49 protein-coding genes, 2 pseudogenes and 1 riboswitch (2 of these 52 cut by a window edge) are annotated in these 57671 nt (G+C 70.7%); of the genes and pseudogenes, 25 read left to right on the forward strand and 26 right to left on the reverse strand.

The features are described from left to right. Both P3T39_RS09845 and P3T39_RS09850 read left to right on the forward strand, forming a co-directional pair. Positions 1–726 carry the 3' end of a PH domain-containing protein gene (locus tag P3T39_RS09845; RefSeq protein WP_280697009.1) on the forward strand. The gene continues 831 nt to the left of window position 1, outside the view, so the window shows 726 of its 1557 coding nt (coding positions 832–1557); the start codon falls outside the window, past its left edge; its stop codon occupies positions 724–726. A gap of 350 nt (positions 727–1076) precedes the next feature. Then, the gene (locus P3T39_RS09850; RefSeq protein WP_280697010.1) at positions 1077–1721 is read left to right on the forward strand and encodes an HdeD family acid-resistance protein; all 645 of its coding nucleotides are present in this window, start codon (positions 1077–1079) and stop codon (positions 1719–1721) included. Positions 1722–1752: 31 nt separating this feature from the next. On the opposite strand, the gene P3T39_RS09855 is transcribed toward P3T39_RS09850, so the two are convergent. Continuing rightward, positions 1753–3207 carry a serine hydrolase domain-containing protein gene (locus P3T39_RS09855; protein WP_280697011.1) on the reverse strand — a complete coding sequence of 485 codons (1455 nt, stop codon included), beginning with the start codon at positions 3205–3207 and terminating at the stop codon, positions 1753–1755. A 161-nt stretch (positions 3208–3368) separates the two neighbouring features. On the opposite strand from P3T39_RS09855, the gene P3T39_RS09860 reads away from it, so the two are divergent. Next, the gene (locus P3T39_RS09860; RefSeq protein ID WP_280697012.1) at positions 3369–4106 is read left to right on the forward strand and encodes a TetR/AcrR family transcriptional regulator; all 738 of its coding nucleotides are present in this window, start codon (positions 3369–3371) and stop codon (positions 4104–4106) included. A 300-nt stretch (positions 4107–4406) separates the two neighbouring features. Further along, the gene (locus tag P3T39_RS09865; RefSeq protein WP_280697013.1) at positions 4407–5084 is read left to right on the forward strand and encodes a hypothetical protein; all 678 of its coding nucleotides are present in this window, start codon (positions 4407–4409) and stop codon (positions 5082–5084) included. Between the two features lie 300 nt (positions 5085–5384). On the opposite strand, the gene P3T39_RS09870 is transcribed toward P3T39_RS09865, so the two are convergent. After that, positions 5385–7604 (reverse strand): NADP-dependent isocitrate dehydrogenase, encoded by a 2220-nt coding sequence (locus P3T39_RS09870; RefSeq protein WP_280697014.1) that lies wholly within the window; start codon positions 7602–7604, stop codon positions 5385–5387. A gap of 659 nt (positions 7605–8263) precedes the next feature. Here P3T39_RS09870 and P3T39_RS09875 point away from each other — a divergent pair. Next, positions 8264–9205 carry a hypothetical protein gene (locus P3T39_RS09875; protein ID WP_280697015.1) on the forward strand — a complete coding sequence of 314 codons (942 nt, stop codon included), beginning with the start codon at positions 8264–8266 and terminating at the stop codon, positions 9203–9205. A 254-nt stretch (positions 9206–9459) separates the two neighbouring features. Here P3T39_RS09875 and P3T39_RS09880 read toward each other — a convergent pair whose 3' ends face one another. Next, positions 9460–10044, reverse strand: a complete 585-nt coding sequence (locus P3T39_RS09880) for a hemopexin repeat-containing protein (RefSeq protein WP_280697016.1) — start codon at positions 10042–10044, stop codon at positions 9460–9462. 690 nt (positions 10045–10734) lie between these two features. Here P3T39_RS09880 and P3T39_RS09885 point away from each other — a divergent pair. Next, positions 10735–10974: a putative quinol monooxygenase gene (locus P3T39_RS09885; protein ID WP_280697017.1), complete on the forward strand. Its 240-nt coding sequence runs from the start codon at positions 10735–10737 to the stop codon at positions 10972–10974. A 56-nt stretch (positions 10975–11030) separates the two neighbouring features. On the opposite strand, the gene P3T39_RS09890 is transcribed toward P3T39_RS09885, so the two are convergent. Then, positions 11031–11699 (reverse strand): restriction endonuclease, encoded by a 669-nt coding sequence (locus P3T39_RS09890; protein WP_280697018.1) that lies wholly within the window; start codon positions 11697–11699, stop codon positions 11031–11033. Positions 11700–12019: 320 nt separating this feature from the next. Further along, positions 12020–12940, reverse strand: coding sequence for a UTP--glucose-1-phosphate uridylyltransferase (locus tag P3T39_RS09895; protein WP_280697019.1), 921 nt, complete (start codon positions 12938–12940; stop codon positions 12020–12022). Positions 12941–13255: 315 nt separating this feature from the next. Between P3T39_RS09895 and P3T39_RS09900 the strand changes: the two genes are divergently transcribed. Continuing rightward, the gene (locus P3T39_RS09900; RefSeq protein WP_280697020.1) at positions 13256–13576 is read left to right on the forward strand and encodes a hypothetical protein; all 321 of its coding nucleotides are present in this window, start codon (positions 13256–13258) and stop codon (positions 13574–13576) included. Between the two features lie 107 nt (positions 13577–13683). Here P3T39_RS09900 and P3T39_RS09905 read toward each other — a convergent pair whose 3' ends face one another. Continuing rightward, complete coding sequence (locus tag P3T39_RS09905) at positions 13684–13920, reverse strand: hypothetical protein (RefSeq protein WP_280697021.1); 237 nt, start codon at positions 13918–13920, stop codon at positions 13684–13686. Between the two features lie 128 nt (positions 13921–14048). Beyond that, on the reverse strand, positions 14049–15074 hold the full coding sequence (locus P3T39_RS09910; protein ID WP_280697022.1) for a polysaccharide deacetylase family protein: 1026 nt from the start codon (positions 15072–15074) through the stop codon (positions 14049–14051). Positions 15075–15469: 395 nt separating this feature from the next. Here P3T39_RS09910 and P3T39_RS09915 point away from each other — a divergent pair, with 395 nt between their 5' ends. Beyond that, positions 15470–16999, forward strand: a complete 1530-nt coding sequence (locus P3T39_RS09915; RefSeq protein ID WP_280697023.1) for a putative glycoside hydrolase — start codon at positions 15470–15472, stop codon at positions 16997–16999. A 122-nt stretch (positions 17000–17121) separates the two neighbouring features. Here P3T39_RS09915 and P3T39_RS09920 read toward each other — a convergent pair. The 4 genes and pseudogenes from P3T39_RS09920 to P3T39_RS09935 form a co-directional block, all read right to left on the reverse strand. After that, a pseudogene (locus tag P3T39_RS09920) lies at positions 17122–17403 on the reverse strand (serine hydrolase); the annotation flags it as partial. Positions 17404–17566: 163 nt separating this feature from the next. Further along, positions 17567–18700: a HoxN/HupN/NixA family nickel/cobalt transporter gene (locus tag P3T39_RS09925; protein ID WP_280697024.1), complete on the reverse strand. Its 1134-nt coding sequence runs from the start codon at positions 18698–18700 to the stop codon at positions 17567–17569. Positions 18701–18732: 32 nt separating this feature from the next. Continuing rightward, positions 18733–18946: riboswitch (cobalamin riboswitch) on the reverse strand. A gap of 390 nt (positions 18947–19336) precedes the next feature. Next, complete coding sequence (locus P3T39_RS09930; RefSeq protein WP_280697025.1) at positions 19337–19870, reverse strand: PadR family transcriptional regulator; 534 nt, start codon at positions 19868–19870, stop codon at positions 19337–19339. A 145-nt stretch (positions 19871–20015) separates the two neighbouring features. Next, positions 20016–22037 carry an NADPH-dependent 2,4-dienoyl-CoA reductase gene (locus P3T39_RS09935; RefSeq protein ID WP_280697027.1) on the reverse strand — a complete coding sequence of 674 codons (2022 nt, stop codon included), beginning with the start codon at positions 22035–22037 and terminating at the stop codon, positions 20016–20018. A 186-nt stretch (positions 22038–22223) separates the two neighbouring features. On the opposite strand from P3T39_RS09935, the gene P3T39_RS09940 reads away from it, so the two are divergent. After that, complete coding sequence (locus P3T39_RS09940) at positions 22224–23402, forward strand: heparan-alpha-glucosaminide N-acetyltransferase domain-containing protein (protein WP_280697028.1); 1179 nt, start codon at positions 22224–22226, stop codon at positions 23400–23402. A gap of 53 nt (positions 23403–23455) precedes the next feature. Here the strand turns inward: P3T39_RS09940 and P3T39_RS09945 are convergent. Continuing rightward, a pseudogene (locus tag P3T39_RS09945) lies at positions 23456–23728 on the reverse strand (hypothetical protein); the annotation flags it as partial. A 205-nt stretch (positions 23729–23933) separates the two neighbouring features. On the opposite strand from P3T39_RS09945, the gene P3T39_RS09950 reads away from it, so the two are divergent. Both P3T39_RS09950 and P3T39_RS09955 read left to right on the forward strand, forming a co-directional pair. Next, complete coding sequence (locus tag P3T39_RS09950; protein ID WP_280697030.1) at positions 23934–24851, forward strand: 1-phosphofructokinase family hexose kinase; 918 nt, start codon at positions 23934–23936, stop codon at positions 24849–24851. Between the two features lie 324 nt (positions 24852–25175). Further along, entirely contained in the window at positions 25176–26813 is a 1638-nt protein-coding gene (locus P3T39_RS09955; protein ID WP_280697031.1) for a cytochrome b N-terminal domain-containing protein, read from the forward strand. 10 nt (positions 26814–26823) lie between these two features. On the opposite strand, the gene P3T39_RS09960 is transcribed toward P3T39_RS09955, so the two are convergent. From P3T39_RS09960 to P3T39_RS09970, 3 genes are all read right to left on the reverse strand, one after another. Further along, entirely contained in the window at positions 26824–27213 is a 390-nt protein-coding gene (locus tag P3T39_RS09960; protein ID WP_280697033.1) for a cytochrome c oxidase subunit 4, read from the reverse strand. Further along, positions 27213–28853, reverse strand: a complete 1641-nt coding sequence (gene ctaD / locus P3T39_RS09965; RefSeq protein ID WP_280697082.1) for a cytochrome c oxidase subunit I — start codon at positions 28851–28853, stop codon at positions 27213–27215. Before ctaD ends, P3T39_RS09960 begins: the two co-directional genes overlap by 1 nt. A gap of 270 nt (positions 28854–29123) precedes the next feature. Then, complete coding sequence (locus P3T39_RS09970; protein ID WP_280697034.1) at positions 29124–29846, reverse strand: 4'-phosphopantetheinyl transferase superfamily protein; 723 nt, start codon at positions 29844–29846, stop codon at positions 29124–29126. A gap of 188 nt (positions 29847–30034) precedes the next feature. Between P3T39_RS09970 and P3T39_RS09975 the strand changes: the two genes are divergently transcribed. Next, positions 30035–30958: an alpha/beta hydrolase gene (locus P3T39_RS09975; protein ID WP_280697035.1), complete on the forward strand. Its 924-nt coding sequence runs from the start codon at positions 30035–30037 to the stop codon at positions 30956–30958. Positions 30959–31058: 100 nt separating this feature from the next. On the opposite strand, the gene P3T39_RS09980 is transcribed toward P3T39_RS09975, so the two are convergent. Further along, positions 31059–32717 carry a ubiquinol-cytochrome c reductase cytochrome b subunit gene (locus tag P3T39_RS09980; protein WP_280697036.1) on the reverse strand — a complete coding sequence of 553 codons (1659 nt, stop codon included), beginning with the start codon at positions 32715–32717 and terminating at the stop codon, positions 31059–31061. Positions 32718–33495: 778 nt separating this feature from the next. On the opposite strand from P3T39_RS09980, the gene P3T39_RS09985 reads away from it, so the two are divergent. The 4 genes from P3T39_RS09985 (at position 33496) to P3T39_RS10000 (ending at position 37359) form a co-directional block, all read left to right on the forward strand. Next, positions 33496–34185 (forward strand): polysaccharide deacetylase family protein, encoded by a 690-nt coding sequence (locus P3T39_RS09985; RefSeq protein ID WP_280697037.1) that lies wholly within the window; start codon positions 33496–33498, stop codon positions 34183–34185. An 88-nt stretch (positions 34186–34273) separates the two neighbouring features. Beyond that, positions 34274–34789: a DinB family protein gene (locus P3T39_RS09990; protein WP_280697039.1), complete on the forward strand. Its 516-nt coding sequence runs from the start codon at positions 34274–34276 to the stop codon at positions 34787–34789. Positions 34790–34833: 44 nt separating this feature from the next. Beyond that, positions 34834–35793, forward strand: coding sequence for a prolyl aminopeptidase (gene pip, locus P3T39_RS09995; protein ID WP_280697040.1), 960 nt, complete (start codon positions 34834–34836; stop codon positions 35791–35793). Positions 35794–35901: 108 nt separating this feature from the next. Further along, on the forward strand, positions 35902–37359 hold the full coding sequence (locus tag P3T39_RS10000; protein ID WP_280697041.1) for an MFS transporter: 1458 nt from the start codon (positions 35902–35904) through the stop codon (positions 37357–37359). Between the two features lie 123 nt (positions 37360–37482). Here P3T39_RS10000 and P3T39_RS10005 read toward each other — a convergent pair whose 3' ends face one another. Both P3T39_RS10005 and P3T39_RS10010 read right to left on the reverse strand, forming a co-directional pair. Continuing rightward, on the reverse strand, positions 37483–38148 hold the full coding sequence (locus tag P3T39_RS10005) for an SDR family oxidoreductase (protein ID WP_280697042.1): 666 nt from the start codon (positions 38146–38148) through the stop codon (positions 37483–37485). Positions 38149–38247: 99 nt separating this feature from the next. Next, a complete protein-coding gene (locus P3T39_RS10010) occupies positions 38248–38814 on the reverse strand; it encodes a DJ-1/PfpI family protein (RefSeq protein WP_280697043.1) in 567 nt (188 codons plus the stop codon). Between the two features lie 292 nt (positions 38815–39106). On the opposite strand from P3T39_RS10010, the gene P3T39_RS10015 reads away from it, so the two are divergent. After that, positions 39107–39901 carry a tyrosine-protein phosphatase gene (locus P3T39_RS10015; protein ID WP_280697044.1) on the forward strand — a complete coding sequence of 265 codons (795 nt, stop codon included), beginning with the start codon at positions 39107–39109 and terminating at the stop codon, positions 39899–39901. Positions 39902–40245: 344 nt separating this feature from the next. Further along, entirely contained in the window at positions 40246–41733 is a 1488-nt protein-coding gene (locus P3T39_RS10020) for a DHA2 family efflux MFS transporter permease subunit (RefSeq protein WP_280697084.1), read from the forward strand. Between the two features lie 9 nt (positions 41734–41742). Here P3T39_RS10020 and P3T39_RS10025 read toward each other — a convergent pair whose 3' ends face one another. From P3T39_RS10025 to P3T39_RS10045, 5 genes are all read right to left on the reverse strand, one after another. After that, positions 41743–42297, reverse strand: coding sequence for a hypothetical protein (locus P3T39_RS10025; protein ID WP_280697045.1), 555 nt, complete (start codon positions 42295–42297; stop codon positions 41743–41745). Between the two features lie 146 nt (positions 42298–42443). After that, positions 42444–43883 carry an adenylosuccinate lyase gene (gene purB, locus P3T39_RS10030; RefSeq protein ID WP_280697046.1) on the reverse strand — a complete coding sequence of 480 codons (1440 nt, stop codon included), beginning with the start codon at positions 43881–43883 and terminating at the stop codon, positions 42444–42446. 181 nt (positions 43884–44064) lie between these two features. Further along, positions 44065–44505: a MarR family transcriptional regulator gene (locus P3T39_RS10035; RefSeq protein ID WP_280697047.1), complete on the reverse strand. Its 441-nt coding sequence runs from the start codon at positions 44503–44505 to the stop codon at positions 44065–44067. Positions 44506–44614: 109 nt separating this feature from the next. Beyond that, positions 44615–45025: a DUF3037 domain-containing protein gene (locus P3T39_RS10040; RefSeq protein ID WP_280697085.1), complete on the reverse strand. Its 411-nt coding sequence runs from the start codon at positions 45023–45025 to the stop codon at positions 44615–44617. Between the two features lie 80 nt (positions 45026–45105). Continuing rightward, on the reverse strand, positions 45106–45861 hold the full coding sequence (locus P3T39_RS10045; protein WP_280697049.1) for a HipA family kinase: 756 nt from the start codon (positions 45859–45861) through the stop codon (positions 45106–45108). Between the two features lie 176 nt (positions 45862–46037). Here P3T39_RS10045 and P3T39_RS10050 point away from each other — a divergent pair, with 176 nt between their 5' ends. Then, positions 46038–47396, forward strand: a complete 1359-nt coding sequence (locus P3T39_RS10050) for an NAD(P)/FAD-dependent oxidoreductase (RefSeq protein WP_280697051.1) — start codon at positions 46038–46040, stop codon at positions 47394–47396. Positions 47397–47559: 163 nt separating this feature from the next. Next, the gene (locus tag P3T39_RS10055) at positions 47560–48963 is read left to right on the forward strand and encodes a glycoside hydrolase family 47 protein (protein WP_280697052.1); all 1404 of its coding nucleotides are present in this window, start codon (positions 47560–47562) and stop codon (positions 48961–48963) included. An 8-nt stretch (positions 48964–48971) separates the two neighbouring features. Here the strand turns inward: P3T39_RS10055 and P3T39_RS10060 are convergent, their stop codons facing one another. Together P3T39_RS10060 and P3T39_RS10065 are read right to left on the reverse strand one after the other, a co-directional pair. Next, on the reverse strand, positions 48972–50123 hold the full coding sequence (locus P3T39_RS10060; protein ID WP_280697053.1) for a GDSL-type esterase/lipase family protein: 1152 nt from the start codon (positions 50121–50123) through the stop codon (positions 48972–48974). Positions 50124–50313: 190 nt separating this feature from the next. Beyond that, complete coding sequence (locus tag P3T39_RS10065) at positions 50314–51651, reverse strand: aminotransferase class I/II-fold pyridoxal phosphate-dependent enzyme (RefSeq protein ID WP_280697086.1); 1338 nt, start codon at positions 51649–51651, stop codon at positions 50314–50316. A 35-nt stretch (positions 51652–51686) separates the two neighbouring features. Here P3T39_RS10065 and P3T39_RS10070 point away from each other — a divergent pair, with 35 nt between their 5' ends. The 5 genes from P3T39_RS10070 to P3T39_RS10090 all read left to right on the forward strand — a co-directional run bounded on the left by P3T39_RS10070 (position 51687) and on the right by P3T39_RS10090 (position 56844). Beyond that, positions 51687–52364, forward strand: coding sequence for a pyridoxamine 5'-phosphate oxidase family protein (locus P3T39_RS10070; RefSeq protein ID WP_280697054.1), 678 nt, complete (start codon positions 51687–51689; stop codon positions 52362–52364). Between the two features lie 11 nt (positions 52365–52375). Beyond that, positions 52376–53008, forward strand: a complete 633-nt coding sequence (locus tag P3T39_RS10075) for an FMN-binding negative transcriptional regulator (protein WP_280697055.1) — start codon at positions 52376–52378, stop codon at positions 53006–53008. A gap of 145 nt (positions 53009–53153) precedes the next feature. Then, positions 53154–54566, forward strand: coding sequence for a sugar porter family MFS transporter (locus P3T39_RS10080; protein ID WP_280697087.1), 1413 nt, complete (start codon positions 53154–53156; stop codon positions 54564–54566). Positions 54567–54662: 96 nt separating this feature from the next. Next, entirely contained in the window at positions 54663–55421 is a 759-nt protein-coding gene (locus P3T39_RS10085; protein ID WP_280697056.1) for a dienelactone hydrolase family protein, read from the forward strand. Between the two features lie 157 nt (positions 55422–55578). Next, positions 55579–56844 (forward strand): MFS transporter, encoded by a 1266-nt coding sequence (locus tag P3T39_RS10090; RefSeq protein ID WP_280697057.1) that lies wholly within the window; start codon positions 55579–55581, stop codon positions 56842–56844. Between the two features lie 281 nt (positions 56845–57125). On the opposite strand, the gene P3T39_RS10095 is transcribed toward P3T39_RS10090, so the two are convergent. Continuing rightward, positions 57126–57671, reverse strand: partial view of a S28 family serine protease gene (locus tag P3T39_RS10095; RefSeq protein ID WP_280697058.1) — the 3' portion only. 906 nt of this gene lie beyond the right edge of the window; the window shows 546 of its 1452 coding nt (coding positions 907–1452); the start codon falls outside the window, past its right edge; its stop codon occupies positions 57126–57128.

A 57671-nucleotide genomic window follows, 5' to 3' on the forward strand; every position in this document is an offset into this window, starting at 1 on the left:
TCCATCGAGCGCTCCCAGCTACGGGGCGTCACACTGCGCGAACCGCTGCTGCTACGAGCCGGTGGCGGCGCGACCGTACGAGCCGTCGCGGGCGGCCTCGGCGACCGCGACGAGAACCGCAAGCGCAGCGTCGTACTGCCGCCCGCCCCTCGCGCGCAGGCGCTGCGCACGTGCGCGGGGATTCTCCACTCCCCCGAATCACCGCTGGAGCAAGCGGAGTTCACCCCCCACCCACGCGTCGCCCTCCGCCGCCGCCTGGTGCGCGCGGTGGTGTGGGCGATCCTGCCGACGGCCGTGACGCTCACCGTCCTCGGCGTGCTGCTCACCCCCGTACTGCTCTACTGCGCCTTGGCCTTCGTGGTGTTGGCGGCCCCGGTCGCGTACGGGCTCGCCCGCGACGCCCACCGCAGTCTCGGCCATACGGTGTGCGGCCGCCATCTGGTCATCCGCTCCGGCACGTTCAGCCGTGACACCGTCGCGCTGCGCCGGGACGCCGTCATCGGCTGGACGTTCACCCGGACGCCGTTCTCACGGCGCGCGGGCGTCCTCACCGCCACCGCGGCGGTGGCCGCGGGGGAACAGGGCTACCGCATCCCCGACATGGCAGCCGATGAGGCCGTCGGCTTCGTCAACACCGTCTCCCCCGGCCTCCTCGACGAGTTCCTCGACGACGAGTCCCCCGACCGTCCCGCACGGCAGAGCGCGAATCCGCCGCGTCGGTGGTAGGGCGGACCGCGAGATCACTCGTCTCCCCATCGCCGACGCGACCCCCGCGACCGTCCACCTGGTCCGGCCCCGCACCCCCACCCACCCCGCCACCACGGCCTTCCACGATCACGCACGGCGCATGATCCGCGGAATCGGTCCTGAGCTGCCCCTTCAGCCGGACGCCCCGGGCAGCGACAGCCCCGGCGCCGGGGTCAAGGCACGGAGCCGCAGGCGGGGCATCGGGCACGATCCGGCGTCCGCAGGCGGGGCATCGGGCACGATCCGGCGTCCGCAGGCGCGATCGGGTCCACCCGGTGACGATGGATACGGATACGTACTGTCCCGGAACTGACAGGCAGGTGAGGGCCATGAGCGCTTCCTCCGACATCCCGTCCGGCACCGAGCCGCAGGGCGGCCCGTCGCACGCCGCCGGCCCGCTGGGAGGCGCCGGTCCGTACGGCGGCGCCCTGGGCACGCTGGCCAACGCCGCCTGGCAGGTGCTGCTGACCGCCGGCCTGGCCGCCGTCGCACTCGGCGTCTTCGTCCTGGTGTGGCCCCGTGCCACGCTGCTGGTGGTCGGCGTCCTCTTCGGCATCTACCTGCTGATCAGCGGTGTGTTCCAGCTGACCGCGGCGTTCGGCCACCATGTACCGGGCTACCTGCGCGCCCTGCACTTCGTCAGCGGCGCGCTCTGCGTGCTGCTGGGTCTGATCTGCTTCCGAGGAGCTGCGGAATCGCTCCTGCTGCTGGCGCTGTGGATCGGCTTCGGCTGGCTGCTGCGCGGCATCATGCTGACCGCCGTGGCGATCTCCACCGAGGGGATGCCGGCCCGCGGTTGGCAGCTGTTCCTCGGCGTGGTCACCACGCTGGCCGGTATCGTGCTGATCGTCTCGCCGTTCGGCTCGATCGCGGCACTCACCCTGGTGGCCGGCATCTGGCTGATCGTCCTGGGTGTGATCGAGGTCGTCCACGCGATCCGACTGCGCGCCCGCACCCGGCATCTGCTCGCCTGAGCGCAGCGCTCAGGACTTGACGGCCGTCTCCCTACCCGATCTTCGGCGCGGCGCGCATGCCGATGTAGCAGCACCCGGTGCCGTCGGGCAGGGTGGAGAACACCACGGGCATCCAGTCCTCGCTGAAGGAGGGGCCGGCGCCCGACCCGGCGAACACCGTCTCCGACACCGGCACCAGGTCCATTTCGAGCGGCGGGGAGAAGTCCTTCATCCCGTCGACGAACTCGTACACCAGGTGCCCCGCGCCGTCGCGCTCGCTGACGGTGATGACGACACCTTCGCGCCTGTACGTACCGGCCAGCGGCGCGAAGTCCACCGCGGGCGGTTGCTCCGCCGGCGCGAAGGCGTCGGGCATCCGCACCCCGGCCAGCTCGCCGAGCAGCTCCCGGAAGAGCGCCGCGTAGAGCAGGCGCGCACCCCCACCGTTGGTCAGCAGGACGATGGCCACGCCGGCTTCCGGTACCACGCGCAGGTATCCGTACTGTCCGATCGAGGCGCCGTCGTGGCCGAACCCGGGGACACCGGACCAGTCGTACAGCGACCAGCCCAGGCCCCACCCGTCGGCACTGACGGTCCACTTGTCGGGGACGTCGACCTCGCGTCGCTGCATCGCCGCGACGGTACCGGCGGCCAGCACGCGGGTACCGTCCGGCGCCGTGCCCCCTTCGAGGTGCATCCGGGCCAGCCGGACGACGTCGCCCGCGCTGGCGATGACCCTGCCGTACGGACCTGCCGAGCGCGGCATGAGATCCCACGCCGGTGCCGGGTCCGGGTCCTGGCCCGGCTCCCCCAGGTGCCCCATCGCCGCGCGGAACCGCAGTGCCTCCTCGGGCAGCGTCATCGTGCTGTCCAGACCGAGCGGGGTGAGGAGCCGGTCCTTCAGGGCCTCGTCCCAGGTCTGGCCGGTCAGCACCTCGACGATGCGGCCGAGCACGTTGTATCCGACGCTGCTGTAGGAGACCGCGGTACCCGGCGGGCAGTCCAGCGCCACGCCCTTGGCTGCCTCGACGTACTTGGCGAGGCAGTCGTCACCACGACCGGTGTCATGGGTGAAGTCGCAGGTCATCCCGCTGGTGTGGCTGAGCAGCTGCCGGGTCGTGATGGTCCTGGTGGCTTCGGCGTCGGCGACGGCGAATTCCGGCAGCACGTCCACGACCGGCGCGTCGAGGTCCAGTCGACCGGCTTCGGCGAGCTGCATCACCAGCGTGGCGGTGTAGATCTTGGCGATCGAGCCGAGCTGGAACACCGAGTCCGTCGTGGCCTCCACGCCCGTCCCCCGGTGCAGCACCCCGCTGGCCAGCTCGTGGATGTTCCTGCCGACGAGCACCGCCAGGGAGGCGCCCGGCACGTGGTGGGCGGCGCGCAGCTCGTCCAGCCGCGCCTGCCAGTGAGCGAGATCCAGACCTCGGCCTTCCGAGTCCCTCGACCCCCAGTTGCCCGTCGCCTCCCAGCCGCCCTGCTCGTCCCAACTCACATTCTTCGGCATGGCTTCTCCTTCTACGGGGTGCGGGTTCCACGGGTCCGAGCCGCGCGCGCACGGCGTTCTCTCGTTGCGAACACTGTACGCATGGCGTCGGCCGTACGCAAGATGCGCACGGCGTGCGCTACCGTGGGCGGGGAGAGAGACCGGCAGAGAAGAGGAACCGCATGGCAGCCGATGAGCAGCAGATTCCTTCGGTGTGGACCCGCCCGCGCCGACAGCGGGAGCGGCCGGAGCTGAGCCGCGGGCAGATCGTGTCCGAGGCCGTCCGGTTGTTGGACGCCGAGGGGATCGAGGCCCTGAGCATGCGGCGTCTGGGCACTCGTCTCGGCGCCGGGGCCACCTCGCTCTACCGGCATGTGGCCAACAAGGACGAGCTGATCGAACTGGTCGTGGACGAGGTCTACGGCGAGCTGGAGGTGCCGGACGCCGGTGATCCGGCAGGCTGGCGGGCGGCTGTCGGCCACAGCGCCTACAGCCTGCGCTCGATGGCCCTGCGGCACCCCTGGGTCGCCTCCGTGCTCGGCCAGGTCGGCCTCGTCCACCTCGGGCCGAACGTGATGCGGCTGTCGGACCGCATGCTCGCCCTCTTCAGGACGGCAGGCTTCGCCCCGGACGAGACCGACCAGGCCATGAACACGCTCATCGCGTACGTCATCGGGATGGCGACCAGCGAGGCCGCCTATCTGTCGTTGATCGCCCGCAGCGGCAAGGACGAGCAGGACTTCGTGGAGAGCCTGCGGCCCGCCGCCGAACAGGCCATGCAGGACCACCCGCAGCTGCGGGAGGGGCAGGCCGCACAGCGGGGCAAGGACCCTCAGAGGATCCGCGAGGACAACTTCGACTACGGTCTCCAGCGAGTCCTCGACGGCCTGGAGGCCCGGCTGGACAGCACCAACGGCTGAGCGCCGTCCGGCCGTTCAGGTGGCCGCCGCCGCACCGACCGCGCCCTGGACCGCTTCGCCGAACTCCTGCGGCAGTGACCGAACTCCTGCGGCAGTGACCGGGCAAGAGACCGAAGCGAGGCGCCGGAGACGTATCTCCTGTTTCCAGCGTGGGCGGCGGGTCGCTGACGATCGCTCCGCGCGGGGCGGCGGACCGTGGAATCGGGGTGGCCACACCGCGGTCCAGCCGCATCTGGAACAATCACCTTCCGGCTGACCGAACTGGCGGGCAGTCAGTCAGCACTCTCCCGGGAGGACCACGTGGTCTCGTCGGTTCGCATCTCCGCCGTGATCGGCGCCGTCCTGCTCGGCGCGGTGGCCGGGTGCTCCCACAACCCGGCGCCCAAGGCGACCGCCCCGGCCGCTCCGTCGGTCTCCCAGCATCAGATACCGGTGGGCTCCGGCCCGCAGACGACCTACCAGGTGGCGGCTCAACCGACCCCCGGCAGCTGCCACTACCGGTACACCCCCGCCAAGCAGCCGCTGCCCGATGCGGCCTGCACCCCGGGCGTGACCAGCCCGGCCGTCACCCAGGTCACCATAGCCTCGACGATCTGCAAGCCGGGCGGCTACACCTCGGCGATCCGCCCGCCGGCCGCCATCACCGGCAAGGAGAAGGCGGCGAACGCCCGGTCGTACGGCTACACCGGCCCGATGGGCGACGCGGAGTACGACCACCTTGTCCCCCTGAGCCTCGGTGGAGACCCGAACGATCCGCGCAATCTGTGGGTCGAGCCGCCTTCTCCCGACCACGTCTCGGGCAAGGGGCCGAACAACGACAAGGACGTGGTGGAGACGCACCTGCACACCGCGATCTGCAAGAACCAGGTGACCGTCGCTGCCGCCCAGGAAGCCATCGCCACCGACTGGACGACCGCCGAAGCCAAGCTCGGCATCAAGGCCGGTGGCGCACCCGCCGATCCGGCCGAGTCCGACTGAGTCCGTCGGATCTCCCCCGCCCTCCCCGGCCGTACCAGTGCCCCACCCGAGCGGTAGGACACGGACCAGCCGGGTGGCCCCTTCATCATGTTCGAGCCACCGTGCACGTGCGCACGTCGGCGTCGGCTTCCCCTGCGGTGACGCCCGGGGCGTCCGGGGCGGCCGCGCACGGCCGACCGCTGATCGTCCGCATGGAAAAGGTCCCCGGGCCGTCACTTGGACGATCGCCGCAGGGCGGCGAACTGGGCCCGGGGACCTCTCCCCTCAACTCAACGCAGTGGCACTCCTGCGCAGATCTCGTCAGCCGAGGGTCGCGAGAGCCTCGTTGAAGATCTTCGACGGACGCATGACGGCCGCTGCCTTGGCGGCGTCGGGCTGGTAGTAGCCGCCGATGTCGACCGGCGAGCCCTGGACCGCGATCAGCTCGCCGACGATGGCCTGCTCCTGCTCGGACAGCGTCTTGGCGAGCGGCGCGAACGCCTCGGCCAGCTGCGCGTCGGCGGTCTGCGTGGCCAGCTCCTGGGCCCAGTAGAGCGCCAGGTAGAAGTGGCTGCCGCGGTTGTCGATGCCGCCCAGCTTGCGGCTCGGCGACTTGTCCTCGTTGAGGAAGGTGCCGGTCGCCCGGTCCAGCGTGTCGGCGAGGACCTGGGCGTGCGCGTTGCCCGTGGTCTGCGCCAGGTGCTCGAAGCTGGCCGCGAGGGCGAAGAACTCGCCCAGGCTGTCCCAGCGCAGGTAGTCCTCCTTGAGCAGCTGCTGGACGTGCTTGGGCGCGGAGCCGCCGGCACCCGTCTCGAACAGGCCGCCGCCGTTGATCAGCGGGACGACGGAGAGCATCTTGGCGCTCGTGCCGAGCTCCAGGATCGGGAACAGGTCGGTCAGGTAGTCGCGCAGCACGTTGCCGGTGACCGAAATGGTGTCCTCGCCGCGGCGGATGCGCTCCAGGGAGAACGCGGTCGCCTGCTCCGGCGACATGATCTCGATCTGCAGCCCGTCGGTGTCGTGCTCGGGCAGGTAGGCCCGGACCTTCGCGATCAGGTTGGCGTCGTGTGCGCGGTTCTCGTCGAGCCAGAACACCGTCGGGTTGCCGGTGGCCCGGGCGCGGTTGACCGCGAGCTTGACCCAGTCGCGGATCGGCACGTCCTTGGTCTGGCACATGCGGAACACGTCACCGGCGCCCACCGGCTGCTCCAGCACGACGTTGCCGGCGTTGTCGACGACGCGGACCGTGCCGTCGGCCGGGATCTCGAAGGTCTTGTCGTGGCTGCCGTACTCCTCGGCCGCCTGCGCCATCAGGCCGACGTTCGGCACCGAGCCCATGGTGGCCGGGTCGAAGGCGCCGTGCGCGCGGCAGTCGTCGATGACGACCTGGTAGACGCCCGCGTAGCTGCTGTCGGGGAGGACGGCCAGGGTGTCGGCCTCCTTGCCGTCCGGGCCCCACATGTGGCCGGAGGTGCGGATCATGGCCGGCATCGAGGCGTCGACGATGACGTCGCTCGGCACGTGCAGGTTGGTGATACCGCGGTCGGAGTCGACCATCGCCAGCGCGGGGCCCTCGGCCAGCTCGGCGTCGAAGGACGCCTTGATCGCCGCACCCTCGGGGAGGGCGTCCAGGCCGGCCAGGATGGCGCCGAGGCCGTTGTTCGGGTTCAGACCGGCCGCGGCGAGCACCTCGCCGTGCTGGGCGAAGGTCTTCGGGAAGAAGGCCCGCACCACGTGGCCGAAGATGATCGGGTCGGAGACCTTCATCATCGTGGCCTTGAGGTGCACCGAGAACAGCACGCCCTCGGCCTTGGCCCGGGCGATCTGGGACGCGAGGAACTCGCGCAGCGCCGCCACGCGCATGACGGACGCGTCCACGACCTCACCGGCGAGCACGGGCACCGACTCGCGCAGAACCGTGGTGCTGCCGGCGGCGTTCGCCAGCTCGATGCGCAGCGAGCCTGCCTCGGAGATCACCGCGGACCGCTCGGTGGAGCGGAAGTCGTCGGCGCCCATGGTCGCGACGTTCGTCTTCGACTCGGACGTCCAGGCGCCCATGCGGTGCGGGTGCGTCTTGGCGTAGTTCTTGACCGAGGCGGGCGCACGCCGGTCGGAGTTGCCCTCGCGCAGCACCGGGTTGACGGCGCTGCCCTTGACCTTGTCGTAGCGCGCGCGGACGTCCCGGTCCTCGTCGGACTTCGGGTCGTCCGGGTAGTCCGGCAGCGCGTAGCCCTGCGCCTGGAGCTCCGCGATCGCCGCCTTGAGCTGCGGGATGGAGGCCGAGATGTTCGGCAGCTTGATGATGTTGGCCCCGGGGGTCTTGGCAAGCTGGCCGAGCTCGGCGAGGGCGTCGTCGATGCGCTGGCCCGCCTCAAGACGCTCCGGGAAGCTCGCGATGATGCGCCCGGCCAGGGAGATGTCGCGAGTCTCCACATTGACGCCCGCCGTCGAGGCGTACGCCTGGACCACCGGCAGGAACGAGTACGTCGCCAGGGCCGGCGCCTCGTCGGTGTGCGTATAAATGATGGTCGAGTCAGTCACCGGTACTCCGCTTCACGTCGACAAACCTCTCGACATCAAGATATCTCGTCATCGCCCTTCTCTCACACCTACCCCCGCATGGATCTGTCGGGTCGAACTGCAAGTGCGCCATATGCAGCTACGACACCGGCCGCGCCGACCTTGCCCCGGAGCCCGCGAGCAGCAGGCCGAAGGCCGTCGCCGCGGCCTTGCCGTCGGTGCTGCCGGCCGGGTTCTCCGGCAGGTCTTTCCGGTAAATCTCTCCCGGCGAGTCTCTTCCGGCGAGTCGCCGCTGCGGTGCGCAGCATCCCGGCCACCCGACCACCCGCGGCCTGCCGCCACCCCGACGCCCGACGCCTGACGCCCGACGCGGGGAGCATGCCCGGCTCCAGGAGGAGGGCATCCGCCGGGGCGGAAGGCCCACCCTCGCCGCGCCCGATCGGACAACCCGACGAACCTTCCTGGTCACAGCACTGGGCACCGGCACCGGCAGTCAGGGACGAGTGAAGCTGATTGATCGTCAAGTCAACCGGGCACCAACGGCGTTTGGCATAGACGCAGCAAAATCTTCGCGCAGCGGTCACCGCACATATGGACGCTCCGGTGCCGAGCTGGTTGGGTGACTGGCGCTCACTCGCACGCGCTTCGTCCCTCCCACACCCTCACACCGGGAGCACTGTATGCGTTTTCGCCCGTTCAAGGCCGCCGCGCACACCCTGGCCGCGGTGGCCCTGGCCGCACTCGGCACCACCTCCCTCGCCTACGGAGCCGAGGCGCAACCCGCCCAGAAGGCATCCCACTTCGGCGTCAAGCCCCTGGGGCACTCGCTCTCCTCGCAGCCGGCCGCGCGGTCCACCAACACCCTCACGGTCGGCTCCAGTGCCAGCCAGGGCGTGGTCTCGCCCAACCCCAAGGTGTACCTGGTCTTCTGGGGTTCGCAGTGGTCCTCGGACCCGGCAGGCGTGGCCGCCGACATGCAGAACATGTTCAAGGGCCTGTACGGCAGCAAGGACACCTGGGGCACCATTCTCGACCAGTACTGCGAAGGCGTCGCCAAGGGCACCGCGGCCTGCGGCACGAGCGGGATCCATGTCACGCACCCGGCCTCGTCCCCGCTGGGCGGTGTCTGGTTCGACAAGACCTCCGCCGCGCCGAGCAGCGCGACGGCCGCGCAACTCGCCTCCGAGGCAGGCAAGGCAGCCGGCCACTTCGGCAACACCACCCAGGCGCCCAACCTCAACGCCCAGTACGTGATCCTCTCGCCCACCGGCACCCACCCGGACGGCTTCCCCAACTCGGGCTTCTGCGCCTGGCACGACTACACCAGCTCCAGCTACGGCAAGCTCGCCTACACCAACCTGCCGTACATCCCGGACAACGGAGCGGGTGCCTGCACCACCTTCACGGACGGCCGGCTGCTCTCCGGCATCGAGTCCACCGAAACCCACGAATACGCCGAGACCGTCACCGACTTCTGGCCCAGCATCGGCTGGAACGGCGGTGGCGGCGAGATCGGTGACGAGTGCCAGCAGCTCGACGCCTACGTCGCCCTGAGCACGGGCACCTTCGACCTCCAGGGCCTCTGGTCCAACAGCGCCAACAAGTGCGTGACCCACGGCTGACGTCCACGCCCGCCGGCCGACCCGACCACACCACCGGTCGGGTCGGCCGAGCGGGTCAGGGATTCGGCGTTGTCCGCTCGTCGGCAGTACCGCCCCGATGTCCGACATCCCGTTCTCGCCGGGTGGGCGACGACACGCCGCGAAGCCGGCCCTCCGGAGCCGCGCGCTCGGACACTCCGCGCCTTGACAGCCTGGGGAGGGGAGCCTCGGTGGAGGCTCCCCTCGTGTCGGGCAGTAGTCAGGGGGCCGGGGGCCTACGGGAGGCCCGGCCAGTTGCCGGCGATCGGCTTCGGGTAGCCGTCGTCGACCTTGTCGTTGGCGATGTCGTAGCGCATGTACTCGGAACCGCGGAAGAAGTACGCCTTGCCGTTGTTCCACACCACGCCACCGTCGAGGTCCGCCGGCCACAGCCCGGGCCAGTTGCCGGCGATCGGCTTCGGGTAGCCGTCGTCGACCTTGTCGGCGGCGATGTCGTAGCGCACATACTGGGAGCCGGAGAAGAAGTACGCCTTGCCGTTGTTCCACACCACGGAGGCGTCGATGTGGGACGGGAACAGCCCGGGCCAGTTGCCCTCGATCGGCTGCGGGTAGCCCGGGTCGACCTTGTCGGCGGCGACGTCGTAGCGCACATACTGGGAGCCGCGGAAGAAGTACGCCTTGCCGTTGTTCCACACCACGCCGGCGTCGACCCGGGACGGGAACAGCCCGGGCCAGTTACCCTCGATCGGCTGCGGGTAGCCCGGGTCGACCTTGTCGGCGGCGACGTCGTAGCGGTAGTACGCACTGCCGTCGAAGAAGTACGCCTTGCCGTTGTTCCAGAGCACTGGTGCTGTAACCATCTGCCCGGACACCTCCTCGGTGAATACTCTCGTGGTTGTCTGCGTTGCGGATCGCGTCCGCCGGCCGGTCCTTCGCCAGGTTGCGCGCCCCGCCTGGCCATGGACGAGGCCGTCGGCGCTGGAACGGTGTGGCTGAGCTCGTGCACCAAGGGTGCCGAGACTGCATCGCGTTCACCGGTCGTCCCGGTGCTCCGGACGGCGGGGCAGAGCCAGACCTCGTGTGTTCCCGCTCTGCTGGCACCGGCCCCTGGCGGTGGGTGAGCATCCCTCAGATGAGGGGGCGACTACTTCAACCCACTGTGTCCAGCTATAAGGCACTTCTCCCGCTTCGGCAAGGCCGACAGATTTGTTGGCGAATCAATTGAATGTGCGACATCCACCATCTTGAAATCCACCATCTTGAAGAGGCCCTCGCCCACGGACCCGACCCGCTCCGCCTCTCGCCGGTACGCCGGAGCGGGTCGAGCTGATGGTTCCGTTCCTGGATCGTGCGACCCTCGCGCGGGTAGGCGACGAATTCGTGCTCGCCCTCGAATCGGCGTAGTGCCCGATGGAAGAAGGTCGCCCGGCCGAGCGGCACATTGGTGTCGTCCTCGCCGTGCAGGACCTCGTGGGCCTCGGCAACCATCTCGTTCTCGACCTGACGTGCCATCATGTCGGTGCGCCGGGCCGTTCCGCGTCGACGGCATCGTGCGCTCCTTCGTGGCGCCCACCCGGCAGGAGCCGGGCTGTCTGGAGTACCACCTCCACGAGGACCGCGACGAGCCCGGCGTCTTCGTGTTCTACGAGGCCTGGCGCAGCCAGGCCGACCTTGACGCCCACCTGGCCCTGCCGCACCTCCACGCCTTCCGGGAGCACCGGATGGACTACCTGGCGAGCGACCTGGAGATCCGCTTCCTGACGATGCGAAGCCCGTACGGCAGGGCCTAGCACTCCAGGACGCCCACCGAGCGGTCAGGACGCCTCGGCCACCGCCGCGCGCCCGCTCAGTGCCAGGGCGCGGGACCGGTCCCGGAGGCCCAACCGGCAAGTGCCTGCCGGTCGTACATCCGGATCCCCACCTGCTTGCCGAACGCCAGCGCGGACTTGGTGAACACCGACGTGGTGACGACGGCCGCGAGGTGGCCGCCGTGGACGTCCCGGTACGTGCCGTTGACCTTCTGCACATCGGGGGAACCGACCTTGGTGGTCGGCGCGAACCGCTTGGCCTGGATGACGATCCGCCGCCCGTCCGGGACGGTCGCTATCACGTCGGCCGCCAAGTCCCCGGCACCGCCGACGACCTGCACATTGCGGCAGCCGTCCCGCTCGCACAGGAACGCCAGCGCCCGCTCGAACTCCTTGTCGTCCATGGTGAGATACCCCGCGATGTGCCGCGACCGTGCGGCCTGGACCTCCCGAGCCTGCCTGCGCGCCCTGCGCTGCCTGGCGACCACAAGAGCGGCGACCGCAGCCGTCGCTGCCAGCAGCAGCCCGGTGAGCACGGGATGCTCGGCAATGAACCCGAGGATCGCGGACACCACGGCTATGGCGATGACCGCTCCGACGAGAAGAAGGATGCCGTTGTCCCGAGCGCTTCCAGCCCGCAGGGCGGTCCGCCTGCGGACGCTGCCGCGCCCGACCGGCGGCCGGTAGGTGCGTCGTCGAGGTGCCACGCGATCCCCCCTGGGTCGTGGTGTGCACACGATCGTAGAGCGGCAGGCATCCGGCAACCCTGCACTTCCGCAAAAGATCTCCGTCTGCCGGGCCGGGCCACTGCTTGTCGGCGGTGCTCACGCTGTCGGCGAGAGCGCTGTCTTCAATGTGGAGGCCAGTTCTGACGCACCGTCCGGCATCGGGTCGGCCGGCCCGCCCCAGATGCCGTCCTCGTACTCCTGGGTCTCACCGAACTCCAGCGGCTCGTCGACGTCCGGGGCCGGGGGAACCCGTCCCCGACGGTTCGGGAACGGGAGGGGCCGGGCAGAGCCGTGGCTGGTCAGCCGATGGGTGCGGTGGGGGTGGACGGGGCGAGGTCCCGGGCGAACTGGGCCCGCAGGACGGGGCCGTAGTCGGGGTGATTGAAGGCGGCGGCGAGCTGGGCCGTCAGATAGTCGAGCGGGGAGCCCGTGTCGTACCAGGTCCCGTCGATGACCTGCCCGTACACGGCCCTGCTGGCCGCGTACGCGTTGATGGCGTCGGTCAGGTACACCTCGCCGGTGCGGTGCTCGTACCAGCGGCGGGTCTGCTCGCGCAGCTCGTCGACGATGCCGGGGGTGATGACGTAACCGCCGACCGCCGCGTAGGCCGACGGCGCATCGTCGGGCTTCGGCTTCTCGACCAGGCCGGTGATACGGAGTTGGCCGCCGCCGAGGTCCTCCTTGACGACCGGCACACCGTAGCGCACGGAGTCGGCGGCTTCCATCGGCATGAGGGCGAGAACCGGCGAGTTCGTCGCCTCGTACGCCTTGATGAGCTGCTGGGCGCGCGGCACCTGGGCCACGAACACGTCGTCGGGCCACATGACGAGGAACGGCTCGTCACCGAAGCGGCGCGCGGCACACAGCACGGGAGTCCCGTTGCCGTACGGGCCGTGTTGGTCGAGGTAGGTGATGTGACCGAGCCTGGACAGCTCCCCGACCTCCTCGACCGCGTCCGCGTACCCCGGCTTGCCGTCGAGGCGGAGCTGGGCGACGAGGCCCGGGTTCGGGCGGAAGTGACTCTGGATCAGGTCCTTGTGGTCGGAGACGACGATGGTGATGTCGGTGATGCCGGAGTCGATGAGCTCTCGCACGGTGTGCTCGATCACCGGCCGGTCACCGACCGGCAGCATCTCCTTCGGCGTGGCCTTCGTCAGGGGCAGGAGGCGGGAGCCGATGCCGGCGGCAGGGATGACCGCCTTGCGAATGGTGGTGGCCATTGGATATCTCCCGGGTATCGGAGTGCGCGGCGCCGGGCGTGGCGCAGCGATCCGCCGACGCTACCAACGATCACCATGTGATCACTATCAGTTCCGGAACAAGGAGTTGAGCCGAGAGCTTGGCCCATGCCGCCGGGGGCTCCGAGGCGATGTGCCGTGGCGGTCCCTACCGCATGCCGCGCCGTCCAACTTCGGACCCGTATGGCTGCGCCACACGACTGACCTGGGCATCCGGGCAGCCGGACATTGTCCCGCCTCCGTATCAAAGCCGCCTCATGTCGTGCCCTTCGGCAGGACGAGTGGTTGGGTCAAGGTGTGAACGATCCTGAACAAGCCTGCCGCCCTTCCAGCAGCCGCACCGACTGGGCCCTCGTGCACCCGCTGCTCACCGCGCTCAGCCAGGCCGGCGTCCCCATCCGCAGTGGTGACCTCGACCAGCTGCAGCACGCCGCCCACCTCGGCCCCGACTTCGTCCACGCCTTCACCCGCTGGATCCGCGAAGCCCAGACCGCCACAGCAGCCGCGGTGATTCCAACGGCCCCGCCCCTCCCCGCCCGGCCCGCTGCCCCGTCACCGTCGGCCGAGCTGCACGTCCTCGCCCGGCCCCACCGAGGCCGGGAACGCCAGGCGTCCTGACCCCGGGCATCCCGCGTGCCCGCCGACCGGCGGTGCAGCTGCTGCATCCCCAGCCCGGTCGGGCCTTACGGCACGTCAGCCGCGCGGCGGTTCCCCGGGAGGGGAAGTCACGCCTCCGGCAGCTCCCAGAAGGGTCCGTGCCGTCCCACCCGCGCGAAGTAGGCTGCGGCGGACGAGGGGTCGCGCCGGGTGTAGCCGCGGCTCACAGGTGTCGGCCAGCAGCGGGACGACTCGCGGTAGTCCGTTCGATCACCGGGCCAGCCGTGGAGCAGGATCACCGGGTCCCCGGAGCCGGAACGGTCATGGCCGAGCCGGAACCCGTCGATCGGTTCGCTTCGGGGCATCCCCACCTCCGGGCACCGTCCTCGCACCGGCCGAACCGCTCATGACGATTCCGCTCATGACACGAGCATCTCGCAGGCTCGCGGCCGCCGTTACCCACTTCGTACCCGGGGGTGGAGCATCACGCGGGTCAGTAGGGGCGGGCGCGAGAGCGCAGGGGCTCCGCGAGTTGCGACGCCTGGGACTTGGGGAACGTCACGTGGTCCGGATCGCCTGCGGACGTGTAGCGGCCGGCGGGATTCTCCGCCAGTCTGTCGAGCCATACGGTGGATCCGAACTGGGCCTCCGGACCGGTGGCCGCCTCGGAGCGGATGCGCGGGATCGCGGCCGGGTCGAAGGCGCCGTCGAACGGCGAGCGGGACGGGTTGGCCCCCACGAGGTACACGCCGCGATGCTGGTAGGCCACTCCGCCGGCACCGCCCTGCACGGCGAGTGAGCCGGGCTTGGGCATCACCCCGTAGGGCAGGGCCAGGGAGTGCACGGACATACCCGGGACGGCCTTGGTGATCTCCGTCTGTTCGCTCGCGATCGCCTCCTGCACACCGGCCGGGTCGAGGGTGGCCAGGTTGGAGTGGTGGAGCGTGTGGTTTCCGACCTCGAAGCCGTGCTGCGTCAACCAGGTGAGAGCCTTGGTGGCGCCGGTGACGGAGAAAGGCGATCCGTTGACGAAGAAGGTGGCGGTGGCACGGAAGGAGGGGTGCGCCTTCGACACGTCCAGCAGGATCCCCAGCGCGCTGTCGGGCGTGGGATCACCCTTCGGATCCAGCTGGACCTGGCTGTTGGTGGAATCGTCAAAGGTCAGTACGACAGGGTGGGTACCCGCTGGGATGTCGATCCGGCCGCTGGTGAACTCCCCCGCGGTGATGGGCACGTAGTTCTCCCGGGCGAGCCGCTCCAGCTCGGCGCGGAAGTCCGCCGGGGTGCGGTCGTAGACGCTCGCCGGGTGGTCACTGAATTGGTGGTACATCAGGACCGGAACGCTGCCCAGCTCGTTGGCCTGCACGGACGCAGGCTGCTGTGGTGCGGGCGGCGCGGTGCCGACCGCCGCTGCCGACGAGGCGGGTACGGACGCGGAACCGTCGTGAGCCTGCTCCGCGCACGAGGTGGCTGCCAGGAGGAGACCCACGGCGGACAGGAGCACGGTGGAGCGGCGCATGGGACCTCCAGGTCACGGTGGCTGCCATCAGCGTCACCGCGGTGGAACGGGTACGCACCCTCGGCGGTCCAAGCAGCCCAACGGCTGACCTGAACGAGGGACGGCGGGCTCCCCGCAGGCACCGGAGGCACGGGCAGCCGATCGAGGCCCGCCCGGACTGGGTGAAAAGCAGTCAGCTGGCGCGTTGTCGCGTTGCGGAGGCAAGCATATTGAGGGACATATAGGAGAAATCCCTCCATCAAGTGACAGGCGGTACCTCCATGTGCCCCTCGTTCGCCAGCGGTACCTCTCCGGGAAGGCGGTCCTTTCGGCGGATCCGCAGGATCTGTCTACGGGGGAAGCGCGCTCTCCTCCGGTCGCGCAAGAGCCGGCTGGCGCTGGCCACAGGGATCGCCGTGGCCTGCGCGGCCCTGGGCGCATTCGCGCTGGGCACCCCCTCCGCCGGGATCCACCTGCAAGGAGTCCGCGACAACGAGTGGCTGAACGCGGCCACCGCCAAGTCCCTCGACCTGGTTGTCACCGCCGACGACGATTCCGCGCTGGACACGCTCAAGGTCACGCTCGACGGCAGACCCGTACCCGCGCACAGACAGGACGGCAAGCTCCATGTGCAGCCACCCGCCCTGGCCGATGGACAGCACCGGCTCTCCCTCCGGAGCGAGGGCCCGTTGCCGTTCACCGGAACGACCGTCTCACGGACCTTCACCATCGCCACCACCTCGCCCGTCCTGCAGCTGGACAAGGTCACGGCCACGCGGCCCCATACGCCCGTCACCGTCCACGGCACCGCCAAGGATGCCGCCCGGGTCGAGGTCAACGGCATCACGGCGCCGGTGGGCCCCCACGGCACGTTCTCGGTGACCGTGGCCGACCCCCCGCCGCTGGTCAAGGTCATCGCCTCCGACCGCGCGGGCAACACCGCCACCGACGAAGTCCACCTCGCGAGAGTCCACCCGCTGCTCCGCGCGGCACACCTCACCGCCATCGGGTGGACGTCGGACGTGCTGCGCAACGGAATCCTCGACCTGATCCAGCAGAAGAAGCTCAACGCGGTGGAACTGGACATCAAGGACGAGAACGGGGAGATCGGCTACGCGTCGCAGGTGCCGCTGGCCAAGGAGATCGGCGCCGTCAAGGGCTACTACGACGCCCGCGCGACCATCGACGCGCTGCACAAGGCGGGGGCCCAGGTGGTCGGACGCATCGTCGCCTTCCGCGACCCGATCCTTGCCACCGCCTCGTGGCAGCAGGGCCACCACGAGCGCGTGGTCCAGACACCCGGCGGCGAGGCGTACCACGGGGGCAACTACGGCCAGCTCGCCTTCACCAACTTCGCCGACCGCACCGTCCGCGACTACAACCAGGACCTCGCCGCCGAGGCGGCCGGGCTGGGATTCGACGACATCCTCTACGACTACGTGCGCCGCCCCGACGGCCCGTTGCCGACCATGGTGTTCCCCACCCTGGGCAGTACCACCCCGGAGCAGAGCATTGCGGACTTCGTGGCCGAGACCCGGAGCAGGATCAGCGACAAGGGCACCTTCCTGGGCGTGTCGGTCTTCGGTATCGCGGCGACTCGCCCGAACGAAATCGCCCAGGAGATCGGCGCCCTGGCCAAGGAGGTCGACTACATCGCCCCCATGGTCTACCCGTCGCACTGGGGACCCGGTGAGTACAACGTTCCCGACCCCAACTCCCACCCGTACGACATCGTTCAGCGCTCCCTGGCCGACTTCGCCCGCAAGACCGACGGCACCCAGGCCCAGGTGATCCCGTGGCTGCAGGACTTCTCGCTGGGCGTCCACTACGGGCCCAGGGAGGTCGCGGACCAGATCCAGGCCGCAGCCCACGACGGTATGCCGTCGTTCCTCCTGTGGAACGCAGGTGCCCGCTACCAGGGCGAGGCGCTTTCCATCATCCCCTAGTCCCGGCCCCTCGTGACGGCCCGTCATCGCCACGGGCGGGACACCGTGTCACCCCCGCTGCCGATCAGTGCGTGACACCGGGCAGGACCGCCGGTCGAGCCGGCAGGGCGGCCGTGCGGGCCAAACTCGCCGTCCCGGTCGAGATCCCTCAGGACGGCAGCGGCAGCGAGCGGCTTCCACGCCGAGCACATCGGGAAGCGTTCGTCCGCGCGGTGCAGCACGGTCCTGCCCGTGGCCGTGTTGCGGGCGAACGCCCCGAGACGGGCACAGTGTTCGCGCTCAAGCCGGTGCGACTGCACGGTGATCTCGTCGCCGTCCGGCGTCGACGCGTAGACCCTTCCGCCCGCGGGGACAGCGGCGGCTCGTCCCGGGCCGACATGCGGGAGGCGAACAAGCGCTGGCAGGCGGTGATCCGCTCGCCCCGCTTCCCGCGCGGGGCATGCCGCTATGCCGCGGTGCGTACGAGCGCGTCAACCCGGCCTGGTTGGCGCCGGCGGCGGCCTGCCGGCCCGACAGGCAGTTGTCCGTCAGGCCGGGCGGGCGGCGCGCCTGCCGTACGCGGGTGGGTCAACCGGTCCGGGTGGCCTTGGCGCCCCAGCGGTGTTCGACCTTGGCGAGACGCCAGTAGGCCAGGGCTGCGGCCCACACCACGACGAACAGTCCGACGATGATGAATCCCACGTTGTTGAGGTCGATGCCGGAGATCCAGGTGCTCACGGGGTCGGTCAGGTTGAGCTGGTCGTGCAGGACGCCGACCAGTTCGATGGTGCCGATGAGGAAGGCGACGGCGATGGACAGGCCGGTGATGGTGAGGTTGTAGTAGACCTTGCGGGCGGGGTTGGAGAACGCCCAGTGGTAGGCGAAGTTCATGAAGGTGCCGTCGAGCGTGTCGAACAGGCTCATGCCGGCCGCGAAGAGCAGCGGCAGGCAGAGGATCCCGTACCAGGGCAGGCCGGCGGCGGCGCCGGAACCGGCCATGACCATCAGGGTGACCTCGGTGGCGGTGTCGAAGCCGATGCCGAAGAGCAGGCCGATGGGAAACATCTGGCCGGGGCGGGTGATGGACTTGGTGAGCCGCCCGAGGATGCGGTTCATGAAGCCGCGGTTGTCGAGGTGCTTCTCCAGCTCGTGCTCGTCGAACTGGCCGGCGCGCATGGCCTTGAACACCCGGTGGATCCCGGCCAGGGAGACCAGGTTGAGGGCGGCGATGAGGTAGAGGAAGCCGCCGGAGACGCTGGTGCTGACGACGCCCAGGGCCTTGTGGGCGCTGGAGTCGTCGTTGGTGAGGGTGCCGACGACCTTGGCGCCGGTGGCGACCAGACCGGCCAGGACGACGACGATGCTGGAGTGGCCGAGCGCGAACCAGAAGCCGACCGAGATGGGACGCTTGCCGTCGGCCATCAGCTTGCGGGTGGTGTTGTCGATGGCCGCGATGTGGTCGGCGTCGAAGGCGTGGCGCATTCCCAGGGTGTAGGCGGTGATGCCGAGTCCGAGGCCGAAGACCTGGTTGCCGACCGAGTAGTGGTGCGGGGCGACCATCGCGATCAGGATGGTGAAGGCCGCCACGTGCATGACCGTGATCACGGTCATCAGGCCACCGGTGCGGATCCAGTCCTTTCGCTCCCAGCGGAGCGGCGTCACCGCCATGGGTCTGGGAGCGGGTGCGGGCGCGGTCAGTGAAGCGTTTTCGGGCAGGGTCATTTCGGGGCAGCCTCTCCAGCACCTCGTGGATGGTCATCGTGCGGTGCCGTGGCCGGTCTCCTGGCTGACGGGTCGAACATCCTGCACCCGGCCTTCCCAGGCGCGTATTCGACGCCCAGTGACCGCCCGCACTCTCGCGCGGGGGTGGTGCGAGGACTTCCCGATCACAGTGGCGAGGGCCGCTCCGGACTATGTGACGAGCACAGCACACCGGTCTTCCCGAACACCACGGCGGAGAACACCGTAGGGGGTCGGCCGTCCGGTCCACAAGACTGCACAGCTGCGCAGGTATTGTCAGATCCTTTGGAGGCACAGGAAGGAATGGGACCATGAATCCGGTCCCGGCGGATCGCGCGCGAAACCCGGAATTGCCTTGCCGAGCTGGAGGATCCCGCTGCGGCACCAGCTCGCACTGGGCGACAATCGTCGGGTGGCCGAAGCCGGTGTGGTGCACGTTTTCCGCTCGCGCGTCCGGCTCACCGCTGGATGTGCACGTGGACAACACGAAGGCGTCCGGTGGGTTCATCCGCACGTACCCCGGCTGGCTCGCGCGGGCTGCGTGGGAAGGAGCCGGGCGGGTAGCTGCGGCCGCGCTCCAGCACGAGCGTGCGAAGGCCGGCCTGGGAGGCCGTTCGCTCAGTTGTCCTCGGGGAGTTGGGCGAGGGCGTGGTCGAGCCAGTCGAGCCAGAAGGACTCCAGGCCGATGCCCGCCTGAAGCACCAGGTGCTGGAGGCGGGCCTTCTCGTCGTCGGCGGACGCGAAGTCGCGTTCCTCGATGGACTGGTACTTGGTCAGTTGGCGGCGGTGCAGGTCGCGGTGGCGACGCAGTTCGACGGCCAGCCCGTCCGTGCCGACCACCGCCGCCGCGCGCAGGCGCAGGACGAGGGCGTCACGGACGGGTTTGGGGTCCTGGCTCTCGGTGATCCAGGCGGTCAGGGCGGCGCGGCCGTCGGGGAGGACCTCGTACTCCTTGCGTCCGCCTCGGGCCGGCTGCTGCTGGGGCAGCTCTCGGATCAGACCGGACTCCTCCAGCCTGCCCAGCTCTCGGTAGATCTGCTGGTGGGTGGCAGGCCAGAAGAAGCCGATCGACTTGTCGAACCGGCGCGTCAACTCCAGCCCCGAGGACGGCTTCTCCAGCAGGGCGGTGAGGATGGCGTGCGGCAGCGACATGGCCGGTGAAGCCTCCAACGAATACGAACTACTGGGTACCGAGCATCCTAGGGCTCAGGCGTCGGAGCTCGGGCATCCGCGTCCGGGCAGCAGGCAGCAGGCAGCAGGCAGCAGGCAGCAGGACACAGGAGCCCGAGCGCCGGAGTCAGAGCGCGGCCGCGAGGCGGGTGCCCTGGTCGATGGCACGCTTGGCGTCGAGTTCGGCCGCGAGGTCGGCGCCGCCGATCAGGTGCGGCTGCTGTCCGAGGGCGGTCAGTGCCTCGTAGAGCTCGCGCCGGGGCTCCTGGCCGGTGCAGATCACCACGGTGTCGGCGGGGATGAGCTCCTCGCGTCCGTCCACGGTGATGTGCAGCCCGGCGTCGTCGATCCGCCGGTAGGTGACGCCGGAGAGCATGGTGACACCCCGGTGGCGGAGTTCCGTGCGGTGGATCCAGCCGGTGGTCCTGCCGAGTCCGGCGCCGACCTTGCTGGTCTTGCGCTGGAGCAGGTGGACGGTGCGCGGCGCGGCGGCCCGGGCCGGCGGGCGGAGTCCGCCGGGGGCGCGGTAGTCGGCGTCGATGCCCCACTGCCGGTGGAAGGCTTCCCGGTCGAGGGAGGCGCCGTCGCCCGGGTCGGTGAGGTAGGCGGCGACGTCGAAGCCGATGCCGCCGGCACCGAGGATCACGACCCGCTCCCCCACCTCGGCCTTGTCCCGCAGCACGTCCAGGTAGCCGATCACGCTGGGGTGGTCGAGACCGGGGATCTCGGGGGTGCGCGGGGTGACTCCGGTGGCGAGGACGATCTCGTCGTAGCCTTCGGCCACCAGGTCCTCGGCGGAGGCGGCGGTGCCGAGCCGGAGTTCGACCTGCTCCGCTTCCAGGCGGTGGCGGAAGTACCGCAGGGTCTCGTCGAACTCCTCCTTGCCGGGCACCTGGCGGGCGATGTTGAGCTGTCCGCCGATCTCGCCGGCCGCGTCGTGGAGGGTGACGGCATGGCCGCGTTCGGCGGCGGAGACCGCGAACGCGAGCCCGGCGGGTCCCGCGCCGACCACGCCGATCCGCTTGCGGCGGCGGGTCGGACTGAGGACCAGCTCGGTCTCGTGGCAGGCCCGGGGGTTGACCAGGCAGGAGGTGATCTTCCCGCTGAAAGTGTGGTCGAGGCAGGCCTGGTTGCAGCCGATGCAGGTGTTGATGGTCTCGGCGCGGCCGCGCTCGGTCTTGGCCACGAAGTCCGGGTCGGCGAGCAGCGGGCGGGCGAGGGCGACCATGTCGGCATGGCCCTCGGCGAGCAACTGCTCTGCCACCTCGGGGGTGTTGATGCGGTTGCTGGTGACCAGCGGCACCTGGACGGCGCCCATCACCTTCTTGGTGACCCAGGCGAACGAGCCGCGCGGAACGGAGGTCGCGATGGTCGGGATACGGGCCTCGTGCCAGCCGATACCGGTGTTGATGATCGTGGCACCGGCCGCCTCGATCGCCTTGGCGAGGGTGATCACCTCGTCCAGGCTGGAGCCACCGGGCACCAGGTCGAGCATGGAGAGCCGGTAGACGACGATGAAGTCCGACCCGAGCCGCTCGCGCACCCGGCGGACGATCTCGACCGGGAAACGCATCCGGTTGCGGTAGTCCCCGCCCCAGCGGTCCTCGCGGTGGTTGGTGGCGGAGGCGATGAACTCGTTGATCAGATAACCCTCGGAGCCCATGATCTCGACGCCGTCGTAACCGGCGAGTTTGGCGAGTTCAGCGGCACGGACGAAGTCCTCTATCGTCCGCTCCACCTCCTCGTCGGTGAGCGCGCGCGGGGTGAACGGGCTGATCGGCGCCTGGATCGCGCTGGGCGCCACCAGTTCGGGATGGTGGGCGTAGCGGCCGAAGTGCAGGATCTGCATGGCGATCCGGCCGCCCTCGCGGTGGACGGCAGCCGTGACGACGGCGTGCTGCGCCGCCTCCTCCTCGGTGGTCAACTTGGCGCCACCACCCCAGGGGCGACCCTCCTCGTTCGGGGCGATCCCCCCGGTGACGATCAGCCCCACGCCGCCGCGCACCCGGGCCGCGTAGAACTCGCCCATCCGCTCGAAACCGCCGGGCGCCTCCTCGAGGCCGACGTGCATCGAACCCATCAGCACCCGGTTGGGCAGTGTGGTGAACCCCAGGTCGAGCGGGCTCAGCAGGTGGGGGTACGCGGTCATCCAGCGCCTCCTCGCGCGAAGTCGTCACCTCAAGGTAGGACGGACGAGCCCGGTTATGCAACTAGTTGCACATGCGTGCTCCGTCACGGCGGCCGGACGCATCTCGGCACGCCCCCGCCGATCAGCGGGGCCAACTCCCCGACCGGAGAGGTATGTTCCGCGCACGAAAGGCCCAAGACTGGGGTCATGTCCGCTGACACCTTCACCGACCACCGGGCCTCGGCACCCGCCCCGGCCGCCTCGGGACGCCTCCTCGGCCTCGACCTGGCCCGAGGGCTCGCCGTCCTCGGTATGTTCGCCGCCCATGTCGGCCCCGACCCGGCCGACGGCGGGCCGGTCGCGGGGGCCATGCAGTTCACCCACGGGCGCGCCTCGGCGCTCTTCGCGATGCTGGCCGGAGTCTCACTGGTCCTGATCGCCGGTCGCACCCCGAGAGTCGGCCGGGACGGCAGGCAGGCCCTGGCCAGGATCGTGATCCGCGCCCTGGTCCTGCTGGCGCTCGGCACCGTGATGACGGAGATCGGCACCTCGGTGGCGGTCATCCTCGCCTACTACGGCGTCTACTTCCTGCTGGCCCTGCCGCTGACCCGTCTGAAGGCCGGACCGCTGGCGGCCGCCGCACTGGCCTGGGCGCTGATCGGCCCCCAGCTCTCCTTCGTCCTCCGGGCCGGACTGCAGAGCCTCGACTGGACGGAACTGCTCACCGCCCACGACCCGATCGCCCACTACAGCGGTGAGGGCCTGCTGAACCTGCTGCTCACCGGCAACTACCCCGCCCTCACCTGGATGCCCTTCGTCCTCGCGGGCATGGCGCTCGGGCGGATCGACCTGAGCAGCGCGGCCGTGCGCGCCAGGCTGGCAGTGGCGGGCGCGGCGCTGGCGGCCGTGGGTTACGGCGGCTCCTGGCTGGCCTGCCAACTCGCCCCCACCGAGGAGCAGTTGGACTGGTGGCACGGCCCGGAGGAAGGAACCGTCGCCACCACCCACCCCGCCGGACTGCTGACCGCCTCCCCCCACAGCGGCACCACCTTCGAGGTACTCGGCAGCCTGGGCATCGCCGTCTTCACCCTGGTCGCGTGCACCGCGCTGCTGGCGCAACCGTCCTCCGGTCTCCGGCAGGCGGCGGCACCGCTGGTCGCACCGGTGCTGGCCGTCGGCACGGTCTCGCTCTCCGTGTACGTCGGCCATGTCGCACTGATCGGGGCACTGGGCGGCGACGACATGCAGGGGTCCCCCCTGGTGATGCTGATGCTGTTCGCCGTGCTGGCCATGGCGCTGGCCCGGCTGTGGACGCGCCTTTTCCGGCGCGGCCCGCTGGAGGCGGTACTGCACCGGGCCACACTGCTCGCAAGATACGTACGCTGACCCGGCGTCGGCGAAGCAGCGCACCGCAGGCGAGATCAGCGGGGCCAGTGGGGTCAGCGCCCGAAGGTGTCGATGTCGGCGATCTTCCAGGCGCCGTCCTGGCGGATCGCGTCCACCGCGAACATCGCGGGCGGGTAGGCGGTGTCGGCCTTCGACTGGTCGGTACCGGTCTTCGCCTGACCGGTGCCGTCGGCGGCCGGCTTGCCGTTGTCAGCCGTACCGGTGTTGCGCTGGTCCGCGAAGATCAGCAGGCGGGCCCGGTCCCCGTCGATCACTGCCACCCCGGCGTCGGTGACCGTTGTGGTCAGCACCGGCTTCTGCTGCGGCCCCGGGACGGGGACGCCCTGGTCGAGGGTCATGGTGACCTTCACCCGGGTGCCCTGCGGCCTTCGGCGGCTGGCGCTCCCTCCGCCGCCACGACGCCTGACGCCTCACACCACGGGCGAGGATATTGCGCGAACATGCTCACCAGGTCTAGTAATGAGCATCATCAAGCATCACTACTCTCGTATCGAAAGCGGAGCAGCGCCCGTGATCCTCACCGTCACGCTCAACACCGCCGTCGATGTCACCTACCGCCTGCCCACCGTGCGACCCAACAGCAGCAACCGCGTCCGCGAGGTGGCCCAGCGCGCCGGCGGCAAGGGGGTGAACGTGGCACGGGTGCTCGCAGCCCTGGGGCACGAGACCGTTGTCACGGGGCTGGTGGGCGGCGCCAACGGGCGTCGGCTCCGCGCGGACCTCTCGACGGCCGGGCTGAACGACCAGCTGGTACCGGTCGCCGGAGAGACCAGACGCACCGTGGCGATCGTCGAGGAGCGCAACGGCAGGACCACGATGCTCCTGGAGCCCGGCCCTGTGATCACCCCGGCCGAATGGTCCCAATTCCTCACCGGCTACGAGCAGTTGCTCTCCGATGCGGCAGCCGTCGTACTCTCCGGCAGCCTCCCCGCCGGGCTGCCCCGGGACGCGTACGCGACCCTCGTCGACCTCGCAACCGCACGTCGCGTACCCGCCGTTCTTGACGCCGACGGCCCCGCGCTGCTCACCGCCCTCCCGGCCCGCCCGGCGCTGATCAAACCGAATGCCGACGAGCTCGCCTCCGCCACCGGCATCGTGGACCCGCACACCGCCGCCGAGGCACTTCGCACCGCCGGGGCCCGGTCCGTGGTCGCCTCACTCGGGCCGGACGGCCTCATCGCCGTGACACCGCAGGGCAGTTGGCATGCCCGCCCGCCCGAGACGGTGAGCGGCAACCCCACCGGAGCCGGGGATGCCGCAGTCGCCGCCCTCACCGCGGGCCTGGTCGCCGAGGCATCCTGGCCCGAGCGGCTGGCCCAGGCCGTCGCGCTCTCGGCCGCCACCGTCCTCGCCCCGCTCGCGGGCGGCTTCGACGCCGCCGCCCACCGCCGCATGCTCCCACTGGTCACGGTCGAAGCAGTCGCCTGATCGCCCCGGTCTCCTACCACCGGCTGTGCCGGCTCGTCCTTCCCGTGAGCCCGCTGCACCGGCACGGGCTCCAGCGGTGAACCTCCCGGCACCCGGCACCCGGCACCCGTCCGCGCACGGCCACGAAGCGCTGCGCAGAACGGTGGTGCCATCGCCGCGTCCGGCTGTCGACGGCCTGAGCGCCCCGCTGCCGCGAGCCGGCGACGACGAGGGGGCGAACGGGTGAATGCGGGCCCGATCCACGTGTCCTCCCCGGTCCGCCGGCCTCCCGCTGCCGATATGGCTGTCACAGAGAGCAGTCCAGGGAACGAGAGGTGGGGTCGAATGCTCCTGTCACGAAGAAGAGCCAGGCCGCGGCGGCAGGTTGCGCGTGCCGCCACCGGCGCCGTGCTCGCCGCGGACGCGCGGCTGCCGCTGTTCGACGGCCTCAGAGGGCTCGTCCGGAAGATCTTTCCCGACCACTGGTCCTTTCTGCTGGGCGAGTTCGCCCTCTACAGCTTCGTCCTGCTGCTGCTCACCGGGACGTTTCTGACCTTCTTCTTCGACCCCGATATGGCGGAAGTCGTCTACCACGGCAGCTACCAGCCGCTGCGCGGGGTGCGGATGAGCCAGGCCTACGCCTCGACGCTGGACATCAGCTTCGAGGTGCGGGGCGGACTGCTGATCCGGCAGGTGCACCACTGGGCCGCGCTGGTCTTCACCGCCTCCATCGGGGTCCATCTGCTGCGGGTCTTCTTCACCGGGGCGTTCCGACGCCCCCGGGAGATCAACTGGATGGTGGGGCTCACCCTCTTCCAACTGGCGCTGTTGGAGGGCTTCGCCGGCTACTCGCTGCCGGACGACCTGCTGTCAGGCACCGGTCTGCGCACCGCCCAGGGTTTCGTGCTCTCCCTGCCGCTGGTGGGAAGCTACCTCGCGTTCTTCCTCTTCGGCGGGGAGTTCCCCGGCGAGCGCATCGTTCCGCGGCTGTACGCCACGCACATCCTGCTGCTGCCCGGTGTTCTCCTGGGTCTTCTCAGCCTGCATCTGCTGCTGGTCTTCCGGCTGACGCACACGCAGTGGAACGGCCCCGGCCGGCACAACCGCAACGTCGTGGGCAAACCGATGTTCCCGGCCTTCGCCATCCAGACCGGGGGGCTGACCATGATGGCCTTCGGTCTGCTGACACTGCTCGGCGCGGTCGGGCAGATCAACCCGATCTGGCGCTACGGCCCCTACCGGCCCGATCAGGCGTCGACCGACGCGCAGCCCGACTGGTACATGGGCTTCATCGAAGGCGCGCTGCGCCTGATGCCCGGCGTCGAGACCCGGTTGTGGGGTCACAGCGTCTCGTGGAACCCTCTGCTGCCCGCGGTGGTGTTCCCCGCGGCGTTCTTCGTCGCGCTGTACGCCTACCCGTTCCTGGAGAGCTGGGTGACCGGTGACGGCGGCGAACAGCATCTGTGCGACCGGCCGCGCAACAGGCCGACCCGTACCGGTCTCGGGGTGGCAGGGGTGGTCTTCTACGCGGTGCTGCTACTGGCGGGTGGTCAGGACGTGGTGGCCCGCACCCTGGACGTCTCGTTGGTCGGTCTCGTTGTGACGCTGCGCGCTGCGGTACTGGTTGGGCCGCCACTGGCCTTCTGGCTGACCAAACGGCTCTGCCTGGCCCTGCAGGCCAGGGACAACGAGTTGTTGGCCAAGGGCCGGAAGAGCGGTTTCGTGCGGGAGACCGTGGAGGGCGCCTATGTGAGCGACTCCCACGCCCTTCCGGCGGGTCGCCGGTACACGCTGGCGGTTCGGAACATGCCGAGGCCGCTGCCCGCACTGCAGCGGGGCGCATCGCGGCGAGCACGCCTCAGATCGGCGTTGAGCCGGTGGTACTACCGTGACCGGGTCGAACTCTCCGTGCCGGAGCACCCCGACGGGGAGGGACCCGAACGGAAGGCCGTCACCGCACGGATGCCGCCCGGGGAGGAGTGAGCGGACCGGGTCAGGGCTCTCGTTGGCCGTACTCGAAGACGAAGCCGCCCACGCCGGGGATCAGCACCCCGATGCCGATCAGCGCGAGCCACAGGCCGTAGACGACCCCGAGGGCGAAGACCGCGACACCCGTCGCGGTCAGGACGGGGTAGGCGCTGCGCGGGGCGAAGAAGTCGAGCGGCCCGGTGCCTTCGACGACCGCCACATCGGTGCGGTCCTGCAACCGCTCGCCCCGGCGGGCGTGCTGGACCCACAGGAAGGCCGCGACCAGGGCCGACATCAGGAAGGAGACGGTCAGGGCGACGGTGCCGGCCGGTTCCAGGGCGAACCAGCCGTAGGTGGAGGCGGTGAGCGCGAAGAACACCGCGACACCGCTGAACAGACAGGCCTCGGCCCGCATCAAATAGCCCTTTCCGCGGCCTCGACGGCCTCGCGGGAGTACTCGGGATGGTTGAGGTCGAACGCGGGTCCCTCGGACCGGATCCGCGGCAGCGCGTGGAAGTTGTGCCGCGGCGGCGGACAGGAGGTCGCCCATTCCAGCGAGCGTCCGTAGCCCCAGGGGTCGTCCACGGTGACCTTCTCCCCGTACCTGGTGGTCTTCCAGACGTTGTAGAGGAACGGCAGGGTGGACAGGCCGAGGAGGAAGGCGCCGGCCGAGGAGACGGTGTTGAGGGTCGTGAAGCCGTCGTCGGGCAGGTAGTCGGCGTAGCGGCGCGGCATGCCCTGGGCGCCGAGCCAGTGCTGGACCAGGAAGGTGAGCTGGAAGCCGGGCAGCAGCAGCCAGAAGTGCAGCTTTCCCAACCGCTCGTCCAGCATCCGGCCCGTCATCTTGGGCCACCAGAAGTAGAACCCGCCGAACATCGCGAAGACCACGGTGCCGAAGAGCACGTAGTGGAGGTGGGCCACGACGAAGTAGCTGTCGGTCACATGGAAGTCGATCGGCGGGGCGGCTAGCAGTACACCCGTCAGTCCGCCGAGCAGGAAGGTCACCAGGAAGCCGATGGCCCACAGCATCGGGGTGTCCAGGGAGATCGAGCCGTTCCACATGGTGCCGACCCAGTTGAAGAACTTCACGCCGGTCGGCACGGCGATCAGCAGGGATGCGAGGGAGAAGAACGGCAGTAGGACCTGCCCGGTGGCGAACATGTGGTGCGCCCAGACGATCGCGGAAAGTCCGGTGATGGCGATGGTGGCGCCGATCAGCCCGTGGTAGCCGAAGATCGGCTTGCGGGAGAACACCGGGATGATCTCGGAGATGATCCCGAAGAAGGGCAGCGCCACGATGTAGACCTCGGGATGCCCGAAGAACCAGAACAGGTGCTGCCACAGGATCGCCCCGCCGTTGGCCGCGTCGAAGACATGCGCCCCGAACTTCCGGTCCGCCTCCAGGGCTGCCAGCGCGGCGGTCAGGACCGGGAAGGAGAGCAGCGCCAGGATCGAGGTGAACAGCACGTTCCAGGTGAAGATCGGCATCCGGAACAGCGTCATTCCCGGGGCGCGCAGGCAGGCGATCGTGGTGATGAAGTTGACCGAGCCCAGGATGGTGCTCAGTCCGGCCACGAGCAGGCCCATCGTCCACAGGTCCGCACCGGTGCCCGGGCTGCGGACCGGGCCGTTCAGCGGGGCGTAGGCGAACCAGCCGAAGGACGCGGCGCCGTTGCTCGTGAGGAACCCGCTGACCACCATCAGGCCGCCCAGGAGGTACACCCAGTAGGTGAACGCGTTCAGCCGGGGGAACGCCACATCGGGCGCACCGATCTGAAGCGGCATCACCGCGTTGGCGAAACCCGCGAAGGTGGGCGTCGCGAACAGCAGCATCATGATGGTGCCGTGGATCGTGAAGAGCTGGTTGTACTGGTCCCGGGTGAAGAACTGCAGCCCAGGCCGGGCGAGCTCGGCGCGCATCAGCATCGCCAGCACCCCGGCGAAGAGGAAGAAGCCGAACGAGGTGACCAGGTAGAGATTGCCGATCACCTTGTGGTCGGTCGTCGTCAGCCAGCGGAGCACGGCGGAGCCCTGCCGGAGCGGTGAGGCCGACACCGGGGCCGCAGGAAGGACATCCGCGCTTTCCGTCACCGTGTCTCCTCGTCTCTCCCCGCTGCACGCCTGCGCATGGAGACGGCCGCGTTCCGATGCAATCATCCGCAGCCCTGCCAGGTCGGCACCGACGCGGAATCGCGCACCGGCGACAGGGCCGTCCGTGCTGCGCCTCGGACACCTCGGCGCAGGCGTCGATGCCCGTCTCGGCTGCGAGACGGTGCAGTTGCGCCGTCAGGGCCGCGCGGGATCCGTGCGCGCCGCGGACCGGCGCTAGCCGCCGAGTCCGGTCAGACCGACCAGTCCGGCCAGCCGTGGGGCCTGCGGGCTGACCACGGAAGCCGTCGCCCCGTACTGCGGCGCATCCCAGTCGAGCAGGTGGAGGTCCTCGAAGCGACTGCTCAGCGGCGCACCGCCGACGGTCTCCAGCGGCAGCGCGGAGAGGTCCAGCGCGCCCATGCTGTCCAGGGTGGCGCGGCCGATCTTGACCATCGCCTCCTTGCGCACCCACTGCCGCAGGAACGCCCATCCCGGTTCCGCGTGCTCCCTGACCAGCCGCAACTCGGCCTCGGTGAGCACCCGTTCCAGCACGTCCTGGCCAGGGCCGTCCCGCTCCGCCCGCTCCACGTCCACGCCGACCGGCCCGAAGCCGGCGGCCGCCGCGACCACACCCTTGGTGTGCGAGAGGCTGACGTGAACGTCGGGGTGGCCCGGCAGGTACGGCTTGCCGTGGTCGCCCTTGCCGCAGCCGGGACAGCTCTGGGCGAGCGTCACCTCCGCGGCGGTCACACCGAGCAACTGCGCCGCGCACAGCCGCACCAGGATGTGGGCCGCGACGAAGTCCTGGCGGGTGGTCTCGTGCCGGAAGCGTGCCGCGCGGACGCGTTCGATCTCGGTGAGCAGGTCTTCATGGGCCTCGGGGTGCCGCAGCACCTCCGCGCTGGCCGCAGCCACCGCCAGCGGGCCGTCTCCCCTGCGGTCCGTGTCGCTGTGCATTCCTGCCGCCTCTTCCCGTCCGCCCTCGGATCCCGCTCCTGTCGAGGGACCAACCTACGAGGCACCAACGGCATGGATCAATCCACCGCCGAACCAGCCCGGCTCAACTAATGGATAGATAAGTATTGACACATTATCTGAAGCTTCGGTAGAACAGCCTCATCACCAAGACCACGGAGGCATCCCGCATGGCAGTCTCACCCCTCCCCCAGGTACTCCACCGCCACCTCGACGTCGACGGCGTGCGTGTCTTCTACCGCGAGTCGATCCCATCCCGGGCCGCCGGCGACGAGGTCCCGGTGATGCTGCTGCTGCACGGCTTCCCGTCCGCATCGCACCAGTACCGCCGCCTGATGGACTCCCTCGGGGCGCACTACCGCCTGATCGCCCCCGACTACCCGGGCTTCGGCCACAGCGACGTTCCCGCCCCGGCAAGCACCGGCGGGACCTTCTCCTACACCTTCGACCACCTCGCCGACATCACCGAGCGGTTCGTCCAGCAGCTCGGCCTCACCCGATTCGTGCTGTACGTCTTCGACTTCGGCGCACCCGTCGGTTTCCGGCTGGCCACCCGCCACCCCGAGTGGATCACCGGCCTGGTGGTGCAGAACGGCAACGCCTACGAGGAGGGGCTCTCCGAGGCGGCCCGGTCGTTCATCGCGCTGCGCCCCGAGACCGAGGGTGCCGAGCAGAGCATCCGCGAGCTGCTCACACTCCCCGCCACCCGCGGCCAGTACGAGGGCGGCACCACCGACCCCCGTCTCGTCGCCCCCGACGGCTGGACCCTCGACCAGCACTTCCTCGACCAACCCGGCCGCACCCGGCCGCAGTTGGATCTGGCCTTCGACTACCACTCCAACCTGGCCCGCTACCCCGAGTGGCAGGAGTGGCTGCGCAAGCACACCCCGCCCACCCTGATCACCTGGGGCCGCAACGACCCGTTCTTCCCCGAGCCCGGCGCCCGCGCCTACCTCCGCGACCTCCCGGACGCCGAAGTCCACCTCTTCGACACCGGCCACTTCGCCCTGGAGGAGAACCTCCCCGAAATCGCCCCGCTGATCGCCGACTTCCTCGACCGCGTCTGGCCCCGCCACACCCCGACGCCGGCCTGACGGCACGATCCGCAACGGCGTCCCCCCGGCCCGGGCCACCGCCCGGACGCCTGAGGGCCCGCCGGAGTCGACGGGCCCTCACGAGTGAGCGGGGTGACGGTCAGTGGTGGCCGTGGCCGCTGCTGATCTCCTCGTACTCCTCCGCGGTCGGCTTGGCGATCTGGCTGTACTGGCCGAAGTAGTGCTTCGAGAGCTTGGCGCGCCAGCGGGCCAGCCGGCTCACCTTGAGGGCGACGCCGTTCTCGTCCACGGCCGGCGGCAGCTCGACCGGCTGGTACTGCTCGTGCGCGGTGTACGAGTGCAGCTGGGCCGGCGACAGCGGCTCGTGGACCTCGATGAACTCGCCGTGCGGCTTACGCACGATGATGCCGCTCTCGCGGCCGTGCAGCACCTTCTCCCAGTCCCGCCGCTGAAGGCCCAGGCACCAGCGCTTGGTGATGAAGTAGACCACCACCGGCACCACGAAGAAGCCGATCCGGCAGAACCAGGTGATCGAGTTGAGCGACAGGTGGAAGTGCGTGGCGAACAGGTCGTTGCCACCACCCACCAGCAGGACGACGTACAGCCCGATCCAGGCGGCGCCCAGGCCGGTACGGACCGGGGCGTTGCGCGGGCGGTCCAGGATGTGGTGCTCGCGCTTGTCGCCGGTGATCCAGGCCTCGACGAACGGGTAGCACCAGATCGCCAGCAGGACCAGCGGGAAGACCACCAGCGGAACGAACACCCCGAGGTTCAGGGTGTGACCCAGGAACCGGATCTCCCAGCCCGGCATGATCCGGATCAGGCCCTCGGAGTAGCCCATGTACCAGTCCGGCTGCGCGTCCGTGGACACCTGGTCGGGCCGGTACGGGCCGTACGCCCAGATCGGGTTGACCGTGGCGACCGCCGCCATGGCCGAGACGATGCCGAACACCAGGAAGAAGAAGCCACCAGCCTTGGCCATGTAGACCGGCATCAGCGGCATGCCGACGACGTTCTTCTCCGTGCGGCCGGGGCCCGCCCACTGGGTGTGCTTGTGGTAGAAGACCAGGATCAGGTGCGCCACCAGCAGCCCGGCCATGATGCCGGGGATGAGCAGCACATGGACGGTGAACAGCCTCGGGATGATGACGGTGCCCGGGAACTGGCCGCCGAAGAGGAAGAACATCAGGTAGGTGCCGACGATCGGCACGGCGAGGATCGCGCCCTCCATGAAGCGGATGCCCGTGCCGGAGAGCAGGTCGTCGGGGAGCGAGTAGCCCATGAAGCCGTCGAACATGCCGAGGATCAGCAGCATGGCGCCGACGAGCCAGTTGAGCTCGCGCGGCTTGCGGAACGCCCCGGTGAAGAAGACCCGCATCATATGGACGAGCATCGACGCGACGAAGAGGATCGCCGCCCAGTGGTGGATCTGGCGGATCAGCAGACCCCCGCGGATGTCGAAGCTGATGCCCAGGGTGGAGGCGTACGCCTCCGACATCCGGATGCCGTTCAGCGGGACCCACTTACCGTGGTAGACGATCTCGCCCATGCTCGGGACGAAGAACAGGGTCAGCCAGACACCCGTGATGATGATGATCACGAAGGTGTAGAGCGCGATCTCACCGAGCATGAAGGACCAGTGGTCCGGAAAGATCTTGCGCAGATTCGACTTCGCGAGCGAATAGATGCCAAGGCGGCCGTCGGCCCAGTCGGCGACGGTCTCCGCCTTGTCGGCGGGCACGGTCCGCGAACTGCTCGGCGTGTCGGTGCTCAACGAGGCACTTGTGTCGGCACTCATACCCGGCACCCCCGGAAGGCCGTGGCCGCTACGGCCGACGGCGGCGTGTGGGCTCGGGTGACGCGGCGGAGGACTGGCACAGGGGTCATCGGGGCTCTCTCGGTGTTGGGCGGTCAGGGGCGCAGGGGCCGGCGAGAGTGAACCGACTGGCTCGGCGGCCGGATCGTGGTGGACGGCGGCCGACGACCGCCGGGCTGGGCGATTGCGGGGACCGTGGGCGGTACTCCTCGGCGCCGGACGTCGACGCGACCGGGCACTGCACGCCCTCCACGGAGGCGGACGTCGCGGACCGGTTTTCGGGCACGGCACTGGTGGTCCATGCTGCCGGGCCGTCAGCCGCCACGCACGCTCATCCGGCCCACGGTGACGTGTCGTTAGGCCGATGGAGGCACTCCGGGCGGCCGAACGGACCTGTTCCTCCCCGGGCGTGCTGCAGGCAGGCAGGCCGCTCACGTGCCCGGGGCGCGAGCCCCTGCCGCCGGCGACGGCTCTGCCTGCCGACCACACCTATGGTGAACCCAGCGACCGGCCCACCGCGTCGGTCGTGGCCGCTGGGACACGGATGGAGGTGGAGTGCGGGATGTCCGTTGGTCGCCGACAGATCCTGGCAGCCGTGGCGGGCGGCGTGCTGTCGGGGTGCTCCGCACCACCGAGGACGGGGGCCGTTAGGAGCCCATCGGCCCAGCCCGGGACGGGGACAGCACCCTCGGGGACGGGCGGCGCAACAGCCGCCCCGGCCTCGCGGGCACCGGGACGGGTCGCACCGACCCGCGCGGAGGTGGTCGCCCGGTACGGGCGGGCCACGCCGAGCAGTTGGGGCTTCGACGCGCCCGGAGTCCTCGGTCGGCTGCCCTCCGCCGAGCGGGTGATCGCGCTGACCTTCGACGCCTGCGGTGGACCGGGCGGCGACGGCTACGACGAGGCGCTGGTCGGCTTCCTCAGGGAGCACGCCGTACCGGCGACGCTGTTTCTGAACTCGCGCTGGATCGACGCCAACCAGGCGGCCTTCGGGCAGTTGGCCGCGGACCCGCTGTTCGAGATCGGCAACCACGGAACCCGACACGTTCCCCTGTCGGTCTCCGGGCGCTCCGCCTACGGCATCCCGGGCACCAGGGACGCCGGGGAGGTCTTCGACGAGATCGCGGGGAACCGGGAGAAGCTGACCGGCCTGCTCGGCCGCCCGCCGCGCTTCTTCCGGCCGGGCACCGCCTACTGCGACGACATCGCCGCACGGATCGTGACCGATCTGGGCGAACGGCTCGTCGGCTTCACCGTCAACGGTGACGCGGGAGCCACCTTCACCGCGGGTCAGGTCGAACACGAGGTGGCGGCCGTGCCACCGGGGTCGATCGTCATCGGCCATATGAACCATCCCGGCCACGGGACGTCTGCCGGGATCGCCGCCGCAGTGCCGCAGCTGCTCGCATCGGGACACCGCTTCGTACGGCTCTCCGACGTCGTGCGGTGACGAGGAGGAGGACGGCCGGACCCGGCCGGGAGGCGCCGGAGCGGAAAACCGCTCGCGCTACGGGCCCTGCGGACGGGATGATCCCCGGATGACCTGGACAGCACCGGAAATCGACCGCGTCGGCGGCTCACTCGTCGCAGGTGAGCGTGAGATGCTGGAGGGCTATCTCGCCTGGCAGCGAAGCACCCTGCTGCACAAGTGCGCCGGCCTGACGGGCGATCAGCTGGCCGAGCGGACGGTACCGCCGTCCGGCCTCTCGCTGCTCGGCCTGCTCCGCCACCTGGCCAAGGTCGAACGGATCTGGTTCCGGGAGCGGTTCGCCGGTGAGCAGGTGGAGCGGCTGCACGACACCGAGCACTCCAAGAGCGCCGACTTCGCCGCCCTGGACCCGACCCGCGCCGCCGAGGACTACCAGCGCCTGGTCGAGGAGTGCCGTCTCGCGGACGCCGCCGTCGCGAGTGCCTCGCTCGACGACACCTGTACGCATGGCGGCGAGGTCTACTCGCTCCGGCTGATCTACCTCCACATGATCACCGAGTACGCCCGCCACCTCGGGCACGCCGACCTGCTGCGTGAACAGATCGACGGCGTCACCGGCGGCTGACCGCCCCGCCAAACGAACCGAGACTCTGGAGAACCGAGGAACTCATGGACCGCTACCCGGAGATCGAACCGTACGAGCAGGGCATGCTGGACGTCGGTGACGCCAACCTCGTCCACTGGGAGACCTGCGGAAACCCCGACGGCAAGCCCGCCGTGGTGGTGCACGGCGGGCCGGGGTCGGGGGCGGGTCCTGGCTGGCGGCGGTTCTTCGACCCGGCGGCATACCGCATCGTGCTCTTCGACCAGCGCAACTGCGGCCGCAGTACACCGTCCGCGAGCGACCCGGGCACCGATCTGGGCAGCAACACCACCCGGCAACTGATCGCCGACGCCGAGCGCCTGCGGGAACACCTCGGCATCGACCGCTGGTTGGTGCTGGGCGGCTCCTGGGGCTCCACCCTCGGCCTGGCGTACGCGCAGGCGCACCCGGAGCGGGTCTCGGAGCTGGTCCTGTTCAGCGTGGCCACCACCACCCGACGCGAGGTCGAGTGGATCACCCGTGACATGGGCCGGTACTTCCCCGAGCAGTGGACCCGCTTCCGGGACGCCGTCCCCGCGGCCGAGCGCGACGGCAGCCTGGTGGACGCTTACAGCCGCCTGCTGCACGATCCCGACCCCGCCGTTCGGGAGCGGGCCGCCGTCGAGTGGTGCGCCTGGGAGGACTCCCATGTCGCCACCGGCCCCGGCCACAAGCCCGACCCCCGCTACCAGGACCCGGCGTTCCGGATGCTCTTCGCCCGCCTGGTCACCCACTACTGGCGGCACGCGGCCTGGCTCGGGGAGCGCGAACTACTTGACGGTGCCCGGAAGTTGGCCGGCATCCCCGGCGCGCTGATCCATGGCCGCCTCGACCTGAGCAGCCCGCCGGACATCGCCTGGCAGCTCTCCCGGGTCTGGTCCGACGCCGAGTTGGTCCTGGTCGACGACGCGGGCCACGGCTTCGGGTACCCCAGCACCTCCGAAGCCGTTCTCGCCGCGATCGAGCGCTTCAAGAACCGCCCCTGACAACGTCGGGAACCGCCCCTGAACAGGCTCTCGAATCGGGGATATCCTCCCGAATGTGAGAGATTCCGAGAACGTCGACGCCCGCTGCACGACGATGGCGGTGCTGCCGTGACCGCCGCGCAGAGGCGGGTGTTGGCGGTCTGCCTGGCGGGCGGTCTCACCACCATGCTGGACAACTCGGTGCTCAACATCGCGGTTCCCGCCCTGCGGAGCTCGCTGCACGCCGATGCGACCGAGGTGCAGTGGCTCGTCGCGGGCTACTCGCTGGCCTTCGGGCTGGCGCTGATACCCGGCGGCCGGCTCGGGGACGAGCGCGGCCGCAAGCCCTTCTTCATCGCGGGTATCGCGGTGTTCTTCACCGCAGGCCTGCTGGCGAGCACGGCCTGGATGCCCCAACTTCTCGTGCTGTTGCGGCTGTTGCAGGGCGCGGGGGCGGGCCTGGTCAACTCTCAGATGATCGGGACCATCCAGGACGTCTTCACCGGCCCGGAGCGCACCCGGGCGCTCGGCCTGTACCAGGTGACCTGCGCGGTGGGGATCGCCCTCGGCCCGCCGCTCGGCGGCGCACTGATCGCCACCGCCGGTCCCGACTGGGGCTGGCGGCTGGCCTTCCTGGTGAGTGCGCCCTCTGGTCTGGCGACGCTGCTCCTGGCGGTGCGCCATCTGCCGCCGCCGAGGCGTTCGACGGGCCGCACCGATCTCGATCCGGTCGGACTGCTGCTGGTGGGGGCGATGACGCTGACGGTGATGCTGCCGTTCATCCAGCCGTCCAGCGGCACCGCCAAACTGCTGTGGGCACTGGCCGCCTGCGTCCTCGCCGGACTGTTCCTGCTCTGGCAGCGCCGGTACGCCTCGGCCGGTCGGCGCCCGCTGCTGCACCCGGCGCTGGCCCGCTCGGCACCGTACGCGCTCGGGACGCTGGTGATGATGGGTCAGTTCGGCGCCTCGCTGGCCTCGGGGCTGGTGCTGGTGATGTTCCTGCAGGACGGCCTCGGACTGTCGCCGCTGGCGGCGGCCGCCGTCACCCTGCCCTCCGCGCTGGCGATGGCCGGAGCCTCGGCGGTGGCCTGGCGGATGGTGCAGCGGTTCGGCCGCCATGTGGCGGCGCTCGGCCTGGCACTTGGCGTCCTCGCACTCCTGCTCAGCGGCCTGGCGGGGCGGTACGCTCCGGCGGGCTGGCTGCCGCTGCTGCTGGCGGCCGGTCAGTTCTGCTCGGGCGCGGCCTCCGGTCTCTCGGTCTCCCCCAACCAGGCGGCGGTGCTGCGGCACGCACCGGCCCAGGCTGCCGGGGTCGCGGGCGGGATCCTCCAGATGTCGCAGCGGATCGCGGGCGCCGTCGCGGTCTCGGCGATCTCCGGCATCTACCTGAACGGCGCCGGTGCCGCAGGCTCGGACTCGCGGACGGCGTACTGGCACGCCCTACTCGCCTGTACCGCCCTGGTCACGCTCTCACTCGTGCTCGCCGTCGTCACCGCCCGCCGAAGCCCATCGCCCACCGGGGAGAGCCCCCACCCCATCGCGCGAAGTGCCCCGCCGCGCACCGCCTCCGACCGGGCCGGGGCCTGAGACCCTCCGGCAACCGGGGGCGGCGTCGGCCAGGCGCTGCCCAGCGGGCAGCCGAGCTCCCTGAACGCTCCCGGCTCCACTGCTGCGCGGGCCGCTTCGGCAGACCCGGAGCTCCGTGGCCGCTCAGCCGGCGGCCAGCGCCCGATGCAGCGCATCGGCCACCGACTCGGTGCCCGAGACGAGTTCGAGGGTGCGTCCGGTGGAGGCCGGGGTGTCGAGGAGGGCGAGCAGTACCTGGGCGACGTCGTCACGCGGTACGGATCCCATCGGCAGCGGCGGCGCGGCCAGGCGTACCAGGCCGGCGCCCTGGTCGTCCGTCAGCCGTCCAGGGCGCAGCACCGTCCAGGCCAGCTCACGGCGCCGCAGTTCGTCCTCGGCGAGGGCCTTGGCCCTGAGGTAGGCGGCGAACTCCGGGTGCACGCCCGGGTCGTCCGCACGCTCGAGCCCCATCGAGCTGATCAGCACATAGCGGCCGACCCCGGCCAGTCCGGCCGCGTCGGCGAGCAGGACGGCGGCGGCCCGGTCGACGCTCTCCTTGCGCGCGCTGCCGCTGGCCGGACCCGCACCCGCCGCGAAGACCACCGCGTCGGCGCCGCGCAGATGGTCGGCGAGCTCGGCCGCCGGGGTCCACTCCAGGTCGCAGACGACCGGCTCGGCGCCGAGCGCTTCGAGGTCGTGGGCCTGCTCCGGCTTGCGGATCAGCCCGACGGCGGTGTCCCCGCGCTCGGCGAGCAGCCGTTCCAGGCGTAGGGCGATCTGACCGTGTCCACCGGCGATGACGACGCGCATACCACCGACGCTACCGCCGCGCACCCGGAGAGCCGCTGACCGACACCGTCCGGTACGCCGTCAGCCGCGCCATCCGGCGGGGCCGACGGCGAGAGCGCGTCAGTCCACCGGGGCCTTGTCCCGCAGCACCGCGACGAAGGCGCGCATCCAGCCCGGGTGGTCCGGCCAGGCGCGGGCGGAGACCAGCACACCGTCCACGACGGCCTCCCCGCCCTCGAAGTCGGCCCCACCCGCCTTCACATCCGGCTCCAGCGCGGGGTACGCGGAGCTGCGGCGGCCCGCCAGCGACCCTGCAGCCAGGGTGATCAGCGGCCCGTGGCAGATCTGCGCGACCGGCTTGTCGGCCTCGAAGAAGTGGGCGACGATCCGCTTGACCTCGGCGTCGTTGCGCAGATACTCGGGCGCCCGACCGCCGGGCAGCACCAGGGCGACGTACTGCGCCGGGTCGACGTCCGCGAACGCGAGGTCGGCGGGCCAGGTGTAACCGGGCTTCTCGGTGTAGGTGTCGAAGCCCTCCACGAAGTCGTGTACGACGAACTGCAGCTTCTTGCGCGTCGGCGCCGCGATATGGACTTCGTAGCCCTCCTCGACCAGACGCTGGTACGGGTAGAGGACCTCGAGCGACTCCGCCGCGTCGCCGGTGACGATCAGGATCTTGGGTGCCATACGCGTTGAATCCCCTCCATCCGCCCACCCGGGTGTGGGCCCAGGCACACCCTGCCGCCTGACGGCCCGTAGGGCAATCCGCCACCGCCGCTGCGCCGCTCGTGCGCCCCTCCCGTACCCCCGTGCGCCGGTGTGCTCCCTCTCCCGCCGACCGGCCGTACGCCGACCCCGCCGACCGGACGCGCTCCGCGAGCGCCCGCGACAGCGGCCGCCTACGGTGCTGAAGAGGACCACCCAACCCCTCCCCCACACCCATCGCGTGCAGCGAGGTCATCGCGCACAGGAGGTAGTCATGCCGCACTCTCAGATAGTCGAGTCCGCCACCATAGCCAACCTGCGCGACCTTGGCGGTGTCCCGCTCCCCGACGGCACCCGGGTGCGCCCCGGCACCGCCTTCCGCTCCGGCCAGCTGGACAGGCTGGACCTGCGGAGCGACCCGGTGGTCGCGGCGCTCGGCATCCGCACCGTCGTGGACCTTCGGACGGACTTCGAACGGGTCTCCCGGCCCGACCGCGTCCCGGCCGGCGCCCACCTGCTGGTGGCGGACGTGATGGCCGACACCTCGGGCGCTGGCGCCGCCAACCGCCTCGGCGCCGCCATGGCCGACCCCGCCACCGCCAACCGCACTCTCGGCGGCGGCCGGGCCCGGCGGGCGCTGGAGCAGGACTACCGCTCCTTCGTCACCTCCGCCTCCGCCCGCGCCGCCTACAAGCAGCTGGTGACGGCGCTGGCCCGCCCGGAGGGCGGCCCGGTGCTCTTCCACTGCACCGCGGGCAAGGACCGCACCGGGTGGGGCGCCAGTCTGCTCCTGCTGCTGCTCGGCGCGGACGAGCCGACCGTCCGGGATGAGTACCTGGCCGTCGCACCGGCGGTGCGCGCCGCCTTCGCGCCGCAGGTCGCGGCGTTCACCGGTGCGGGTGGCGATCCCGAGGTCGCGGAGGCCATCCTCGGCGTCCACCCGTCCTACCTGGCAGCGGCCGTCGACGCGATCGCCGACCAGTGGGGCGACGTCGAGAGCTATGCCCGCGCCGGTCTCGGCCTGAAGGACGAGACCCTCGACGCACTGCGCCTGCGGCTCACGGTCTGACCGTCTCGGCGCCCGTCGCCTCACCGAAGCGCCCGCCACCGCCCCGCGCCCGTACCCGACGCCGGAGGCCGCCGCGTCGGGCACAGGTGCGGCTCCGGGACGGCCCCGTCCGCTCGCCCGGATGGGGGCGCCATTGCCAACGCCCGCCTCGGGAAGGCGGTTTGACCGCCTCGACATCCCGGGGATACCTCTCCATGACAAGCCACTGCGAGGCTCCCGACGGTCCGTCCACCCCACTGGAGGTCCCGTGCCCCCCCCGGCGAGATGTTCGTCGTTCCGGCCGGAGCAGTGCAGGACGCGGGGGTGCGCCCGCCACCGCACGGGCGGAAGATCGGGGCGTGACCATGGATGACACCACCGGCACCCTGCGCCTGGGCACCCCGCAGGGCCGCTGGGTACTGCTCGCAACGGCGCTCGGCTCCGGCATGGCGCTGCTCGACGGCACAGTGGTGAACGTCGCCCTGCCCCGGATCGGCGTCGACCTCGGTGCCTCGATGGCGGCGTTGCAGTGGACGGTCAACGCCTATCTGCTGACCCTGGCGGGCCTGATCCTGCTCGGCGGCTCGCTCGGCGACCGCTACGGCAGGCGCCGGGTCTTCCTGATCGGCGTCTGCTGGTTCGCCGTTGCCTCGGCGGCCTGCGCCGCCTCACCGGGGATCGAGGTGCTGATCGTGGCCCGCGCCCTACAGGGCATCGGCGGTGCGCTGCTGACCCCCGGATCGCTCGCGATGCTCCAGGCATCCTTCCGCCCGGACGACCGCTCGGGCGCGGTGGGCGTCTGGGCGGGTCTGGGCGGGGTGTCGGCCGCCGTCGGTCCCTTCCTGGGCGGCTGGCTGGTGGACGGGCCCGGCTGGCGCTGGATCTTCCTGCTGAACGTGCCGCTCGCCGTGATCGTGACCCTGGTGACGCTCCGTCATGTCCCCGAGAGCCGCGACGAGAGCGCCTCCGGCCGCTTCGACGTCCGGGGCGCCGTCCTCGCCGCACTCGCCCTCGGCGGGGTCACCTACGCGCTCACCGAGGGCGGTCGCGGCCTGTCCGCGATCGCCGGGGTGCTCGGTCTGCTGCTCGGCGCGGCCTTCGTCGTGGCGGAGCGCCGCCACCCCGACCCGATGCTGCCGCTGGAACTCTTCTCCTCCCGCCTGTTCACCGCGGTGAACCTGGTGACGCTCTGCGTGTACGGGGCGTTCAGCGGGATCTTCCTGCTGCTGATGGTGCAGTTGCAGACGGTCGCCGGCTTCGCGCCGCTGCTGGCGGGGATCGCACTGCTGCCGACCACGTTGCTGATGCTGGCGTTCTCCGGCCAGGCGGGGAAACTGGGCCGCAGGATCGGCCCCCGGCTGCCGCTCTTCATCGGTCCGGTGCTCTGCGCGGCCGGGGTGCTGCTGATGCTGCGGATCGGCCCCGGCGCCTCCTACTGGACGGACGTCCTGCCCGCCGTCGTGGTGCTGGGCGCCGGGATGACCACCCTGGTGGCGCCGCTGACCGCGACCGTGCTGGCCGCCGTGGAGGTCCGCCGCGCGGGCATCGCCAGCGGCGTGAACAACGCCGCCGCCCGCGCGGCCGGGCTGATCGCGGTCGCCGCCCTGCCCGCGCTCTCGGGCCTGAGCGGCGAGGCGTACCGGGTGCCGAGCCAGGTGGACAGCGCCTTCCGTACGGCGATGCTGATCTGCGCCGGGCTGCTCACTTCGGGCGGCCTGCTGGCCCTGGCCACCGTACGCGGCGACGCCCTGGCCCCGGACCGGCCGACCGCCGAGCCGGACTGCGACTGGTACTGCGGCCCGACCACTCCCCCGCTCGGCCCCGGCCACGAATGCCCCCCGGAGGGCGCCTGAGCTTCCGGCCTAGCTCCGGCCGGTGACGGCCTGCAGATGAACCAGGCCAAGCCGCGCGAACAGCACCGCCACCGGCACCTCGGTGGCACCGCTCGGGACGTTCAGATGGTGCAGCACCACGTGGTAGCCGTCCTGGGTACCGAAGGTGACGGGACTCTTCGGCGGCAGCAGAACACCGACCGGCGGTACGTTGCCGCCGCTGCCGGGCACCTTGAGCGTCGAACCGGTGGCCGCGCTCGTGGACACCATGACGAGGTGCTCGGGGATGGAGCTGTCGTTGCGCACCACCATCGCCAGCTCGCCCTCGCCGTCGGAGCCGGCGCGGACGGTGGCGCCGGTGATCGTGACAGCCGGCAGGTCCTCGGTACTGCCGACCTTCACGGACAGCTCTCCCGGGGTGGCGGACTGGCTCACAGCCCGCGCGGGCACCGGCTTGGACGAGTCGCCCCCGGAGCACCCGGTGGTGAGCAGCGCGGCCACCGCCAGCACGGCCGATGCCCGCGCCACCCGCGTCGTCCGGTGCCGCTCGGGTCGCACCGGGCCCAGGCCCTGGTACCTGCTCATTCGCTGCTCCCGCACGATGGCCTCCGCTTCTGTGATCACAGGTATCGTAAGCGTCCTTATACGGAGCGGGACCACCACGCCGGGCGACTGTCCTGAGAGCGATGAGGGCCCCGCCGAAGCGGGGCCCTCATCAAGCCGACGGTCCGTCAGAGAATGTCGCCCGGCGCGTACTTCGCAGCCGCCGGGTACTGGGCCGCGACGGCCTCGATACGGCGCACGATCTCGGCGACCTGGGCGCCGGCGGCACCGGTGAAGGAGAGCCGGTCGGCGAGCAGCGCGTCCAGCGCGGCCCGGTCCAGCGGGATTCGCCCGTCCGCGGCCAGCTTGTCGAGCAGCGCGTTCTCGCGGGCGCCCTCGCGCATGGCCAGCGCGGAGGCGACGGCGTGCTCCTTGATGACCTCGTGCGCGGTCTCCCGGCCGACACCGGCGCGCACCGCGCCCATCAGCACCTTGGTGGTGGCCAGGAACGGCAGGTAGCGGTCCAGCTCGGCCTGGACCACGGCTGGGAAGGCACCGAACTCGTCCAGGACGGTCAGGAAGGTCTCCAGCAGGCCGTCGAAGGCGAAGAAGGCGTCCGGCAGCGCGACCCGGCGGACCACGGAGCAGGAGACGTCGCCCTCGTTCCACTGGTCGCCGCCCAGCTCGGCGGTCATCGAGGCGTAGCCGCGCAGGATGACGGCAAGGCCGTTGACGCGCTCGCAGGAGCGGGTGTTCATCTTGTGCGGCATGGCCGAGGAGCCGACCTGACCGGCCTTGAAGCCCTCGGTGACCAGCTCGTGGCCGGCCATCAGCCGGATCGTCTTGGCAAGGCTGGAGGGGGCGGCGGCGAGCTGGACGAGGGCGGTGACCACCTCGAAGTCCAGCGAGCGCGGGTAGACCTGGCCGACGCTGGTGAACACGTTCTCGAAGCCGAGGTGACCGGCGACCCGGCGCTCCAGCTCAGCGAGCTTCTCGGCGTCGCCACCGAGCAGGTCGAGCATGTCCTGCGCGGTGCCGACCGGGCCCTTGATCCCGCGCAGCGGGTAACGGGCGATCAGCTCCTCCAGGCGGTGGAAGGCGACCAGCAGCTCGTCCGCGACGGTGGCGAAGCGCTTGCCGAGGGTGGTGGCCTGGGCGGCCACATTGTGCGAGCGACCGGCCATGACCAGCTCGCCGTGCTGCGCGGCCAGGCTGCCGAGGCGGACCAGTACGGCCACCGTGCGGTCGCGGACGTGCTCCAGGGACTGGCGGATCTGCAGCTGCTCGACGTTCTCGGTGAGGTCCCGAGAGGTCATGCCCTTGTGGATCTGCTCGTGCCCGGCGAGCTCGCTGAACTCCTCGATCCGGGCCTTGACGTCGTGCCGGGTGATCCGCTCGCGGGCGGCGATGGAGTCGAGGTCGACCTGGTCGATCACTCGCTCGTAGTCGGCGACGGCGTTGGCCGGCACCTCGATGCCCAGATCCTGCTGGGCCTTCAGGACAGCGAGCCACAGGTGGCGCTCGAGGACCACCTTGTGCTCGGGGGACCACAGCTGGGCCAGGGTCGCCGAGGCGTACCGAGAGGCCAGGACATTGGGGATCTGGGGCTTCGCGCTCACGCTTCGCAAGCCTAACAGCCGAGGTCAGCCGGATCGGCAGCGCATCGGGTATGCTGAGCCGGTTGAGCAGGGAGTCGATTCACCCTTAAAGACTTCTCGCCGCCAGGATACCACAGCACTGGAAAACATCGCCGTGCACCGTTCCAGGGAGGCGCGGCTGACGTCGTGCCCGGGACTGCCAGGACAGGGCCTACTGGCCCAGGAGCAGCGGGAGGACCTGACGGCAGAGCGAGTCCAGGGTGACCCGCTGCTCGTCGTCCAGGCTGGCGAAGGCGTCCTGAGCCCGGGTCATGTCGTCACGGATCCGGCCCAGCACCGTGCGCCCCTGCTCGGTGATCGCGACGATCTTCACCCGGCGGTCGGCCGCGGCCGCCTCCCGGTGCGCCAGGCCCAGCGCCTCCAGACGGTCCACGATCCCGGTGACGTTGGAGGCGTCACAGCCCAGCCGCCCGGCCAGTGCCCGCATCGGTACCGGCTCCTGCACCGCCTTGAGCGCCTTGGCCTGCGAGGAGTTGAGACCGTGCCGGGCGGCGGCGGCCGCGAAGTCCTGGAAGTACGCGGCGCCGACGGCGGCCACGGCCTCCATCAGGTCGGCGGTGGTCGGTGCGGTGCTGGTCACTGTGGAGCCCATAGTGGCCAGAGTACGCATATTTGCTTCAGTTACTCCAGCTTTGACCACCACAAAGGACTCCGTGCAACCATGCGCCGCCTCGGGGCGCATGGTTTGGGCATGCGCAGCCCTAGAGCACCAGCTGCTCGAAGAGGCGGCGCAGCTCGGCCTCCGGGTCGGCCGTCAGCCCGGTGTGGACGGGCCCCGGCTGGACGATCGCGCTGCGCGGTGCGGTCAGCCAGCGGAAGCGCTGTCCGGGATTGTCCGCGGCGGCCGGACCTGCCTCGGGGCCGCCCTCGCAGACCGCCTCGATCCCGTGCAGCGCACGCCGCACGCCCGCCACGTCGGCCACCGGGTCCAGTGCGAGCAGCCGCCCCTGGTCGAGGTGGGTCCGGGCGCCCAGGTGAGCGGTGTGGCGGCAGTAGAGCAGCACACCGATGTTGACGCACTCGCCCCGCTCGACCCTCGGGACGGCGCGGATCACCGCGTACTCGTAGTCGTGCAGTTCCACGGCCTCGCGCCGTCCGCCGCTCTCGTGCAGTCCCACGGTCCCATCCTGTGCCGTCGTCTCGTGCGCTGTCGCGGTCCGGTTCGCTGCCCCGCTGGTGCCGGTCTGGCCGGTCATGCCGCGACCTCGGGCAGCCAGTCGCGCGGGCCCGCCAGCCGGGCCGTGAGCCGCTGGACGTACGCCTCACGGACGGCCTCGGCGTTCTCGAAGCCCGGCTCGTCGGTCAGCCACTCCTCCGGGATCGCCGCGACGGCCTGCGGCAGCGCCGCCGCGGCCAGCGGGGCCAGCTCGTCGTCGGCAGCCTTGAGGTCTGCGACGGAACGCAGCAGCGCGTGGTCCGCCGCGTCGTACGGCTTGCGCGGCCAGCCGGCCGAGCCCGCCCAGTGGTGGTGGAAGATCAGGCTGGCGCCGTGGTCGATCAGCCTCAGGCCGCCGGTGGCGATCAGGAGGTTGGGGTTGCGCCAGGAGCGGTCCACATTGCCGATCAGGGCGTCGAACCAGAGCACCCGACCGGCCAGTTCGGGATCAACCTCGAAGCAGAGCGGGTCGAAGTTGAGCGCGCCGCTGACAAAGGCCATCCCGAGGTTGATGCCGCCGCTGGCGCGCATCTGCTCCTGGATCTGCTGTTCGGGTTCACTGCGGGCCAGCACCGGGTCGAGGTCGAGCCTGACCAGCTCCGGCACCGGCAGCCCGAGCCGACGGCCCAGTTCACCGGCCAGTACCTCGGCGATCAACGCCTTGCGCCCCTGGGCCGCGCCGGACCACTTGAGCACATAGAGCCGATGATCGTCGGCCTCGACCAGGCCCGGCATCGAGCCGCCTTCTCGCAGTGGCGTCACATAGCGGACCGCCGTCACCTCGGGGAGCATCCCGTCAGCCTACCGACCCGTCAGCCCGCTCCTCGTCCGCCTGCCGAGGATCCCTCCCCCGGGTCCGCTGCGGTGGCAGACGCCAGGGGACCGTGCGACCGTGGCGAACAGTTGTCACAGTTGTCCCGGTATCGCATGTCCCGGTATCGCACGGACCAGCAGGTAAGGGATGAACGATGGAGCGACCTCGGATCCTGATAGTCGGCGGCGGCTTCGCCGGGCTGGAGTGCGCACGCCGCCTGGAACGCAAGCTGGCGGCCTCGGAGGCGGAGATCTCCCTGGTCACGCCGTTCAGTTACCAGCTGTACCTGCCGCTGCTGCCGCATGTCGCGGCCGGGGTCCTCACCCCGCAGTCGGTGGCCGTCTCACTGCGCCGCACGCTGCACCGCACCCACATCATCCCCGGCGGGGCGATCGGTGTTGATCCGGCCTCGAAGGTCTGCGTGGTCCGCAAGATCACCGACGAGGTGACGGCCGAGCGGTACGACTACCTGGTCCTGGCGCCCGGCAGCATCACCCGGTCCTTCGACATCCCGGGCCTGATGGACTACGCACGCGGGATGAAGACCCTCGCCGAGGCGGCCTATATCCGCGATCATGTGATCGCCCAGCTCGACCTGGCCTCGACCACGCTGGACCAGCGCGAGCGCGAGTCCCGGCTGCAGTTCGTTGTGGTCGGCGGCGGTTACGCGGGCACCGAGACCGCGGCCTGCCTCCAGCGTCTGACGACCGCCGCGACCAGGCGCTACCCCCGCCTGGACCCGGGCCTGGTCAAGTGGCACCTGATCGACATCGCCCCGAAGCTGATGCCCGAGCTCGGCGACAAACTGGGCACCACCGCCCTTCAGATTCTGCGCGCTCGTGGCATCGAGGTCTCGCTGGGCGTCTCGGTGGCCGAAGTCGGTGCGGAGACGGTGAAGTTCACCGACGGCCGGGTACTGCCGTGCCGCACCCTGATCTGGACCGCCGGCGTCGCGGCCAGCCCGCTGATCGGGACGCTGGACATCGAGACGGTACGCGGCCGGGCGGCGGTCACCGCCGAGATGCGCGTACCGCAGTTCGAGAGCGTCTTCGCGCTGGGCGACGCGGCCGCCGTACCCGACCTCGCCGAGGGCGACGGGGCGGTCTGCCCGCCCACCGCCCAGCACGCGGCCCGCCAGGGCCGGGCCGCGGCCGACAACCTCGTCGCCGCGCTGCGCAACCAGCCGTTGCAGCCCTACTACCACAAGGATCTCGGTCTGGTCGTGGACCTCGGTGGCAAGGACGCGGTCTCCAAACCACTGGGCATCGAACTCAAGGGTGTACCGGCCCAGTTGGTCGCCCGCGGCTACCACATCATGGCAATGCGCACCAATGCCTCGAAGTTCCGGGTCGGCGCCAACTGGCTGCTCAACGCCACCGCCGGCGACGACTTCGTCCGTACCGGATTCCTGGCCCGCCAGCCCGCCCGGCTGCGCGACTTCGAGTACACGGACCACTATCTGACCAGGGACCAGGTCCGCGAGCACGCCCAGTCGCTGCTGGCCAAGAACTGATCCGCCCACTGCGCACCCGTCAACTCGACCCGCCACCCGAACGAGTGGAAAAGCGGCACCCGCCCTGACACCGGCGCTCCCGTCCTGACCTGGGCGGGAGCGCCGACACGCGGGCGCGGCGCCTGGGCGGCCGCGAGCCACCGGGCCGCTAGCGTCCTGCGGCATGCGAGCTGCCCCTCTGCCCCGCCGTCGTACGATGCTCGGCGCCGCCGCCATGGCCACCGCGACCGTCACCCTCCCCCGCCCCGCCCAGGCGGCTTCGCTGCCCACGGACGCCGACATCACCCAGGAGATCCGCAGCGAGTACCTGCACAGCTGGGAGGGCTACAAGCGTTCGGCCTGGGGCTATGACGAGGTGCGGCCGGTCTCGGGCGGGCACAACGACTTCTTCGCCAGGGGGCACACCTTCGGCCTGTCCATCGTCGAGGCGCTGGACACCCTGTGGCTGATGGAGCAGGACCAGGAGGTGCAGCTGGCGGTCGACTGGATCGAGGCGCACTTCGACCCGACCGTCGACGCCGAGGTGCAGGTCTTCGAGACGGTGATCCGCCTGGTCGGCGGCCTGCTCGCCGGCTATCTGTGCACCGGCCGCCCCAAACTGCTCGACCGCTGCCGGGAGTTGGCCGACCGGTTGCTGCCCGCCTTCACCCGCTCACCCACCGAACTCCCCTACCGCTACGTCAATCTGCGCACCGGCGCGGTCTCCGGATCCACCAGCCCACTGGCCGAGATCGGCACCAACCTGCTGGAGTTCGGCCTGCTCACCCGGCTCACCAATGACGACCGCTACTGGAGCGCGGCCAAGAAGGCCGTCCGCGCGGTGGTCGCCAAGCGCTCCTCGCTCAATCTGCTCGGCACCTCACTGGACATCGAGTCTGGCCGCTGGACGGACACCGCCTCCGCCGCGCCCAACCCTCCGGTGGACTCCTTCTACGAGTACCTCTGGGCGGGCAGCGAGCTCTTCGGCGACGCGGACCTGCGCGACTGGTACCGGCTGCTGACGAATGCCGTGCTCAGGTACCAGGCCGAGCGCCCGGGCGGCCGGCTCTGGTTCCGCCAAGTGGACTTCAGCAGCGGAAAGGTCACCGGCCACCAGCAGTCCGAGCTCGGCTCGTTCTACGCGGGACTGCTGGGCAAGGGCGGTGACCTGGACATCGGCCGCGACTACTTCCGCTCCTGGACCACCCTGCTGGACCGCTACCAGGTCCTGCCGGAGCTGGTGGACTACGCGAGCGGCCAGGTCCGCAGCGCCCGCAACGACCTGCGGCCCGAGTACGCCAACTCCGCCTTCGACCTGTGGCGGCTGACGGGTGCGGACGAGTACCGGCAGAGCGCGTACCGCTACTTCCAGGCGCTGAAGGCAAGACAGCGGGTGTCCGGCGGGTACACCGTCGCCGAGGACGTCACCTCCTCCCCGATCCGGCTGGGGGATCTGACACCGGCCTACTGGTTCGCGGAGAACCTCAAGTACCTCTATCTGATGTTCGCGGCGGCGCCGCGCTTCGACTACCGCACCGGTCTGCTGTCGACCGAGGGCAAACTGCTGCGCGGCGCCGTCCGCCCCTGACGGCGGCGCTACTCGGCCGTCAGGTACATCCCGGAGGTGTCCTGGCCCGTGGTGTTGCGACAGGCGAAGTTGCCGTTCGACTGGGCGTAGAGCAGGGAGAGGCAGCGGCCGAGGGCGAGTTGACCGTAGTAGTTCGGGTGCATGGACTCCTGGGTGGCGCCCTGCGGCGTGCTGAGTCCGGCGTCCACGAAGCGGGCCCACTCGCTGGTGGTCGCCGACGGCCTGGCGCCGGGCGTGGCCATGCTGGTGGCCGAGGAGCAGACCTCACGGCCCTGCAGGGTGTCGCGCAGGTCCAGGAACTGCACGCCCTTGGCGGCGGCGACCTGGGCCAGCGCGCCGGAGACCTGGGAGGTCATCGAGTCCCTGGCCCAGTCGGCGTCGGTGTCCCAGAACGGGCAGCCGCCGGTGTTCGCACGGGTCCAGCCGCTCTCGGGGTAGCGCATCTCGCTGCTGCGCGGGATCGGCGAGGGGTACGACTGGAGCACCACCCGGTAGTCACCGTCGGCGTAGCCCGCCTCCGACATCACCGCGCGGATCTCGTCGATCGACTTGCCGACGCCGTCCATCGCGGCCGGCATCTGGCCGTCGATGGACGCCTGCTCGTCGTCGCGGCAGGACGAACCCCAGATCAGGTAGTCCTCGGCACAGGTCTTGATCACGTCGGCGAAGCCCAGATCGTTGCCGCCGATCGAGAGCGTGATCAGCTTGACGTTGTTCTGTGCGGCGACGGTGGCGAGCTGATCGGCCTGCGGCGCCTCGCCCTTCAGCGACTGCCCGCCGCTGACGGCCCGGAAGATGTTGGCGGTGGTCGCCCCCGAGCAGGCGAGGTTGATCTGTGTCTGGGCGATCCCGGCGCTGTTCACCTCGGCACTGCCGGAGCGGTCGCAGCCGCTGGCGAAGGTGCTGCCGTAGACGCGGGTGGCGTCGTAGCCGCTGCCGGTCCAGGCCCGGTCGGTGCCGTCCCGGCTGCCGCCGGTGGTGTCACTGTTGCCCTGCCAGCGGCCGGCTTCGCCGGAGATGTAGCTGTCTCCCATCGAGACGCTCGCGGTGGGTCCGGTGGCGGCCTCGGCGGGGGCAGCCAGGGACAGCAGCGGCACGGCCAGGGCCGCCGCAGTCAGCAGCCTGGCAAGTCTGTGGGTCGTGCGAGGGTTTTCGGGCACGGCGAAACTCCTGCTGACGGCCTCCCGCGTGTGGGGGCGGAAGGCTCGGGTGAGGGTGTGTGCCGCCGGCCGGGGGCGCCCAAAATGTGGCATGCCCACGGTAGTTACCGCTAGGTATCGGAAGTGGATTTCTTCCGACTGGCAGACGTCGGCATCTATCGGACGGATCGCGCCGAATACCGACGAGCAATCAGATCAGCCGCGAGCCCCCGCCCGAGGAGCGCAGAACGCCCGCGAGATCGGCCGCCAGCCGGGCGGCCTCACCTGGCATGAGAGCGGCGGTGGTGATCCGGACGGCGGGCGGCGACTGCAGGCGGTAGCGCGCACCGGGTGCCACCACCCAGCCCAGCTGCACCAGGGCCGCGACGACCCCGGGCTCGTCCGGCACGGGCACCCAGACGTTCAGCCCGCTGGCACCGTGCGCCTCGATCCCGTACGCGGCCAGGGCCGCCAACAGCGCATCCCGGCGCGCCCGGTACGTGGCGGCCACCTCCCGGACGGGCGCCGCATCGGTGCGCCACAGCTCGGCCACGGTGCGCTGGAGCAGCAGACTGACCCAGCCGGTGTCCAGCCGCTGACGGCCCAGGATCCGCCCGATGGTCTCCTCGTCGCCGATCGCCAGCGAGATCCGAAGGTCGGGCCCGTACGCCTTGGCGGCCGAACGCACCACGGCCCACCGGGAATCGGCACCGCTGACGAGCGGCAGATAGGGCTGGTCGACCATGCCGTGGCCGTGGTCGTCCTCGATCAGCACCGTGCCGGGGTGTCCGGCCAGGACGGCACGGAGCGCGGCCGCCCGTGCCGGGGTGAGAGCGGCACCGGTGGGATTCTGCGCCCGGACGGTGACGATGACCGCACGGGCCCCTGCCGCCAGCGCCTCGGCGAGCGAGTCGGGCAGCGGTCCCTCGTCGTCCAGCCGGACGGGGATGGGACGCAGCCCGAGTGCGGGCAGCAGGTCGAGCAGGCTGCCCCATCCCGGGTCCTCGGCGGCGACCAGGTCGCCCGGGCGCAGCTGGGTGGTGAGGATGCGCTCGATGGCGTCCAACGAGCCGGAGCAGACGGCGAGTCGGCCGTCGGGGACGCCGTCGGCGAGGAAGGCTGCGCGGGCGAGCCGGAGCAGCTCGGGGTCGGCGGTGGCGTGCCCGTAGAGGACGGGGTCGCGGTCGGCCTCGGCTGCGGCGACGGCGAGGGCCGGGGCCAGGGCGGGGAGCAGCTCGGGGTCGGGATTCCCGGCGGACAGATCGCGGGCACCGGGTGGGACGGGGATGCGGATCTGGTCGCGCGGGGTGGTGGCGGGCCGGGGCCGGATGCGGCTGCCCTTGCGTCCGGCGGTCTCGATCACACCCCGGTCGCGCAGCAGCCGGTAGGCGGCGGCGACGGTGTTCGGGTTGACGCCCAGCTCCCCCGCCAGGTCGCGCAGCGGCGGGAGCGCCGCACCCGGCGCCAGCTTCCCGATGCCGACGGCGTGTTCGATATCGGCCGCGATGTCACTGGCACGACGACCCTTGATCCGATAGTCTCCTAGCACAAACATGATTATGCACTAGTACATAGGGGGTTGTCATGTCGGACGCCGCTGGGGACGTCACGGGGCACACCGCTTACACCCGTAACACCCGCACCACGCCGACCCGCTACCGCGACCGCGCCACCTGGGAGCGCGAGGCCATCCACGCGATCCTGGACAGCGCCTACGTCTGTCACCTGGGCTTTGTCGCGGACGGCGCCCCGGTGGTACTGCCGACCATCTACGCCCGGGTCGGCGACCGCCTCTATGTGCACGGTTCGACGGGCAGCCGGCCGATCCGCGGCGCCGCGGCCGAGGAGGGCCTGCCGGTCTGCGTCACGGTGACGCTGGTGGACGGCCTGGTGCTGACCAAGTCGGCCTTCAACCACTCCGTCAACTTCCGTTCGGTGGTGGCCCACGGCATCGCCCAGCAGGTGACGGACCCCGAGGAGCTGGCGGTCGCCCTGGACGCGCTGGTGGACCACGCGGTGCCGGGCCGCTCCGGCGACGTCCGCAAGCCGAACTCCAAGGAACTGGCCGCGACAGCGGTGGTCCGCCTGGTCCTGGACGAGGTCTCGGCCAAGAGCCGCGACGACAGTGCGCACGACGACGAGGACGACCGGGACCTGCCGCACTGGTCCGGTGTCGTCCCGGTGACGACGGTGTACGGCGCCCCGGTGCCGGAGACCTCCAACACCGCGCCGCTGCCCGACTACCTGCACGACTTCCGCTGACGGGGGCTCCCATGCTGATCAGATCCTGGGACCGGGGCACCGAGGACGAGTGGCGCGAATGGCTCGCGGCCGGACGCGACTTCGGCACGCTGGCCGCCAACGGCCCTGCGGACAGCGGCCCGGTACTGGTGCCCACGCACTTCCTCCTGGACGCCGAGCGTGGCGAGATCCTGCTGCATCTCGCCACGCCCAACCCGCTCTGGGCCGCCGTCAGGGCGGATCCGCACGTGACCCTCTCGGTCACCGACGACTACGCCTTCGCCCCCGGCCACTGGCGCGGCGGCGTACCGACCAGCTTCTACGCCTCGGTCCAGTTCGCCTGCACGGCCGAGATCGTCGAGGACGCGGCCGGCAAGGCGGAGATTCTGGACCGCCAGCTCGCGCACTTCCAGCCGGAGTCCCCCGGCCTCCGGGTGACACCCGGCCAGGCGCCGTACGGACCGCTGCTGTCCGGGCTGCGCGGCCTGCGGCTGGCGGTGCGGGAGGTCAGGGCCAAGTTCAAGTACGACGACAGGAAGCCGGTCGAGTTGCAGGCCTCCCTCGCCGAGCGGCTGGCCGAGCGGGCCCAGGGGCTGGACGCGAGCGTGCGGACGCAGCTGCTGCGGCGCAACGCCCTGCGGACGGGCTGCCCGGTAGAGGGCTGACACCGGCTCCGGCCGGACGGCCCCGGATCCGCAGCTCACCCGGAAGGCCGCACAGCGCGCAGTCGCTGCGCTCGGCTGATGAAATGAGAGATGGATCTCTTCCATCCGGCCGAGCGGGCGGGCCGTCGAACCCCGGGAGCCCGTCCTGTCCAGCACCTCTCCCACCCAGCAGGCCGACCAGGCCCATCTCGGCCATGTCATCTTCATCTCGGCCGCCGCCGCGATGGGCGGCTTCCTGTTCGGCTACGACAGCGCCGTGATCAACGGTGCGGTGACGGGCATTCAGAAGCACTTCGGGGTCGGCCACGGCGAGACCGCCTTCGTGGTCGCGATCGCACTGCTCGGCTCGGCGGCGGGCGCGGTGATCGCCGGCCGCCTCGCCGACCACTTCGGCCGGGTCAGGACGATGCTGCTGGCCGCCGTCCTGTTCGCGGTCAGCGGGGTCGGCTCGATGTTCCCGCCCTCGATCGAGCTGCTGGCCTTCTGGCGCGTGGTCGGCGGCATCGCCATCGGCATCGCCTCGGTGATCGCCCCCACCTACATCGCCGAGGTCTCGCCGACCGCCTACCGCGGGCGCCTCGCCTCCTTCCAGCAACTGGCCATCGTGCTCGGCATCACCGTCTCCCAACTGGCCAACTGGGCCCTGAACCAGGCGGCCGGCGGCGAGTCCACCGGACACCTCGGCGGGATCCAGGCCTGGCAGTGGATGCTCGGGGTGGAGGCCATCCCCGCAGTCGTCTACGGGCTGATGGCGCTGGCCATCCCGGAGTCCCCGCGCTACCTGATCGCCGACGGCCGGGAGGAGAAGGCCCGGGAGGTGCTGGCCGAGGTGGAGGGCGGCGGCGGCGACCTGGACGCCCGGGTCGCGGAGATCCGCTCGGTGCTGGCGTCCGCCCACAAGCCGCGGGCGAAGGACCTGATGGGCGGCCGCTTCGGCCTGCTGCCGATCGTCTGGGTCGGCATCGGCGCCTCGGTGTTCCAGCAGTTCGTCGGTATCAACGTGATCTTCTACTACTCGTCGCTGCTGTGGCAGTCGGTCGGCATCAACGAGAGCAACTCGCTGCTGATCAGCCTCTCCACCTCGATCATCAATGTGATCGGCACCGTGATCGCGATGGTGCTGGTGGACCGGATCGGCCGCAAGCCGCTGGCCTTGGCGGGTTCGACGGGCATGGCGCTGGCGCTCGGCACGGCGGCGTGGGCCTTCTCGCACCGGGTCGGTACGGGTGCCACCGCGACCCTCGGCAGCTCCTACGCCACGACGGCGCTGATCGCCGCGCACGTCTTCGTGCTCTGCTTCGCCTTCTCCTGGGGCGTGGTGGTCTGGGTCCTGCTCGGCGAGATGTTCCCCAACCGGATCCGGGCGCTGGCACTGTCGGTCGCCGCCTCGGCCCAGTGGATCGCCAACTGGGCCATCACGGTGTCGTTCCCCAGCCTCTCCGACTGGAACCTCTCGGCGACGTACGTGATCTACGCCTGCTTCGCGCTGCTCTCCATCCCCTTCGTGGCGTACTGCATCAGGGAGACCAAGGGCCGGGCCCTGGAGGAGATGGGCTGACACAGCCCTGCGCAGGTGCCCGCCCGACCGGCCGGTCACCGCTCACCCGATCGGCCCGGCGCCGGTGCCTGGCGCAGCCGAGCCCCGCATAGCATCATGCCCCTCGGGCCCAACCCGCGCCCGCTGCCCGCCGCATACGCGGCTCACCCCGACGGAGAGGCCATGGGCGGTTCCCGCCAGAACGTCACCTTCCCCAGCAACGGGCGGACGGCACACGGGTATCTCGCCCTGCCGCACCAGGGGGTCGGCCCGGGGCTGGTGGTCGTCCAGGAGTGGTGGGGGCTCACCTCGCAACTGGCGGACACGGTCGACCGGTTCGCCGCCGAGGGCTTCGTCGCCCTCGCGCCGGACCTGTTCGGCGGCACGACCACCCACGACAAGGCCGAGGCCGCCCGGCTGATCCAGGAGCTGCCGGTCGAACAGGCGGCACAGGATCTGCGCGGCGCGGTCGACTTCCTGCTCGGCCACCCCCAGGTGATCGGCGACTCGCTGGGCGCGGTCGGCTTCTGCATGGGCGGCGGCTTCGCGCTGGCGCTGGCCGCACAGGAGGGTGACCGGATCGCGGCAGTGGTGCCGTTCTACGGCCTGCCGAGGGATCCGGACTTCGACTACCGGGGGCTGACGGCCCATGTCCTCGGGCACTACGGCGAGCACGACCGCTCGATCCCGGTCACCGCCGTGGACGAGGCGGCGATCCGGATCGGCGAGGCCACCGACCGCCGCCCGGAGATCCACTTCTACCCCGCCGGGCACGCCTTCATGAACGAGGAGAACCTGCTGGGCACGTACGACGCCCTCCAGGCCCGGATCGCCTGGCGGCGGACCCTCAGCTTCCTCTGGGGTCACCTGGGCTAGCGCCTGTCCGCCGGTCCTCTCGCAGACCGTGACCCATGCACGGTTCCGGAGCGCGGGGCCCGAACGGTGCGTACTCACCCACACGGTCCGACCTGGGGTAGTGCGGTACCGATAATCGGATGGACATGCGGCGGTGACGGCCACCATAGTCGCGACGGTGAGCAGTCATCAGGAATCCCACCGCCGATTCGCCTGGGCCGGGCGCAACTACCGGATCCAGACCGCCGCCACGGTGGTCAGCGGTCTTGGCAACGCGGCGGCCCCGATCGCCACCGCCTTCGCGGTACTGGAGACCGGCGGCAGTGCCACCGAGGTCGGGTACGTCACGGCGGCCCGGCTGGTGCCACTGGTGCTCCTGCTGCTCATCGGCGGCACCCTCGCCGACCGACTGCCCCGGCACCACGTCATGGTCGGCGCCAACCTCTTCAACGCACTCTCCCAGGCCGCGCTGGCCGCGCTGGTGCTCAGCGGCGGCGTCCGGCTCTGGCAGCTGCTGCTGCTCGCGGCGGCCGGCGGTGCCGGGCAGGCGTTCTACGCGCCCGCCTCCAAGGGCGTGATCATGCAGAGCGTGTCCAAGGAGCACGCCGCAAAGGCGTTCTCGATCTTCCGGATGGCGATGAACGGCGCCCAGATCGGCGGAGCCGCCCTCGGCGGCACCCTGGTCGCCACCGTCGGTCCCGGCTGGGTCCTGGCCATCGACGCGCTCGCCTACACGGTCGCCGCCGGGCTGCGCGTCTTCCTGGCGGCCGAGGCGGCCCCGGTCCGGTCCGAGCACCCCAGCATGGTGCACGAACTGCGCGAAGGGTGGCGGGAGTTCGTCGGTCGCCGCTGGCTGTGGGCCGTGGTGCTCCAGTTCTCGGTGGTGATGACCTGCATCAGCGCGGTCGAGGCGGTGTACGGTCCGGTGGTCGCCCAGCAGCGGCTCGGCGGGGCACGCAGCTGGGGCCTCGCGATGGCGGCATTCGGCGTCGGCCTGGTCTCCACCGGGGTGCTGATGGCCCGTTGGCAGCCGAGGCGGATCCTGCTGGTCGGCAACTACATGGTCTTCCTGCTCGCGGCCCCCGGCCTCTCCCTGGCACTCAACGCCCCGCTGCCCCTGATCGCGGTCGCGATGTTCGTCTCCGGCGCCGGGGTCACCGTCTTCGGCGTGAACTGGATGATCGCCCTTCAACAGGAGATATCCGCCGAGCTGTTCTCCCGGGTCGCCGCGTACGACCACCTCGGCTCGATCGCCCTCACCCCGATCGGCACCGCGCTCGCCGGACCGGCAGCCGACGCGCTGGGCCTCGGCGGCGCGCTGTGGACCTGCGGCATCACCACCCTGCTGCTCGCCGCTACCGCCATGGTGGTCCCCGAGATCCGTCAACTCACCCGCGCCGCCGCACCCGTGGCCCCCATCCGCGAGACGGTCACCACCGGCTGACCGACCACCACGGCAACCGAACCCCGAGCCCGGTCGTCCGACCAGGTGACACCAGTGCCACACCTCGGGGGGAATCCAGTGTCAAAGCCGCTGCTGTTCCTGGATGTCGACGGAGTACTCGACCCGGCCTGCCCACCCCCGGACTCCGGCTTCGGATTCAGCTTCGGCTCCCGAGTGGATCCGGTTCCGCACCGGTCCGTGCCGGAGCCGATCGCGGTCGGATTGACTCGTGGTCAGAGTGAATCCGGCCGGGAGCCAGTCGCTCTCCGGCCGGATCGGCGTCAGAACCGCTGGTGCTCCAACCGCAGTCCCTCAGCGTCCAGTTCGCCGAACGGCGGCACCTGGTGGCCACGGGTGAGCGAGGTGCCCGAGGAGGCCCCGGCCCACTGGAGCAGCCTGGCCGTCGCCGCAGCGGACTCGTCCGCCCGCAGCGAGTCGATCTTCGCACCGTGGTTTCCGCCGGGCACGGTGTAGACGTAGCTGTCCCGGCTCCCTCGGCCCAGGGCGAAGCGCTCGGCGCCCCACGGGTCGTTCTCCCCGTAGACGAAGAGGATCCGCTCGGCGGAGTGCCGCACCCAGTGGTCGATGTCCCGCATCGCTCGCGGGTCGAAGCGCATCGGGATCGAGCGCGGCACATAACTGCGCGGCGAGTACAGCTCCTTGAAGTCGTAGTGCAGCAGGTCCTTGAGGTAGGAGACGTCGAAGCTCGGCGCACCCAGTTCGGTGCCGGCCTGGTAGTAGTACGGGGTGTACCGGGCGAGCGAGCCGTCGGAGTTCGCGGCGATGCCGGAGTGGGTGTCGAACCAGGCGTAGAGCTGGTCATCGGT

The sequence above is a fragment of the Kitasatospora sp. GP82 genome, from assembly GCF_029892105.1.
Classification (GTDB): Bacteria; Actinomycetota; Actinomycetes; order Streptomycetales; family Streptomycetaceae; genus Kitasatospora.

Bases quoted from the DNA above. Each gene is read 5' to 3' on its own strand.
- P3T39_RS09850 (WP_280697010.1), top strand. From the start codon at position 1,077: ATGAGCGCTTCCTCCGACATCCCGTCCGGCACCGAGCCGCAGGGCGGC.
- P3T39_RS09855 (WP_280697011.1), bottom strand. From the start codon at position 3,207: ATGCCGAAGAATGTGAGTTGGGACGAGCAGGGCGGCTGGGAGGCGACG.
- P3T39_RS09860 (WP_280697012.1), top strand. From the start codon at position 3,369: ATGGCAGCCGATGAGCAGCAGATTCCTTCGGTGTGGACCCGCCCGCGC.
- P3T39_RS09875 (WP_280697015.1), top strand. From the start codon at position 8,264: ATGCGTTTTCGCCCGTTCAAGGCCGCCGCGCACACCCTGGCCGCGGTG.
- P3T39_RS09880 (WP_280697016.1), bottom strand. From the start codon at position 10,044: ATGGTTACAGCACCAGTGCTCTGGAACAACGGCAAGGCGTACTTCTTC.
- P3T39_RS09895 (WP_280697019.1), bottom strand. From the start codon at position 12,940: ATGGCCACCACCATTCGCAAGGCGGTCATCCCTGCCGCCGGCATCGGC.
- P3T39_RS09905 (WP_280697021.1), bottom strand. From the start codon at position 13,920: ATGCCCCGAAGCGAACCGATCGACGGGTTCCGGCTCGGCCATGACCGT.
- P3T39_RS09910 (WP_280697022.1), bottom strand. From the start codon at position 15,074: ATGCGCCGCTCCACCGTGCTCCTGTCCGCCGTGGGTCTCCTCCTGGCA.
- P3T39_RS09925 (WP_280697024.1), bottom strand. From the start codon at position 18,700: ATGACCCTGCCCGAAAACGCTTCACTGACCGCGCCCGCACCCGCTCCC.
- P3T39_RS09930 (WP_280697025.1), bottom strand. From the start codon at position 19,870: ATGTCGCTGCCGCACGCCATCCTCACCGCCCTGCTGGAGAAGCCGTCC.
- P3T39_RS09935 (WP_280697027.1), bottom strand. From the start codon at position 22,037: ATGACCGCGTACCCCCACCTGCTGAGCCCGCTCGACCTGGGGTTCACC.
- P3T39_RS09940 (WP_280697028.1), top strand. From the start codon at position 22,224: ATGTCCGCTGACACCTTCACCGACCACCGGGCCTCGGCACCCGCCCCG.
- P3T39_RS09955 (WP_280697031.1), top strand. From the start codon at position 25,176: ATGCTCCTGTCACGAAGAAGAGCCAGGCCGCGGCGGCAGGTTGCGCGT.
- P3T39_RS09960 (WP_280697033.1), bottom strand. From the start codon at position 27,213: ATGCGGGCCGAGGCCTGTCTGTTCAGCGGTGTCGCGGTGTTCTTCGCG.
- P3T39_RS09970 (WP_280697034.1), bottom strand. From the start codon at position 29,846: ATGCACAGCGACACGGACCGCAGGGGAGACGGCCCGCTGGCGGTGGCT.
- P3T39_RS09975 (WP_280697035.1), top strand. From the start codon at position 30,035: ATGGCAGTCTCACCCCTCCCCCAGGTACTCCACCGCCACCTCGACGTC.
- P3T39_RS09980 (WP_280697036.1), bottom strand. From the start codon at position 32,717: ATGAGTGCCGACACAAGTGCCTCGTTGAGCACCGACACGCCGAGCAGT.
- P3T39_RS09990 (WP_280697039.1), top strand. From the start codon at position 34,274: ATGACCTGGACAGCACCGGAAATCGACCGCGTCGGCGGCTCACTCGTC.
- pip (WP_280697040.1), top strand. From the start codon at position 34,834: ATGGACCGCTACCCGGAGATCGAACCGTACGAGCAGGGCATGCTGGAC.
- P3T39_RS10005 (WP_280697042.1), bottom strand. From the start codon at position 38,148: ATGCGCGTCGTCATCGCCGGTGGACACGGTCAGATCGCCCTACGCCTG.
- P3T39_RS10010 (WP_280697043.1), bottom strand. From the start codon at position 38,814: ATGGCACCCAAGATCCTGATCGTCACCGGCGACGCGGCGGAGTCGCTC.
- P3T39_RS10015 (WP_280697044.1), top strand. From the start codon at position 39,107: ATGCCGCACTCTCAGATAGTCGAGTCCGCCACCATAGCCAACCTGCGC.
- P3T39_RS10020 (WP_280697084.1), top strand. From the start codon at position 40,246: ATGGATGACACCACCGGCACCCTGCGCCTGGGCACCCCGCAGGGCCGC.
- P3T39_RS10025 (WP_280697045.1), bottom strand. From the start codon at position 42,297: ATGAGCAGGTACCAGGGCCTGGGCCCGGTGCGACCCGAGCGGCACCGG.
- P3T39_RS10035 (WP_280697047.1), bottom strand. From the start codon at position 44,505: ATGGGCTCCACAGTGACCAGCACCGCACCGACCACCGCCGACCTGATG.
- P3T39_RS10045 (WP_280697049.1), bottom strand. From the start codon at position 45,861: ATGCTCCCCGAGGTGACGGCGGTCCGCTATGTGACGCCACTGCGAGAA.
- P3T39_RS10050 (WP_280697051.1), top strand. From the start codon at position 46,038: ATGGAGCGACCTCGGATCCTGATAGTCGGCGGCGGCTTCGCCGGGCTG.
- P3T39_RS10055 (WP_280697052.1), top strand. From the start codon at position 47,560: ATGCGAGCTGCCCCTCTGCCCCGCCGTCGTACGATGCTCGGCGCCGCC.
- P3T39_RS10070 (WP_280697054.1), top strand. From the start codon at position 51,687: ATGTCGGACGCCGCTGGGGACGTCACGGGGCACACCGCTTACACCCGT.
- P3T39_RS10075 (WP_280697055.1), top strand. From the start codon at position 52,376: ATGCTGATCAGATCCTGGGACCGGGGCACCGAGGACGAGTGGCGCGAA.
- P3T39_RS10085 (WP_280697056.1), top strand. From the start codon at position 54,663: ATGCCCCTCGGGCCCAACCCGCGCCCGCTGCCCGCCGCATACGCGGCT.